General features: G+C 68.6%; 52 protein-coding genes (2 of these 52 running past the window's edge). 31 read left to right on the top strand and 21 right to left on the bottom strand.

Translation table 11 applies throughout. The features are described 5' to 3' along the window. A protein-coding gene (locus GDIA_RS10150; protein ID WP_012554080.1) for a threonine aldolase family protein crosses the window boundary here: on the top strand, nt 1–188 show its final stretch. 868 nt of this gene lie to the left of the window's left edge; only the last 188 of its 1056 coding nucleotides appear in the window; the start codon falls outside the window, past its left edge; it ends in the stop codon at nt 186–188. Nucleotides 189–234: 46 nt separating this feature from the next. Here the strand turns inward: GDIA_RS10150 and GDIA_RS10145 are convergent, their stop codons facing one another. Next, on the bottom strand, nt 235–1809 hold the full coding sequence (locus GDIA_RS10145; RefSeq protein ID WP_012554079.1) for a trypsin-like peptidase domain-containing protein: 1575 nt from the start codon (nt 1807–1809) through the stop codon (nt 235–237). A 116-nt stretch (nt 1810–1925) separates the two neighbouring features. Then, the gene (locus tag GDIA_RS10140; protein ID WP_012554078.1) at nt 1926–2462 is read right to left on the bottom strand and encodes a nucleoside deaminase; all 537 of its coding nucleotides are present in this window, start codon (nt 2460–2462) and stop codon (nt 1926–1928) included. 286 nt (nt 2463–2748) lie between these two features. On the opposite strand from GDIA_RS10140, the gene GDIA_RS19200 reads away from it, so the two are divergent. The 6 genes from GDIA_RS19200 to GDIA_RS10115 all read left to right on the top strand — a co-directional run bounded on the left by GDIA_RS19200 (nt 2749) and on the right by GDIA_RS10115 (nt 8669). Then, entirely contained in the window at nt 2749–2889 is a 141-nt protein-coding gene (locus tag GDIA_RS19200) for a hypothetical protein (RefSeq protein ID WP_012554077.1), read from the top strand. Between the two features lie 67 nt (nt 2890–2956). Next, nucleotides 2957–3688, top strand: a complete 732-nt coding sequence (locus GDIA_RS10135) for a gamma-glutamyl-gamma-aminobutyrate hydrolase family protein (RefSeq protein ID WP_012224532.1) — start codon at nt 2957–2959, stop codon at nt 3686–3688. Next, a complete protein-coding gene (locus GDIA_RS10130) occupies nt 3685–4479 on the top strand; it encodes a pseudouridine synthase (protein ID WP_012224530.1) in 795 nt (264 codons plus the stop codon). The genes GDIA_RS10135 and GDIA_RS10130 overlap by 4 nt, the downstream gene beginning before the upstream one ends. Nucleotides 4480–4484: 5 nt before the next feature. Then, nucleotides 4485–5078 carry a 16S rRNA (guanine(966)-N(2))-methyltransferase RsmD gene (gene rsmD / locus GDIA_RS10125; RefSeq protein ID WP_012224529.1) on the top strand — a complete coding sequence of 198 codons (594 nt, stop codon included), beginning with the start codon at nt 4485–4487 and terminating at the stop codon, nt 5076–5078. A gap of 172 nt (nt 5079–5250) precedes the next feature. Then, nucleotides 5251–7989: a DNA translocase FtsK gene (locus GDIA_RS10120; RefSeq protein WP_012224527.1), complete on the top strand. Its 2739-nt coding sequence runs from the start codon at nt 5251–5253 to the stop codon at nt 7987–7989. Then, nucleotides 7986–8669, top strand: coding sequence for an RluA family pseudouridine synthase (locus GDIA_RS10115; protein WP_012224525.1), 684 nt, complete (start codon nt 7986–7988; stop codon nt 8667–8669). Before GDIA_RS10120 ends, GDIA_RS10115 begins: the two co-directional genes overlap by 4 nt. On the opposite strand, the gene GDIA_RS10110 is transcribed toward GDIA_RS10115, so the two are convergent. Continuing rightward, a complete protein-coding gene (locus GDIA_RS10110; RefSeq protein WP_012224523.1) occupies nt 8666–9214 on the bottom strand; it encodes a hypothetical protein in 549 nt (182 codons plus the stop codon). The two genes, GDIA_RS10115 and GDIA_RS10110, sit on opposite strands and share 4 nt — an antisense overlap. A gap of 288 nt (nt 9215–9502) precedes the next feature. Here GDIA_RS10110 and GDIA_RS10105 point away from each other — a divergent pair, with 288 nt between their 5' ends. Beyond that, nucleotides 9503–9748, top strand: a complete 246-nt coding sequence (locus GDIA_RS10105; RefSeq protein ID WP_012554076.1) for a DUF3126 family protein — start codon at nt 9503–9505, stop codon at nt 9746–9748. 59 nt (nt 9749–9807) lie between these two features. Here GDIA_RS10105 and GDIA_RS10100 read toward each other — a convergent pair whose 3' ends face one another. Next, nucleotides 9808–10437 carry a DUF2939 domain-containing protein gene (locus GDIA_RS10100; RefSeq protein ID WP_012554075.1) on the bottom strand — a complete coding sequence of 210 codons (630 nt, stop codon included), beginning with the start codon at nt 10435–10437 and terminating at the stop codon, nt 9808–9810. A gap of 134 nt (nt 10438–10571) precedes the next feature. Here GDIA_RS10100 and GDIA_RS10095 point away from each other — a divergent pair, with 134 nt between their 5' ends. The 4 genes from GDIA_RS10095 (at nt 10572) to pyk (ending at nt 14461) form a co-directional block, all read left to right on the top strand. Further along, nucleotides 10572–11378, top strand: coding sequence for a HesA/MoeB/ThiF family protein (locus GDIA_RS10095; RefSeq protein ID WP_012224514.1), 807 nt, complete (start codon nt 10572–10574; stop codon nt 11376–11378). After that, a complete protein-coding gene (locus tag GDIA_RS10090) occupies nt 11368–11775 on the top strand; it encodes a DsrE family protein (protein WP_012554074.1) in 408 nt (135 codons plus the stop codon). Before GDIA_RS10095 ends, GDIA_RS10090 begins: the two co-directional genes overlap by 11 nt. 64 nt (nt 11776–11839) lie before the next feature. Beyond that, nucleotides 11840–12943, top strand: a complete 1104-nt coding sequence (locus tag GDIA_RS10085) for an SH3 domain-containing protein (protein ID WP_012554073.1) — start codon at nt 11840–11842, stop codon at nt 12941–12943. A 78-nt stretch (nt 12944–13021) separates the two neighbouring features. Beyond that, on the top strand, nt 13022–14461 hold the full coding sequence (gene pyk / locus GDIA_RS10080; protein ID WP_012224507.1) for a pyruvate kinase: 1440 nt from the start codon (nt 13022–13024) through the stop codon (nt 14459–14461). 28 nt (nt 14462–14489) lie between these two features. Here the strand turns inward: pyk and GDIA_RS10075 are convergent, their stop codons facing one another. The 5 genes from GDIA_RS10075 to GDIA_RS10055 form a co-directional block, all read right to left on the bottom strand. Continuing rightward, the gene (locus GDIA_RS10075) at nt 14490–15176 is read right to left on the bottom strand and encodes a YoaK family protein (RefSeq protein WP_012224505.1); all 687 of its coding nucleotides are present in this window, start codon (nt 15174–15176) and stop codon (nt 14490–14492) included. 431 nt (nt 15177–15607) lie between these two features. Continuing rightward, nucleotides 15608–17056 carry an aldehyde dehydrogenase gene (gene aldA / locus GDIA_RS10070; protein ID WP_043458869.1) on the bottom strand — a complete coding sequence of 483 codons (1449 nt, stop codon included), beginning with the start codon at nt 17054–17056 and terminating at the stop codon, nt 15608–15610. Nucleotides 17057–17211: 155 nt separating this feature from the next. Next, nucleotides 17212–18714 carry an efflux transporter outer membrane subunit gene (locus GDIA_RS10065; RefSeq protein WP_012224499.1) on the bottom strand — a complete coding sequence of 501 codons (1503 nt, stop codon included), beginning with the start codon at nt 18712–18714 and terminating at the stop codon, nt 17212–17214. A 4-nt stretch (nt 18715–18718) separates the two neighbouring features. Then, nucleotides 18719–21880, bottom strand: a complete 3162-nt coding sequence (locus GDIA_RS10060) for an efflux RND transporter permease subunit (RefSeq protein WP_012554071.1) — start codon at nt 21878–21880, stop codon at nt 18719–18721. A gap of 6 nt (nt 21881–21886) precedes the next feature. Then, a complete protein-coding gene (locus GDIA_RS10055; RefSeq protein ID WP_231854230.1) occupies nt 21887–23125 on the bottom strand; it encodes an efflux RND transporter periplasmic adaptor subunit in 1239 nt (412 codons plus the stop codon). 134 nt (nt 23126–23259) lie between these two features. Between GDIA_RS10055 and GDIA_RS10050 the strand changes: the two genes are divergently transcribed. From GDIA_RS10050 to GDIA_RS10040, 3 genes are all read left to right on the top strand, one after another. Beyond that, nucleotides 23260–23967 carry a TetR/AcrR family transcriptional regulator gene (locus tag GDIA_RS10050; protein WP_231854229.1) on the top strand — a complete coding sequence of 236 codons (708 nt, stop codon included), beginning with the start codon at nt 23260–23262 and terminating at the stop codon, nt 23965–23967. A gap of 87 nt (nt 23968–24054) precedes the next feature. Then, on the top strand, nt 24055–25506 hold the full coding sequence (locus tag GDIA_RS10045; RefSeq protein ID WP_012224479.1) for an MATE family efflux transporter: 1452 nt from the start codon (nt 24055–24057) through the stop codon (nt 25504–25506). A gap of 42 nt (nt 25507–25548) precedes the next feature. Beyond that, nucleotides 25549–25749: a hypothetical protein gene (locus tag GDIA_RS10040; RefSeq protein WP_012224477.1), complete on the top strand. Its 201-nt coding sequence runs from the start codon at nt 25549–25551 to the stop codon at nt 25747–25749. 4 nt (nt 25750–25753) lie between these two features. On the opposite strand, the gene GDIA_RS10035 is transcribed toward GDIA_RS10040, so the two are convergent. The 6 genes from GDIA_RS10035 to GDIA_RS10010 all read right to left on the bottom strand — a co-directional run bounded on the left by GDIA_RS10035 (nt 25754) and on the right by GDIA_RS10010 (nt 32311). Then, entirely contained in the window at nt 25754–26689 is a 936-nt protein-coding gene (locus GDIA_RS10035) for an electron transfer flavoprotein subunit alpha/FixB family protein (protein WP_012224476.1), read from the bottom strand. 2 nt (nt 26690–26691) lie between these two features. After that, nucleotides 26692–27441 carry an electron transfer flavoprotein subunit beta/FixA family protein gene (locus tag GDIA_RS10030; RefSeq protein WP_043459278.1) on the bottom strand — a complete coding sequence of 250 codons (750 nt, stop codon included), beginning with the start codon at nt 27439–27441 and terminating at the stop codon, nt 26692–26694. Between the two features lie 77 nt (nt 27442–27518). Then, the gene (locus GDIA_RS10025) at nt 27519–29156 is read right to left on the bottom strand and encodes an electron transfer flavoprotein-ubiquinone oxidoreductase (RefSeq protein ID WP_012224466.1); all 1638 of its coding nucleotides are present in this window, start codon (nt 29154–29156) and stop codon (nt 27519–27521) included. Nucleotides 29157–29322: 166 nt separating this feature from the next. Further along, on the bottom strand, nt 29323–30012 hold the full coding sequence (locus GDIA_RS10020; protein ID WP_012224463.1) for a 2OG-Fe(II) oxygenase family protein: 690 nt from the start codon (nt 30010–30012) through the stop codon (nt 29323–29325). Between the two features lie 129 nt (nt 30013–30141). Next, nucleotides 30142–31512, bottom strand: a complete 1371-nt coding sequence (gene hemN / locus GDIA_RS10015; RefSeq protein WP_390614166.1) for an oxygen-independent coproporphyrinogen III oxidase — start codon at nt 31510–31512, stop codon at nt 30142–30144. A gap of 4 nt (nt 31513–31516) precedes the next feature. Then, nucleotides 31517–32311: an OmpW/AlkL family protein gene (locus GDIA_RS10010; RefSeq protein WP_012224459.1), complete on the bottom strand. Its 795-nt coding sequence runs from the start codon at nt 32309–32311 to the stop codon at nt 31517–31519. Nucleotides 32312–32992: 681 nt separating this feature from the next. Here GDIA_RS10010 and GDIA_RS10005 point away from each other — a divergent pair. After that, nucleotides 32993–33745: a Crp/Fnr family transcriptional regulator gene (locus GDIA_RS10005; RefSeq protein WP_012224455.1), complete on the top strand. Its 753-nt coding sequence runs from the start codon at nt 32993–32995 to the stop codon at nt 33743–33745. 44 nt (nt 33746–33789) lie between these two features. Here GDIA_RS10005 and GDIA_RS10000 read toward each other — a convergent pair whose 3' ends face one another. Beyond that, entirely contained in the window at nt 33790–35016 is a 1227-nt protein-coding gene (locus tag GDIA_RS10000) for an AI-2E family transporter (protein WP_012554069.1), read from the bottom strand. 256 nt (nt 35017–35272) lie between these two features. Here GDIA_RS10000 and pqqA point away from each other — a divergent pair, with 256 nt between their 5' ends. The 5 genes from pqqA (at nt 35273) to pqqE (ending at nt 38550) form a co-directional block, all read left to right on the top strand. Next, a complete protein-coding gene (gene pqqA, locus GDIA_RS09995) occupies nt 35273–35353 on the top strand; it encodes a pyrroloquinoline quinone precursor peptide PqqA (RefSeq protein WP_012224451.1) in 81 nt (26 codons plus the stop codon). Nucleotides 35354–35472: 119 nt separating this feature from the next. Then, nucleotides 35473–36396, top strand: a complete 924-nt coding sequence (gene pqqB / locus GDIA_RS09990) for a pyrroloquinoline quinone biosynthesis protein PqqB (RefSeq protein WP_012224449.1) — start codon at nt 35473–35475, stop codon at nt 36394–36396. After that, nucleotides 36393–37142, top strand: a complete 750-nt coding sequence (gene pqqC, locus GDIA_RS09985) for a pyrroloquinoline-quinone synthase PqqC (protein ID WP_012224446.1) — start codon at nt 36393–36395, stop codon at nt 37140–37142. Before pqqB ends, pqqC begins: the two co-directional genes overlap by 4 nt. After that, entirely contained in the window at nt 37139–37435 is a 297-nt protein-coding gene (gene pqqD, locus GDIA_RS09980) for a pyrroloquinoline quinone biosynthesis peptide chaperone PqqD (protein WP_012224444.1), read from the top strand. The genes pqqC and pqqD overlap by 4 nt, the downstream gene beginning before the upstream one ends. 41 nt (nt 37436–37476) lie before the next feature. Next, entirely contained in the window at nt 37477–38550 is a 1074-nt protein-coding gene (pqqE, locus tag GDIA_RS09975) for a pyrroloquinoline quinone biosynthesis protein PqqE (RefSeq protein WP_012224442.1), read from the top strand. A gap of 42 nt (nt 38551–38592) precedes the next feature. On the opposite strand, the gene GDIA_RS09970 is transcribed toward pqqE, so the two are convergent. From GDIA_RS09970 to GDIA_RS09960, 3 genes are all read right to left on the bottom strand, one after another. Continuing rightward, nucleotides 38593–40842: a TonB-dependent receptor gene (locus tag GDIA_RS09970; RefSeq protein ID WP_043458866.1), complete on the bottom strand. Its 2250-nt coding sequence runs from the start codon at nt 40840–40842 to the stop codon at nt 38593–38595. Between the two features lie 95 nt (nt 40843–40937). Beyond that, nucleotides 40938–42575, bottom strand: a complete 1638-nt coding sequence (locus tag GDIA_RS09965) for a stimulus-sensing domain-containing protein (RefSeq protein WP_231854301.1) — start codon at nt 42573–42575, stop codon at nt 40938–40940. A 143-nt stretch (nt 42576–42718) separates the two neighbouring features. After that, on the bottom strand, nt 42719–43429 hold the full coding sequence (locus tag GDIA_RS09960) for a response regulator transcription factor (RefSeq protein WP_012554065.1): 711 nt from the start codon (nt 43427–43429) through the stop codon (nt 42719–42721). Between the two features lie 279 nt (nt 43430–43708). Here GDIA_RS09960 and GDIA_RS09955 point away from each other — a divergent pair, with 279 nt between their 5' ends. The 6 genes from GDIA_RS09955 to trmB all read left to right on the top strand — a co-directional run bounded on the left by GDIA_RS09955 (nt 43709) and on the right by trmB (nt 50796). After that, nucleotides 43709–44341, top strand: a complete 633-nt coding sequence (locus GDIA_RS09955) for a nucleotide exchange factor GrpE (RefSeq protein WP_012554064.1) — start codon at nt 43709–43711, stop codon at nt 44339–44341. Nucleotides 44342–44547: 206 nt separating this feature from the next. Beyond that, nucleotides 44548–46464 (top strand): molecular chaperone DnaK, encoded by a 1917-nt coding sequence (gene dnaK, locus GDIA_RS09950; RefSeq protein WP_012554063.1) that lies wholly within the window; start codon nt 44548–44550, stop codon nt 46462–46464. A gap of 191 nt (nt 46465–46655) precedes the next feature. Continuing rightward, entirely contained in the window at nt 46656–47780 is a 1125-nt protein-coding gene (dnaJ, locus tag GDIA_RS09945; RefSeq protein ID WP_012224431.1) for a molecular chaperone DnaJ, read from the top strand. Between the two features lie 145 nt (nt 47781–47925). Then, nucleotides 47926–48696, top strand: a complete 771-nt coding sequence (gene dapB, locus GDIA_RS09940; protein ID WP_012224429.1) for a 4-hydroxy-tetrahydrodipicolinate reductase — start codon at nt 47926–47928, stop codon at nt 48694–48696. Between the two features lie 167 nt (nt 48697–48863). Next, the gene (metK, locus tag GDIA_RS09935; RefSeq protein WP_012224427.1) at nt 48864–50051 is read left to right on the top strand and encodes a methionine adenosyltransferase; all 1188 of its coding nucleotides are present in this window, start codon (nt 48864–48866) and stop codon (nt 50049–50051) included. Between the two features lie 19 nt (nt 50052–50070). Further along, nucleotides 50071–50796, top strand: a complete 726-nt coding sequence (trmB, locus tag GDIA_RS09930) for a tRNA (guanine(46)-N(7))-methyltransferase TrmB (RefSeq protein ID WP_012224425.1) — start codon at nt 50071–50073, stop codon at nt 50794–50796. A 161-nt stretch (nt 50797–50957) separates the two neighbouring features. Here trmB and rho read toward each other — a convergent pair whose 3' ends face one another. Further along, nucleotides 50958–52265: a transcription termination factor Rho gene (gene rho / locus GDIA_RS09925; RefSeq protein WP_012224423.1), complete on the bottom strand. Its 1308-nt coding sequence runs from the start codon at nt 52263–52265 to the stop codon at nt 50958–50960. A gap of 219 nt (nt 52266–52484) precedes the next feature. Then, complete coding sequence (locus tag GDIA_RS09920; RefSeq protein ID WP_012554062.1) at nt 52485–53459, bottom strand: magnesium transporter CorA family protein; 975 nt, start codon at nt 53457–53459, stop codon at nt 52485–52487. Between the two features lie 170 nt (nt 53460–53629). Here GDIA_RS09920 and trpB point away from each other — a divergent pair, with 170 nt between their 5' ends. The 4 genes from trpB to GDIA_RS09900 all read left to right on the top strand — a co-directional run. Then, on the top strand, nt 53630–54865 hold the full coding sequence (gene trpB, locus GDIA_RS09915) for a tryptophan synthase subunit beta (protein ID WP_012224419.1): 1236 nt from the start codon (nt 53630–53632) through the stop codon (nt 54863–54865). Beyond that, nucleotides 54862–55686 carry a tryptophan synthase subunit alpha gene (gene trpA, locus GDIA_RS09910; protein WP_012224417.1) on the top strand — a complete coding sequence of 275 codons (825 nt, stop codon included), beginning with the start codon at nt 54862–54864 and terminating at the stop codon, nt 55684–55686. The genes trpB and trpA overlap by 4 nt, the downstream gene beginning before the upstream one ends. Before the next feature lie 103 nt (nt 55687–55789). Beyond that, on the top strand, nt 55790–56692 hold the full coding sequence (gene accD / locus GDIA_RS09905; RefSeq protein ID WP_012554061.1) for an acetyl-CoA carboxylase, carboxyltransferase subunit beta: 903 nt from the start codon (nt 55790–55792) through the stop codon (nt 56690–56692). A 9-nt stretch (nt 56693–56701) separates the two neighbouring features. Further along, nucleotides 56702–57671, top strand: partial view of a bifunctional folylpolyglutamate synthase/dihydrofolate synthase gene (locus tag GDIA_RS09900; protein WP_012554060.1) — the 5' portion only. The gene runs 329 nt beyond the window's last position; only the first 970 of its 1299 coding nucleotides appear in the window; it begins with the start codon at nt 56702–56704; the stop codon falls past the right edge of the window.

Genomic DNA, 57671 nt, shown 5'->3' with positions numbered 1-57671 from the left:
CCCAGGCCAACGAGATCTTCGTCATGCTGCCCGACCGGGCGATCGCGCACCTGCGCGCGGCAGGGTTCGTCTTCCGCGACTGGCCCACCCCGCTGGGCGTGGAGGGGACCGTCGTGCGGCTGGTCACCAGTTATTATACGCGCGTGGCGGATGTGGACGCGTTCCTGGCGACCCTGGCGGAAGTATAAAAGTACGACATGGCGGGCCGCCCCGGCAGGGCGGCCCGCCCGCCCGTCAGTCGTTGCCGTCGGGGTCGCTGTTGCCATTGCCGCTGTCGCCCTCATCCGAGCCCGGCGTGACGGCGACGAAGATGTTCTGCCCGTTGCGCAGGATGCGCAGCAGGACCGACTGGTTGGATTTCAGCGCCGCGCGGACGGCGGTGACGGTAGCGCCGGGGTTTTCCACCGGCTTGTTGCCCACCGCCTGGATCACGTCGCCCGCGTGGATTCCGGCCTGTTCCGCCGCCGAACCCGACTGGACGTCGCTGACGACGACGCCGCGCACCGACCCGTCCAGGCCCAGTTGCTGGCGCAGGTCCGACGTCAGGGGCGACAGCGAGACGCCCAGGCGCGGACCGCCGTCGTTCCTGTCCCCGACCGCGCCGTCGGGCGACGGAGCGCCGGAGAGGTTGGCGATCGTGACCGTCGTGCTCTGCGCGGCCGTGCCGCGCATATAGTTCACCGCCGCCTTGCTGCCCGGCACGATCGAGGCCACCTTGACCGCCAGATCATGCGGGCTGTCGATCTTCTGCCCGTTCAGGGTGGTGATCACGTCCCCGGCCTTGATCCCCGCCTTTTCGGCCGGGCTGCCGTTGCTGACACTGGCGACCAGGGCGCCGCTGGGCGGCGCGCCGGGCGCCGCGGGCTTCAGGCCCAGCGCCGTGGCCATCGCGGGCGTGATCACCTGCGCGACCACGCCGAGGTAACCCCGGGTGACGTGCCCGGTCTTCTGCAACTGGTAGACGACGTTCTTCACCACGTCGGACGGGATGGCGAAGCCGATGCCGATCGACCCGCCCGAGGGCGAGAGGATGGCGGTATTGACGCCCACGACCTTGCCGTCCTGGGTGAAGAGCGGGCCGCCGGAATTGCCGCGATTGATCGGGGCATCGACCTGGATGAACGAATCGTACGGCCCGTCGCCGATGTCACGCCCGCGCGCCGAGACGATGCCGGCGGTGACCGTGCCGCCCAGCCCGTAGGGATTGCCGACCGCGACCACCCATTCCCCGGGCTCGACCTTGTCGGAATCGCCCAGTTCGATGAAGCGCAGCTTGCCCTGCGACGTGACCTTCAGCAGCGCGAGGTCGGTCTTGGAATCGCGGCCGACGATCTTGGCCGGCAGGGTGGTGCCGTCATCCAGCGTCACCGTGACCTTGGTCGCGCCCTTGACCACATGGTTGTTGGTCACGACATAGCCGTCGGCCGAGATGATGAAGCCCGATCCCCGCGCCTCGACCGTGCGGCGCTGCTGCTGCGGCATCATCTGGAACGGGAAGGGGAACGGGAAGGGCATCTGCTGCTGCCCCTCGGCGCCGCCGCCGCCTTCGTCCCCCAGGTCCTCGGCACGGATGCTGGAGGTGATCGACACCACGGCGGGCCGGACCTGCTTCACCAGGTTGACGAAGTTCGGCAGGGTCTGGACCTGCGTATCGGGACGGATCACCCCGGTATCGTCGGCCCGCGCCACGGGGACCAGCCCGTCGGCGGCCACGCCCCCCAGCATGGTTCCCGCAACCAGCGCGGCCAGGATTCCGCCCCGCATCCGGCGGGCGCGGAGAGAAGACATCGGCTGAAGCTCGTCAGACATAGCATTCCTGATTGTTTCCGGGGCGACCGGAGTGGTCCGCCCCGCATCCTGTGTCATCGTCCGGGAGAATGCACCGGTGGGCCACACCTCTCCCATACCTGCCGATGAAAGATGCGTTAACTGGACGCTTCCCGCAAATCCCCCTTCCCGTCCCCTTCAGGCGGCCCGCCTTCCGGCCTGCCGCGCAGGGCCGCGAAGAAATCGCGCAGCAGGGCCGCCGCCTCGCGCTCGCGCACGCCGCCCACCCATTCGGGGCGATGCAGGCAGTCCGGCCGCGCCAGCAGCCGTGGCCCGTGCTCGACCCCGCCGCCCTTGGGGTCGTAGGCGCCGAACACGATACGCCCCACGCGGAAATGCACCGAAGCCGCCGCGCACATCGGGCAGGGCTCCAGCGTCACGACCAGCGTGCAGCCGGTCAGGCGCGGACTGCCCAGGATGCGGGCGGCGGCGCGCATGACCAGCATTTCGGCATGGGCCGCCGCGTCATGCCCGGCTTCCACCTGGTTGCCGGCCCGCGCCAGGATAGTGCCGTCCGGGCCCAGCAGCACGGCCCCCACCGGAACCTCGCCCCGGGCGGCGGCGGCGCGGGCCTCGGCCAGCGCCAGGGCCATCGGGCCGTCGCCGGCCTGGCCTCTCGCGGCCCCGTTCGTCATGACACCTGTCCCGAAAATGGCGAAAAACCGGGCCCCGGCGTGCAACCCGCCTGCCGTCGGACCGTTCGATCCATACCGCAGGCGGGGTGAAATGCCCGCATGCCGGCGAAGGTCCCGTCATCACAACATGTTACAGTGCCTCACGCACCGATCGGGCGTAAAAGGGAACGTTTCTTAGGGAAAAGTTAGCTATTTTAATCGACAAACGACATCGCGACGATCACTGTAACAGTGCTTTACGAACGTGACCTGTAACAATCGATCGATCATGGACAGGAGGAAGACGATGAACGCACTTACCCTGGTCCTGGCCGCGGCAGCCATCGTCATCGGCTTTTCGGCCTGCGAGCCCGAATTGCTCGGGCACCATTCCCACGCGGCGGGCATGGGAACCGCCAGCATAGGTTCGGTCATTTCCGACGGCTGATCCGTTCGCGCGCATTCCCGTCATACGCGCTTTGCTCTAGGCCGCGCTTTACTCTAGGCAGGGCGGAATGAGTTCGTCCCGCCCCCTGATCGGCGTGACCCTGGACAGCGAGCCCGGCACCCCGCAGGGGGGCGGCTATTCACGCTATCCCTGGTACGCGCTGCGCCGGAACTACCTGGATGCCGTCGCCGACGCGGGCGGCATTCCGGTGGCGCTGCCCCATTGCGCCGACCTGGCGCCCGACATCCTGGCGCGGTTGGACGGGCTGGTGGTCACCGGGGGCGCATTCGACGTCGATCCCGCACTGTATGGCGCGGACACCCGCCATGCGACCGTGACCCTGAAATCGGACCGCACGCGCGCCGAACTGGCGCTGACGCGGGGCGCGATCGCGCGGGACATGCCGCTGCTGGGCATCTGCGGCGGCCAGCAGCTTCTGGCGGTGGCGCTGGGCGGCAGCCTGGTCCAGCATATTCCCGACGCGATCCCCGGCGCCCTGCCGCACGAGCAGCCCAACCCCCGCCACGAGGCCGGCCACCAGGTCGCGATCACCCCCGGCACGCTGCTGGCGCGGGTGACGCAGGCCGCGCGCATCGCGGTCAATTCCGCCCATCACCAGGCCGTTCGCACCCCCGGCGAGGCGATCGTCTGCGCCATCGCGCCGGACGGCGTGGTCGAGGCGATCGAGCATCCGGCACGGCGGTTTTGCCTGGGCGTGCAATGGCACCCCGAATTCGCCATATCGGTAGCCGATAGACGCATCTTTGCCGCCTTGATAGAGACCTCGGGATCGAGATGACACAGCACGACGACGACACGACCCAACCGGGGCACCCCGACCGGCCCGAACGTGGCGAGCGCATCGCCAAATGGCTGGCGCGGTCCGGCGTCGCCAGCCGCCGCGACGCCGAGCGCCTGGTCGAGGAAGGGCGCGTGCGCCTGAACGGCGAACCCGTCACCCATCCGGCGACCTTCGTCGCGGCGGGCGACATCGTGCAGGTGAACGGCGCGGTGGTCGAGGCGCCCGAACGGACCCGGCTCTGGCGCTATCACAAGCCGGACGGGCTGGTGACGACGCACCGCGACCCCGAGAAGCGGCCGACCGTGTTCGCCTCGCTGCCGCCGGGCATGCCGCGCGTCATCAGCGTCGGGCGGCTGGACCTGAACAGCGAGGGGCTGCTGCTGCTGACCAATGACGGCGAACTGGCCCGGCGGCTGGAACTGCCGTCGAACGGCTGGCTGCGCCGCTATCGCGTGCGCGTCTTCGGCGTGGTGGACGAGGCGCGGCTGGCGGCCCTGGCCGGGGGCAGCGTGTTCGAGGGCGTGCGTTACGGGCCGATCGAGGCCGGGCTGGATTCCCGCAAGGGCGACAATGCCTGGCTGACCGTGGCGCTGCGCGAGGGCAAGAATCGCGAGGTGCGCAAGGTCATGCGCGGGCTGAACCTGCATGTCAGCCGGCTGATCCGCACATCCTACGGTCCGTTCCAGCTCGGCACGCTGCAGCGCTCGGAACTGGAGGAAGTGCCGGGCAAGGTCCTGCGCGAGCAGGTGCCCGGACTGGGCCCGGCGCCCCGGCCCGCCCGCCGGTAGGCCGGATGCGCATCGTCGCCGGAACGTGGCGCGGCCGCGCCCTGGCCGCGCCCGCCGGGCGCACCACCCGCCCGACGGCGGACCGCGTTCGCCAGGCACTGTTCGACATGCTGCTGCACGCGCCCTGGGGCGGATACGACCGGGTGGCGGGCGCGCGGGTGCTGGACGGTTTCGCGGGGACCGGCGCCCTGGGACTGGAGGCCCTGTCACGCAGCGCCGGGCACTGCGTTTTCTTCGAGACCGACCGCGCCGCCCTGGCCGCCCTGCACGCCAACATCGCCGCCTGCGGGGCGCGGGAGGCCACCACCGTGCGCGCCATGGACGTGACCCGCCCCCCTGCCGCCGTCCGGCCCTGCGACCTGCTGTTCCTGGACCCGCCCTATGGCCGCGGCCTGCCGGAGCGCGCGCTGGCAGCGCTGGACCGGGCAGGGTGGATCGCGCCGCGCGCGCTGGTCGTTATCGAAACCGGCGCTGACGAGGCCCTGCCGCCCGACGACGGGCCGCTGCCGGGCGGGGTGGCGGGCACGCGGCTGGCCGAGCGGCGGCACGGCGCGGCCCGGATATCGATCTGGCGCGCCGCCACCGGAATGCCCGAATAAGCGTGTAAGCGCCCTTCTGTATTCCGCGTTGCCGAGGTTATAACTTCGTTCTGGTTCCAATGCCCCCGGGGCTGGCGGCCCGGGACGGGTCTCCGGCTTCATCGCGCCTGCCGTCCCGTGGACTCGCCCCGTTCCCGCGGGCGGACAGGCCCCGTACACAGGATCCGAACATTTGCCGAGCCTTGGCCGCTATATCCCTGCCTCCCTGGTCTCTCCGCGCATCCGGTCGGCCGCGCGGCAGCGGCTGGCTGAAATGGGGGGCATGGTGCTGTGGCTGCTGGCCCTGGCGCTGGCCGCCGCGCTGTGGAGCTACAATCCGCTCGACCCGTCGATGAACACCGCCAGCACCCAGGCGCCGACCAACCTGCTGGGATTCACCGGGTCGTACCTGGCCGACGTGCTGCTGCAGAATGTGGGCATCACCGCCGCCCTGCCGGTGCTGGCCATGATGGCATGGGGGTGGCGCGTGGTCCGGCATGCGGGGCTGGGCTCGATCCTGCTGCGACTGGTTGCCCTGCTGTGCGCCATGCCGGTCATCGGGGCATTGCTGGCGGCGCTGCCGATCCTGCTGCCCATGCTGCCGGCGCCGCACTGGCCCACCGAATCCGGGCCGGGCGGGGCATTCGGCCTGTCGATCGCCCATACCGCGCTGCAGGCCGCGTCATCGGTCCTGGGCCCGGCGGGCCGGCTGGCGGTGTGGGTGCTGGGCCTGCTGCTGACCATCCTGCTGGTCCCGCTGGGAATGGGCCTGTCCCTGGCCGAATGGGCGGCGATCGGCCGGGGGCTGCGCGCGGCGGCGCGGCAGCCGCTGCGCCTGGCACGCAGCATGCCCGCGCGGCAGGGCCGCCCCGACCGCCCGGCCGCCGCCGACGTGGCGGGCCAGGCCGGTGCGCCGATCCCGGCCCGGCCGGACCTGTCGGCCCAGGCCCGCGCGCCCGAGCCACCACCCCGCACCATCCGCATGGAGCGGCCGGCCCCCCGGCCCGCCCCGCCTGCGTCCACGCCCCGCATGCCCCCGCCCCGGCCGCCCGCGCCCCGGCCGTCCCTGGGTACCGGCTGGGTCCAGCCGCCGGGCATGGACACGGACGTGGCCGACGAACCGCCGCCGCTGCTGCTGGGCGGTCCGCGCGCGCAGGACATCGCCCCCTGGGACGTTGAAGACGACGTCGATCCCCACGTACCGCTGGCCGAGCCGGCGCGCGACACGGCCGCCGAGGCCCCGCGCACCACGTTGATGAGCCGCCTGGACCGCCTGTTCGGCGGCCGCGCCACGGCGCCCGAGCCCTCCGCGCCCGACCTGCCTGTCCGCCCCCAGGGCGGGACCGGCGAGGACGCACGGGGCTACGCGCCGCCGCCGCGGCCCGACGGGCGCGATCCGTGGCGCCTGCCCCCGATCGGGCTGCTGAAGGCGGCCCCGTCGCATATGGAGACCGGGCCGTCGCAGGAGGCGTTGCAGGCCAATGCCCGGCTGCTGGAAACCGTGCTGTCCGATTACGGGGTGCAGGGACAGATCGGGCAGATCCATGCCGGCCCGGTCGTCACGCTGTACGAACTGGAACCCGCGCCGGGAATCCGCTCGGCCCGGGTGATCGGGCTGGCCGACGACGTGGCGCGGTCCCTGTCGGTGCTGAGCGTGCGCATCGCCACCGTGCCGGGCCGCAACGTCATCGGCATCGAGGTGCCGAACGCCCTGCGTGAGACGGTGTTCCTGTCCGAACTGTTCACCGACGATGCCTGGCATCATTCCGCGTCGCGCCTGTGCCTGGCGCTGGGCAAGGATATTGCCGGCGTGCCGGTCTATGGCGACCTGGCGCGCATGCCGCACCTGCTGATCGCCGGCACCACCGGGTCGGGCAAGTCGGTGGGCGTGAACGCGATGATCCTGTCGCTGCTCTATCGCATGTCGCCCGAGGAATGCCGGCTGATCCTGATCGACCCCAAGATCCTGGAACTGTCGATCTACGAGGGCATTCCCCACCTGATGACCCCCGTGGTCACGGAACCGGCCAAGGCGGTCGCCGCCCTGAAATGGACGGTGCGGGAGATGGACCGGCGCTATCGCGCCATGTCCCACCTGCAGGTGCGCAATATCGGCAGCTACAACGAACGCGTGGCCGAGGCCCGCAGGCGCGGCGAGGTCGTCAGCCGGCGGGTGCAGACCGGATACGACCCCGAGACCGGGCGCCCGACCTTCGAGGAGCAGCAGCTCGCGCTCGATTCCCTGCCCTATATCGTCGTGGTGATCGACGAGATGGCGGACCTGATGATGGTCGCGGGCAAGGAGATCGAGGCAGCGGTGCAGCGCCTGGCGCAGAAGGCCCGCGCGGCGGGCATCCATGTCATCATGGCCACGCAGCGGCCGTCGGTGGACGTGATCACCGGCACCATCAAGGCCAATTTCCCGACCCGCATCTCGTTCCAGGTCATCAGCAAGTTCGACAGCCGCACCATCCTGGGCGAGCAGGGGGCCGAGCAGCTCCTGGGCCAGGGCGACATGCTGTACATGCAGGGCGGCGGGCGCATCACCCGCGTCCACGGCCCCTTCGTCGGCGATACCGAGGTCGAGGACGTGGTGCGCTTCCTGCGCAGCCAGGGCGAGCCGATCTATGACGACGACGTCATCTCGGCCCAGGACGAGGATGGCGGCGGCGGTTCGGCGGGCCGGTCCTCGGGCAACGGGCTGGGCGGCGGCGGCTTCGACGAGGAAACCAGCCTGTTCGACCAGGCGGTGGCGGTCGTGGCCCGCGAGGGCAAGGCCTCGACCTCGTTCATCCAGCGGCACCTGTCCATCGGCTATAACCGCGCCGCCAAGATCATCGAGCAGATGGAAAAGGAAGGCATCGTCAGCCCGGCCAACCATGTCGGACGGCGCGAGGTCCTGCTGCGCCGCACCGCCGACGACGAGGAATGACCCGCCGCCCGGACGACCGGCCGGACCCTTTTCCCGTCCTGTTCCGCGATAACCGCTTCATCGTCATCGACAAGCCGCCGGGCCTGCCGGTCCATCCCGGCCCGTCCGGCGGCCCGTCGGTCGAGGATTCCTTTCCGCTGCTGTCCCGCCGCGCGGACGGGCCGTGGCTGGCCCACCGCCTGGACCGCGACACGTCCGGCTGCCTGCTGATCGCGTTGCGCAAGCAGGCGCTGCTGGCGGCCCAGGCCGCCTTCGCGGCGGGCCAGGTGCGAAAGACCTACTGGGCCGTCGTCCAGGGGCGCCCCGCCGCCGACAGCGGTACGGTGGCGATGACGATGGCCCGTCATTCCGACCGCCAGGGCTGGCGCATGGTCGCGGCCCCGGACGGGCAGGCATCGCGGACCGACTGGCGGGTCCTGGCGTCCGACGGGCGGGAAAGCTGGCTGGAACTGCATCTGCTGACCGGCCGCACCCACCAGGCCCGGCTGCACTGCGCCAGCCTGGGCTGCCCGATCCTGGGCGACCCGGTCTATGGCGGCGCGGAAGGGCCGACCCTGCACCTGATGAGCCGCCATCTGGCGCTGCCCCTGTCACCCCCCGTCAGCGCGACGGCACCGCCGCCCGCGCATATCCGCGCGACGCTGGACCGCCATGGCTGGCAGGGTATCGGGGCTATCTAGGACACACCCTGCAAGGCCCGCAGGCAGTCGCCGCCCTGGTTGGTCAGGTGGATATCATGCAGCGCCTGGACCGCGCGGATGGCCCGCCCGCGCCAGGCGGCCGGCATCCCACCAGGGGCGCAGACCGCCTGCCCGCCCCGGACCGGACCGTTCTTCGGGTCCAGCGCCGCCAGCACCGCCGCCGTGTTCAGCAGCAACGCCTGGCGCAGCGCGCCCTGCAGCGACCGGGCGGTCGCGGCGTCGGCCGCCGGCATAAGCGCGGGCATCAGCGCGATCCAGTTCTGCCATCCCGCCGCCACCGCGCGGCGCACGCGCGGCCATTCGCGGTCCTGGGCCAGGACCTGCGCGGTCTTCGCCGCCCCGTCCTGGCGAATCTGTTCCGCCAGGGAGCGGGCGGTCAGGGTCCGCGCGGCCTCGATGGGGCCGAAGGTGGGCGCCGCCGCCCGGGCGCCGGAGGCCAGCAGCACAAGCCCGGCCGCCACCGCCAGGCCCGGCAGGCGCATCCGGCGGATCAATCGCGCGGGCAGGGTGGGCGATATCCTCAAGCCTGGACTCCTTGGCCGGGTCGAAAACCATGACGAACGGGGAAGGCGGCAGGACAGCATGGAAACATGGCATGATCCTGGCACCAGCAACACAAAGCCTGTCCGGAGGCCGTTTCAACAGTCCCCTTGGGCCGCCCCCGCCCGGCAGCGGGGCTTTTGAAACCGTCTCCTCGGTTGCGGGCGGTGGCCCGAGTGCCTATAGCGTGCGGCAATCCATCCGGCACGGACCGCGTCCGGCCGCCCGGGCCTTGCGACCGGACCCTTATCCCCGACCAGGAGCACTGAATTATGACCAGCATGTCCGCCTCCGAGATCACCCGGTTGCAGGTATGCCTGCGCCGCCTGCTGGGTTCGCCCGAACTGACGGTGAATCCCCCCCCGCGCGCCGGTCTGTCGGTCGAGATCGCTGTGAAAGGCGAAATCATCGGCACCGTCCATCGGGACGAGGATGAGGGCGAGGTGTCCTACGCCCTGCATATCACGATCCTGGAAGAAGACCTGCCCGCCGACACCACGGCCCGGCCGCGCCGCTGAACGGCCGGGGCGCGGGGCACCGACCGCGCCCCTTGACCGGGTCGCCTGGACTGAAGCCTTCAGTGAGGAAGGTAGGAGATCCGGTCGGTGGCCACCGAGGCCTCGACGATCGGATGATTGCCCTGGCTTCCGGGCAAATCGACCTGGATGATTTTCCAGCGCCAGCCCTGGATGCGCATCTGCAGGCATAGCGGGCTGTCATGCTCGTGCCCCGGCAGGACGATGCGGGCCTGGAACATGTCGGGACGCAGGAAACGGACATGGACGTGACGCAGGATCGCGATCGGGGAGGCGGCGGGCGCGGGCTTGGCGGCCGGCATGACCTGGCCGATCAGGGTCGCGAGGGTGTCGGCGTTCACGTTCGTGTCGACGGCGTTGGATACCGCCGCCGTGGCGAACGAGGACCCGAATTCCGGCAGGTCGTCGTCATTGGCGGGCTGCGGGCTGACGACGCCGCCGAGGATCTGCGATTTCAGGCTGGTCTGCACCGCGCGCCAGTTCAGGAACGTTCCCACCGCCCGGGCATCGTGCGCCTGGATGGCGGAGGCCACGGACCACAGGGTCACGAAGGGCGAGGCGACGAAGAGCGAGAGGGACATGACGACCGTCACCGCGCAGATGCGGCGGGCCTGCTGCCGGCGAACGGCAATCATGTGGGCCGCTGGCATCAGACGTGTGAAACGGTTCATCGAAAAATCGTCCCTGTCATGCCGGGGCACCATACGATAAACATGCCCGACATGCATGTTTATCATGCCGGGTGATACAAATTGTTACAAACAGACAGGTCGCGCGCCATAATCCTGCGAACGGACCGGACCCCATGATCCCTGATTTTTCCGAAGCCGAAATCCAGCGCTACGCCCGCCACATCCTGCTGCCCGAGATCGGCGGCACCGGCCAGGCGGCGCTGCGCGCGGCCAGCGTGCTGATCGTCGGCGCGGGCGGCCTGGGGTCGCCGCTGGGCCTGTACCTGGCGGCGGCGGGCGTGGGACGGATCGGGCTGGTCGATGACGACGTGGTGGACCTGTCGAACCTGCAGCGCCAGATCGCCCATACCACCGGGCGGATCGGCCAGCGCAAGGTCGAGTCGGCCGCCGAGGCGATGCGCGCGGTCAACCCGCTGGTGCGGGTCGAGCCCCATGCGACGCGCCTGGATGCCGGCAATGCCCGGGCACTGGTCGGGGGCTACGACCTGGTCTGCGACGGCAGCGATAATTTCCGCACCCGCTACCTGGTCGCCGATGCCTGCGCGCTGGAGCGGCGGACCCTGGTATCGGCCGCCGTGCTGCGGTTCGAGGGGCAGATATCCACCTTCCGGCCGCATCGCGGCGGGCCGTGCTATCGCTGCCTGTATCCCGCCCCCCCGCAGGACGGCGCGGTGCCGTCCTGCGCCGAGGCCGGCGTGTTCGGCGCCGTGACCGGGGTCATGGGCACGCTGCAGGCAACCGAGGCGCTGAAGGAGATCCTGGAGATCGGCGAGAGCCTGGACGGACGGCTGCTGGTCTGGGACGCGCTGGCGGCGCGGTTCCACACCGTCCGCCTGGCGCCGGACCCCGATTGCGCGCTGTGCGGCCCGCACGCCAGCATCCATGACCTGTCGGCGCATGGGGCCGCCGATGTCCGCTGAGCCGGGGCACGCCGAGGCGGGACAGGAGGGCCTGGCCATCCTGCTGCTGGATGGCGGGTACGAGCGCGCGCATTATGCCCTGGTCCTGGCCGCCGGGGCGCTGGCGGTCGATCGCCCGGTGCTGCTGTTCGCCGCCGGCCACGGGGTGCATGCCCTGGCCCGGGACTGGAGCGGACTGCGCGGCGCCGGGACCGACGGCGCGGTGCAGGCCAGCGGCGTGGCCGGGTTCGATACCCTGCGCGACGCCGTGCTGGCGCTGGACGGAGTCCTGATGGCCTGCGAGTCCGGATTGCGCATCGCCGGCCTGCCGGCCGACGCCCTGCTGCCCGGGGTCCGGGTGGCGGGCGTGCCCAGCTTCCTGGACGCGGCCCGTGGGCGGCAGATCATCAGCCTGTGAAGAATTCGCGGACGCCCTCCAAAACCCCTTGCCGAGCGGCCTGGGCCTTGGCAGGGATGCAGCCATGACGCTTCCCTCGCCCGTCGTCCCTTCCGTTGGCACCTGCCGGCCCAGCGCCGCGCCGGCCGGCGGAACCGTCCGCCGTGGCTGGCTGGTCTGCGCCGCCATCCTGGCCCCGGCCGCGCTGGGCGCCCCGGGCGCGGCCGCGCAGCAGACCGCCACGCATCACCGCCACCACCACCATCATGCGCCGGCAAACGCACCCGTGCCGGCCGCAACCGCCGCGCGCCATCATCATCACGCGGCCGCCCCCGCGCCCCACGGGCACCACCCCGCCCCCCACCATGCCGGGGCGATTCACGGGGGAACGCCGCCTCATCACCATCATGTGATCGCGCCCCGCCATGCCGCCCTTCCCCCTGCCGCGACGGGTGTGGCGGCCGGCGCGGCAGCGGGGGTGGCGGCCGGGACGGCGGGACCGGCGCAGGCCGAGACGGCCATCCCGTCCCCCCCCGGACCGGCGGATGCCGCCGCGATAGACAAGGGCACCGTGACCGGCCTGCCGCTGCCGCGCTTCGCGGCGCTGCGCGCGGACGAGGTGAACATGCGTTCGGGCCCTGGCCAGCGCTATCCTATCGCCTGGGTCTATCACCGCCGCGACCTGCCGGTGAAAATCGAGCGGGAATTCGACGTCTGGCGCCTGGTCGAGGATTCCGACGGCCAGAAAGGCTGGGTCCATCAGGCGACGCTGGTCGGCGCACGCACCTTCGTGGTGCCCGGGCTGCCGCCGGTCGACCCCGCATCAGATGCTGCTGCCCAGGGTGCTTCTGCCCAGGGCGCCCCTGCCCGGAGCGGGACCGCCCCGGCCGGCGGCAAGCCCGCCGCCCCGACGCCGCAACCGGGGCCGGGCGGCCATTTCGACACCACCGTCGTCGGCCACCTTGCGGACCCGGCGGCGGCGGCCACGATCCCGGGCGCCGTCATCCTGCGCGCGGCGGCCGATGCCGCATCGGCGGTCGTCGCGGTGCTGAAGCCGGGTTCCGTCGGCACATTTCGCACGTGCGCCGCCGGCACAACCTGGTGCAGGGTCAGCGTGCAGCATTATTCGGGCTGGCTGGACCGGTCGTCGGTCTGGGGTCTTCTGCCGCAGGAGACCATCCAGCCGTAGTGACGCCGATCGGGCGTCCGACTGACGAAGACCAGAAGATCCGCTTACGGACATGAATCCAGAAGGAGAAAGCGCCCTATGACCATCGTCTCCGCCTCTCGTCCCCGTCGGACGAAAATCGTCTCGACCCTCGGCCCGGCATCGTCCAGCCGGGAAGTGATCCGCGCACTGGCCGAGGCCGGCGCCGACGTGTTCCGCCTGAACTTCTCGCACGGCACGCATGCGGACCACGCCGCGCGGCATGAGATCATCCGCTCGGTCGAGGCCGAGCTGGGCCGCCCGATCGGCATCCTGGCCGACGTCCAGGGCCCCAAGCTGCGCGTGGGCACCTTCGAGAACGGCAAGGTGACGCTGCGGACCGGCGCCTCGTTCCGCCTGGACCTGGACGACGCGCCCGGCAACGAGGAACGCGTGCGCCTGCCGCACCCGGAAATCATCCATGCCGCGACGGTCGGCAGCAACCTGCTGCTGGATGACGGCAAGCTGCGGCTGGTGGTGCGTGAGGTCGGACCCACCTACCTGGATACGATCGTGGCCGTGGGCGGCGTGCTGTCCGAGCGCAAGGGCGTGAACGTGCCCGACATCGTGCTGCCCATCCCCGCCCTGACCCCGAAGGACCGCAAGGACCTGGATTTCGCGCTGGAACTGGGCGTCGAATATATCGGCCTGTCCTTCGTCCAGCGCCCCGAGGACGTCGAGGAAGCCCGCGCCATCGCCGCCGGCCGCGCCTGGATCATGACCAAGGTGGAAAAACCGCAGGCCATGGACAATCTGGACGAGATCGTCCGCCTGTCCGACGCGGTGATGGTCGCGCGCGGCGACCTGGGCGTCGAACTGCCGCCCGAGGCCGTGCCGCTGGCCCAGAAGCGCATCATCCGCCTGGCCCGCCAGTTGGGCAAGCCGGTGGTGGTCGCGACCCAGATGCTGGAAAGCATGATCACCGCCCCGACCCCCACCCGGGCCGAGGCGTCGGACGTGGCCACCGCCGTGTTCGACGGCGCCGACGCCGTGATGCTGTCGGCCGAAACCGCGGCCGGCCAGTATCCGCAGGAAGCGGTCGGCATCATGAACCGGATCGTCAGCCGCGTCGAAGAGGACTCGGTCTGGCAGTCGATCATGCAGGCAAGCTGCCCGGCGCCCGAGGGATTCGTCGCCGATGCGATCGCGGCGGCGGCGGGGCAGGTCGCCACCACCGTGGGCGCGCGCGCGATCGTCGCCTTCACCCTGGCCGGCGCCACCGCGCTGCGCATCTCGCGCGAGCGGCCGTCGTGCCCCATCATCGGCCTGACGCCCACCGACGAGATCGCGCGGCGGCTGTGCGTCGTCTGGGGGGTCCAGGCGCAGTCCGTCGGACAGGAAACGCCGGTGCGCACCGTCGAAACCGTGGTGGACCAGGCGATCGAATCCACGGTCGCCAGCAGCCTGGCACGGTCGGGCGATACGATCGTGATCGCGGCCGGGCTGCCGTTCGGCGTGGCGGGCAGCACCAACACGCTGCGGGTCGCCCGGGTGAAGTAAACGTTCGGGGCCCTGTCCCGGACTCCGCCTAGACGTTGCCGGGACCGGCGTTTTCCAGCCGGTCCAGCAACGGATGATCCTCCAGGTACAACAGGAAACCGGCGCAGCCGATCGTCACGCCCACCATGGCGATCGCGCCGGCCACCGACACGCTGGAGACGAACGTCCCCAGCACCGCGCCGCCGAACAGGCCCAGGATCGCGGCCAGCCGCCGCCACGCGCCGCGCGACGGCCCGCCGGCCAGGCGGCTGTCATGCACCAGCCCGTGCAGCAGCATCGTCGCCGCCGGCAATGTCAGGTCGGTCACCTGCGCATGCCGCGTGGCCGAGGTCTGCAATCCCATGGCAATGGCCAGGATGACCAGCGTCATGAAATGGCGCCACGGCATGCCCGCCCACCAGACGGCCGACGCCGCCAGGACCAGCGTCCCCACCGCCATCAGCAGGTCGGCCACCGTGCGCCGCCGCGAATGGGCCCGCCGCACCAGCCTCCCGCCCACCGCCGCGCCGATCAGATAGGACCCGATGGCCAGCAGCCCCGGCCCGAGAATGGATTCGGCCGAGGCCAGATGCACCGCGATCAGGATCAGCGTGGCGGTCATGTAGCCGGTAAAGACCTTCAGATGGACCAGCGATACGGCGTCCAGCGCGCCCATCGCCACCGTGACCATGATAACGGCGATGACCAGTCGGGGATCATGGGGCGTCGGTTTCACGGTCTGCGTCTACTCCTGGGGGCGGGACGCCGCGCATATCGCGAACGGACCAATAAAAAAAGGGTGCATCGCACGCGATGCACCCCCTGGGTCCCCAAGTTCACGAAGGTTCAGACCCTTCGCATTTTTATTCCCGCGATCGCTATGCCGCAGGTTTCTTGTTTTTTTCGGAGCGGTGCCGTTCCGGTCTTTCTCGCTCTGGTGAACCTTCAATGACCGTTTTTTTTCTGCCCGTCAACCGGAATACGCAAATAATCGTCCGACGATGCTTTTGTTGCAGTGCACAATACAATGCCGCGCACAATAAATCGCGACATCACAACAGATGTTATTTCGGGCGATGCAACTTTTCGCGGCACGGCACGGCCGGTCGCCCCGCCTGCCTGATAAACAGGCGGGACGGGACGCGACCGGCCGGATCGGGCGTGTGATCAGGCGTTCAGATAGATGGTCTGCGTCTCGACATAGGCTTCCAGGCCGTGCTGGCCGTCTTCACCGCCGATGCCGCTGTCGCGATAGCCGTGATGGAAGCCGTGCGCGGACTCGCCGCTCTCGCGGTTCACATAGACCTCGCCGAATTCCAGTTCGGCGTTGATCTTCATGATCCGGTCCAGGCTGTTGGTGAACACGTAGGCCGACAGGCCATAGCGCGAGGCATTGGCCTGGCGGATCGCGTCCTCGTAGCTGTCCACCCGGATCAGCGAGAGGACCGGCCCGAAGACCTCGTTCCGGGCGATGTCCATCGTCCCGGTGACACCGGTCAGCAGCGTGGGCGCATAGAACTGCCCCCTGTCATAGAGGCCGCCCGTCAGCCGCGCGCCGCCCCGTTCCAGCTTCGCGCCCTGTTCGACCGCGCGCCGGACCATCTGGTCGACCTTTTCGAGTTCCGGGCCGCAGACCTTCGGCCCCATGTCCGTCGCCTCGTCCAGCGGGTCGCCGACCTTCAGCTTTTCGATGCGGGCACGCAGCCGGGCCGCGAAGATGTCATAGATTTTCGCATCGACATAGGTGCGCTCGTTCGCCGTGCAGACCTGGCCGGCATTGCCGAAGCGCGACACCACGGCGGCTTCCACGGCGCGGTCGATGTCCGCGTCGTCCGCCACGATGAACGGCGCCTTGCCGCCCAGTTCCAGGCGCACGATCTTCAGGTGCTCGGCCGCGGCGGCCATGATCTTCTTCCCGGCGGACGTGCTGCCGGTCATGGTGATCAGCCGCGTGTCCGGATGCGCCACCAGCGGAACGCCGACGCGCGGACCGTCGCCGGTGACGATATTGACCACGCCCGCCGGGATGTCGGCCTCGGCCACCAGCCTGGCCAGTTCCAGCGCGGCCAGCGGCGTCATTTCATGCGGCTTGATGACGATCGCATTGCCCGCCGCCAGCGCCGGGCCCAGCTTGCGCGCGACCAGCGCCAGCGGGAAATTCCAGGCGGCGATGGCGCCGACGACACCGACCGGCTTGCGGTCGATCAGGATCTTCTCGCCGGAGCGGGAGCCCGGAAGGATCTCGCCTTCCAGGCGGCGGGTATTTTCGGCCGCGAAGCGCAGCAGGTCCGTGGCGAACGCGACTTCGACGCGCGCCTCGCGGATCGGCTTGCCCATTTCCCGCGTGATCGTGCGTGCCAGATGCTCGGCATCCCGTTTGATCAGGCCGATGAGGCGATACAGGTCATCCGCCCGCTCGGTCGCGGTCCTGCGGCTCCATCCCGGCATCGCCTGCTTCGCGGCCGCCACGGCACGGTCGACATCCTCGGACGTGCCGTTGGCGACCTCGGCGAGGACGTCACCCGTCGCCGGGTTTTCCACGGCCAGGCGCTCGCCCTTGGCCGCCGGCACCCAACGGCCGTCGATGAAAAGATCATAGGTTTTCTGCAAAGCCATGTTCCTCTTCTTTCCGGCTCAGGATTCAACGAGAGTATGGCCAAAAGTTGCGGAACAGGGCTGGACCCAGCCCGGCGGCACGGACATGGCCATGAAAACGGCCATAAAAAAGGCGGGTCCCGAAGGACCCGCCCTGCCCGCACCGGCGATGCGACCTACCCCGACCGGACCGCCGTCGCCGGCGGAATGGTGCGTTCGGTCCAGCCGCCGCCCAGGGCGCGATAGACGGTGATCAGGTTCTGGTAGCGCGCTTCCTGCACTACGATCAGGTTCTGCTGCGCGGTATAGAGCGCGCGCTGCGCCTCGAGCGTGTTCAGGTAGGAATCCACCCCCGCGTCGAAGCGCATCCGCGCCAGCCGGTACGCATCGGCCGAGGACCCCACCAGCGCGTCGAGCTGCCGCGACTGGTCCAGGTAAGTCGCCCGCGCCGCCAGGGCGTCCGAGACCTCGTGGAACGCGGTCTGGATCGCCTTTTCGTACGCCATCAGGCGCTGGTCCCGCCGGGATTTGGAGACCTGCAGCGATCCCTCGTTCTGGCCCCAGGTCAGCAGCGGGATCTGCAATTGCGGGTTGGCCCCCCACGTCGTGGCGCCGGAGGTGAACAGGTTGCGGAACTGCAGGCTGGACACCCCGTCCGACGCCGTCAGGATCAGGCGCGGGAAGAAGGCGGCGCGCGCGGCGCCGATATCGTCGTTGGCCGACAGCAGCGCGAATTCCGCCGACACGACATCCGGCCGCCGGTCCAGCAGGTCGGACGGCAGCCCCGCCGGCAGGTCGGCCAGCACCGTCTGGCGGCCGAAGGGGGCCGGGTCCGGCAGGTTGGCCGGCAGCGGCGCGCCCACCAGCATAACCAGTTCGTTTTCATCCTGCGCGATCTGGCGCAGGTACTGGGCACGATAGGCGGCTGCCTGCTCGACCTGGGTTTCCACCTGGCGCAGGGTCAGCTGGTCGGTCTCGCCCCGGTCGAACCGCGCCTGGGTCAGGCGCAGCGTATCCTGCTGGGACGCCAGGGTACGTTCGGTCACCTGCAACTGCTCGCGGTCCGCCAGCCACGCGACATAGGTCGTCGCAACCTGCGAGATCACGCTGATCAGCAGCCCGCGCGCGTTGGCGGCCTGGCTGAGCACTTGGTCCGATGCCTCGCGCGACAGGCTGCGGATGCGGCCGAACAGATCGATCTCGTAGGACGAGAAGCCGATGCCGCCCGAGTAATATTTAAAGACGTGGCCGTTGCTGTAGTACTCGCCGTGTTTGCCCGCATCCAGGCCCGGCGCGAAGCTCAGGCCCCCATTCCCCGACGGCGCCTGGTAGAGCGCCATCCCGGTCCCGCCGATCTGCGGGAACAGCGAGGCATGCTGCACCCGGTACTGGCCCTGGGCCTCGATGACCGCCGAAGCCACCGAACGCAGGTCGCGATTGTCGCGCACCGCCAGCGCGATCAGCGCCTGCAGGCGCGGATCGACGAAGAAGTCGCGCCAGCCCAGGTCGGACGCCGCCGTCCCGATCTGCCCGGTGCTGCCGGCATGATAGGCCTCGCCTTTCGGCCAGCTTGCCGCGACCGGCAGCGCCGGCCGCTTGTAGTCGGGGATCAGCGTGCAGCCCGACAGCGCCGCCAGGACCAGCAGCCCGGCGCGGCGCGGAAGAGAAAACCCGTTCATCGACTCAACTCTCCTGACCGGACGGCCCGGCGGGACGGGACAGGTGCGCGTAGGGGTCCGGACGGTCCTTCACCCGCTTGACCCGGAACAGCCGCAGCACCAGCACGAAGAACAGCGGCACGAAATAGATGGCCAGCAGGGTGGCGGACAGCATGCCGCCCACCACGGCGGTGCCGATGGCGACACGCGCCCCCGACCCGGCGCCGGTCGCGATCGCCAGCGGAAACACGCCGCAGACGAAGGCGATCGAGGTCATCAGGATCGGCCGCAGGCGCTCGCGCCCCGCCTTGACCACGGAATCCAGCAGGTCGTCGCCGGATTCGAAGAAGGCCTTGGCGAATTCCACGATCAGGATCGCGTTCTTCACCGCCAGCCCCACCGTGGTCAGCAGGCCGACCTGGAAATAGACGTCGTTGGCCAGTCCGCGCCACAGCGTCGCCCCCAGCGCACCCAGCACGCCCAGCGGAATGACCAGCAGCACGGCCAGCGGAATGGCCCAGCTTTCATACAGCGCCGCCAGGCAGAGCAGGATCACCGTGCCGGCCAGTGCATAGAGCGGCCCGGTGGACGACCCCGAGGCCATCTGTTCGTACGACAGGCCGGTCCATTCATAGCCGATCCCGGGCGGCAGCTTGGCCAGGGCCTCCTGGATCGCGGTGATCGCGGTCCCGGTGCTGTAGCCGGCCGCGGGCTGGCCCAGGATTTCGAACGCGTTCAGGCCGTTATAATCCTCGACCTTCTGCGGGCCGACGATCCATTTGCCCGATGCGATGGCGTTGAAGGGCACCAGCCCGTTGGTCACGTTGCGCAGGTACCATTTGTTCAGGTCGCTGGGCAGCATGCGGGCATCGGGCTCGCCCTGGATGTAGACCTGCTTCACGCGGTCGTCGCGCATGAACTGGTTGACGTAGATCGACCCCAGCGCGCCTTCGATCGTCGTGTTGATCTCGGCATTGGTCACGCCCAGCGCGTTCGCCTTCTCGCGGTCGATGTCCAGCCGGTATTGCGGCGCATCCTCCAGGCCGTTGGGACGCACCGCCTGCAGGCGCGGGTCCTTCATCGCCGCCATCAGGATCTGGTTGCGCGCGGCCAGCAGCTTGTCATGACCCAGATGACCGCGATCCTCCAGTTCCAGATCGAAGCCGGTGGCGTTGCCCAGTTCCAGGACCGCCGGCGGATTGATGGCGAAGATCTGGGCTTCGGGATCGCCCCAGAAATGCATCATCACCCGCATCGCCACCGCCGAGGAGTTACGCGCGGCGCCGGGCCGGTCGTCCCAATCCTTCAGCCGGACGAAGAACGCGCCCGCGTTCTGGCCCTGGCCGGCGAAATTGAAGCCGTTCATCGAGAAGACCGACACGACGTTGGCGGACTCGCTCTTGAGGATATAGTCGGTGATCTTGCGGTTGACGGCGGCCGTCTGTTCCTGGGTGGCGCCCGGGGGCATGGTCACCTGGCCGAAGATCAGGCCCTGGTCCTCGTCCGGCAGGAAGCCGCCGGGAATCCGGGTGAACAGGAACAGGACCAGGCCGGTCACCAGCACGTACAGCACCAGCGACAGGGGCGCGCGCTTCAGCATCCAGCGCACCCCGGACTGATAGCCCGCATTGGCGCGGGCGAAGGTGCGGTTGAACCATCCGGCCGGCCCGCGCGTCTTTTCATGCGTGCCGGGCTTGAGCATCGTGCCGCACAGCGCCGGCGTGATGATCATCGCCACCAGGACCGACAGCCACATCGCCGCGACGATGGTGACCGAGAACTGGCGGTAGATCACGCCGGTCGATCCCCCGAAGGCCGCCATCGGCAGGAACACCGACGTCAGCACCAGCACGATGCCGACCAGCGCGCCAGAGATTTCGTCCATCGAGACTCGGGCGGCGTCCTTGGGCGAGAGGTTCTTCTCCGCCATCACGCGTTCGACGTTTTCCACCACCACGATGGCGTCGTCGACCAGCAGGCCCACCGCCAGGACCATGGCCAGCATGGTCAGCGTGTTGATGGAAAAGCCCAGTGCCGCCAGGATGCCGAACGTGCCCAGCAGCACGACCGGCACCGCGATGGTGGGAATCAGCGTGGCGCGGAAGTTCTGCAGGAACACCAGCATGACCAGGAAGACCAGGCCGATCGCTTCCATCAGCGTGATGACGACTTCCTTGATCGACAGCACGATGAAGGGCTCGGTATCCAGCGGGTAGACGACCTTCAGCCCCGGCGGGAAGAATTTCTGCAGTTCGTCCACCTGGGCGCGCACCGCCGTTTCCGTCGTCAACTGGTTCGCCCCGGGCGCCAGCTTCAGTGCCATGCCGACCGTGGGCTTGTTGTTGTAGAACGAGCTGATGTTATAGCTCTGCGGTCCCAGCTCGACCCGGGCCACGTCGCGGATGCGCACCTGCGAGCCGCCCTGGGCCACGCGCAGCAGGATATTGCCGAATTCCTGGGGCGAGGTCAGGCGTGTCGGGCCGACGATGGTGGCGTCCAGCCGCGCGCCCTGCCGGGCCGGCAGGCCGCCGATCTCGCCCGACGAGACCTGGATGTTCTGGTCCTGGATCGCGGCCTGCACGTCGCTGATCGTCAGGCCGTACTTGTACAGCTTGCCCGGGTCCAGCCAGATGCGCATGGCGTATTCGGCGCCGAACAGCGTGTGGTCGCCCACCCCCGACACGCGGCTGAGCGGGTCGGAGACGTTCGACGCCACGTAATCGGCGATATCGAAGCCCGACATGCTTCCGTCGGTGGAAATGAAGGCCAGCACCAGCATGAAGTTCTTGACGGCCTTGGTCACCGTCAGGCCCTGGGCCGTGACTTCGGTCGGCAGGCGCGGCTGGGCCAGCTGCAGCTTGTTCTGCACCTGCACCTGCGCAATGTCGGGGTCGGTCCCCTGCGCAAAGGTCAGGTCGATTTCCATCTGGCCGCTGGCATAGGACTGCGCCGACACGTACTCCAGGTGATCGAGGCCGTACATCTGCTGCAGGATGGGCCGCACGACGGTGTTGTTCACCGTTTCGGCCGACGCACCCGGATAGGTGACGGTGATGGCGATCTGCGGCGGCGCGATCGAGGGATATTGCGCGATCGGCAGGCGGAAGACGGCGACGGCCCCCACCAGCATGATCACCAGGCCGATGACCCATGCGAAGACGGGCCGGTCGATGAAGAAGCGCGACATGGATCGTTACCCCGCCTTGCCCTGATCCTGCGGAGCACCGCCCTGCGCGACCTCGGTGGGTGCGACGGTATCGCCGGGGTGGATCTTCTGCAGGCCGCTGACCACTACCCGATCGCCGGGCTTCAGCCCGTCGGTCACGATCCAGTCTGTGCCGACGGCGGCCCCGGTCGTGATCATGCGCGTCGCCACCTTGCTGTCCGCGCCCACGACCATGACCATGGGGTCACCGTGCGGGGTGCGCACCACCGCCACCTGCGGCACGCGCAGGGCCTTGGGATCGACGCCTTCCTGCAGTTCGGCATGCACGTACATGCCCGGCAGCAGCATATGGGCGGCGTTGGGGAAGATGGCGCGGACCACCACGGTGCCCGTCGTCTCGTCCACGTTCACCTCGGAGAATTCGAGGCGGCCCTGCGTTTCATAGCGGCTGCCGTCCTCCAGCGTCAGGCTGACGGTGGCGGCATTGTCGCCCGCGCGGCTCAGCCGTCCCTGGGCCAGTTCGCGCCGCAGTTCCAGAAGCCGCGTCGCCGCCAGGTTCACGTCGACATAGATCGGGTCCAGCCGGGTGACGACCGACAGGCTGCTGGACTGGCCCACGACCGCTAGGGCACCCACCGTCATCAGCGATCGGCCGATGCGCCCGGAAATCGGCGACAGCACGCGGGTATAGCCCAGGTCGACCGCCGCGCGGTCCATGTTGGCACGGCCCTGGGCGATGTCGGCATCGGCCTCGCGCGCCGCCGCCAGGGCGTCATCGTAATCCTGCCGGCTGACGGCGTGGGCCTGCGCCAGCGGGCCGTAGCGGTCCAGCCGCGCCTGTGCCGTCACCCGCGCGGCCTTGGCGTGCAGCCATTGCGCCTTCGCCATGTCGTAGGTCGCCTGATAGGCGGACGGATCGATCTGGTACAGCTGCTGCCCGGCCGTGACGTCCGAGCCTTCGACGAACAGGCGCTTCTGGATCACGCCCGCGACCTGCGGGCGGACCTGGGCGATTTCGACCGCTTCGGTGCGTCCGGGCAGGTCGGTGGTGACGCCGACCGGCGCCGCGCGCAGGGTCAGGACCTCGACCCTCTGCGGCGGCGGGGCGAGGGGCGCGGCCTTGCGGTTGCATCCGGCCAGCGCCAGGGACGCACAGGCGGCCAGAAGGACGGCACGATAAGGACGAGGGGGCGTCATGCGTGGTTCAACCCTGCAGAAAGCGTGGTGTGAAAGCGTGGTACGCCGGGTCGAACGAGGATGAATCACGGGGGGAATCCGGCCCGCGAAACCGACCCATGCAAGACCGGCATATGGAAACTGTATGGTTTTCTTGATTGGAAACTATTTCGTTTCTAAAATCCGGTCAATGGCTGTCATTCCGATGCCGTGAAGGAGATTTCATGATGCCCGCACCCGGGGCTGACATTTCGGACCTTGTGCGCCCCTGTCCCGACGAGGCAGTGGCCCAGGGCCCCGAAAAGCGCTGTCCCGGCCGCCCCCCGGTGCTGGAGGAAGGCGAACGGCGGGAGATGATCCTGAATGCCGCGTGCCAGGTGCTGGACGATCACGGCTATCAGTCCGCGTCGATGGACAAGCTGGCGCAACAGTCCGGCATGTCGAAAAAGACGATCTACCAGATGTTTCCGTCGAAGCACGACCTGTTCAGGACCCTGATCAGCGAACGGCTGTTCGACATGAAGCATGCCTCGGTCTGTCCCTGCCGCGACCTGCCGCCCGAAGAGGAACTGGTGCAGATCCTGACCTCCATCGCCGCCAACGCGCTACAGGCCGACCGGATGTGCCTGATCCGCGCCATCGTCGGCGAAATCCGCGATTCGGCGGAAATCCGCAAGATCATGCAGGACATCGAGATCAGTGGAAACTGCAACCAGGTCGAGGCCTGGCTGCGGCGCCAGCAGGCCGCCGGCACCTACATGATCGACGATGTCGAGGATCTGGGCCACGGCCTGTTCAGCATGACGGTGGGCAAGCTGATCCTGGCGGAACTGTTCCATTGCCGCGATCCCGCGACGCCGGCCGAGATCGAGGCGAATATCCGCCGCTGGATCCGCATCTTCCTGGGGGGGCTGGAGCAGATCGTTTATTAAGGCCGCGGCGCGCGCGATCGGGGTTCCGCGCGCCGGGAAAGAGGCTATCATCGGCGGGATGACCGGATCGACCAAGGATACCGCACGATGAGCGCCCGGCCGGCCCGCTTCTGTTCCGGCAGCATCCTGCGCCACGTGGTGGTCATGGCCGGAACGGGGGCCATCGGCCTGATGGCCGTCTTCGCGGTCGACCTGCTGAACCTGTTCTATATCTCGCGCCTGAACGATCCGGCGCTGACGGCGGCCATCGGCTTCACCGGCGCGGTCGGCTATGTCCAGATCGCGGTGTCGATCGGCATGTCGATCGGACTGGGGGCCGTGACCGCGCGGCAGATCGGCGCGGGGCGTCACGACCTGGCCCGCCGCATCGCCTCGTCCTTCCTGCTGGTCATGATCGTCACCACGGCGGCGCTGGGGCTGGCCACGGCACTGTTCTCGGCCCCGATCCTGCACCTGTTCGGCGCGACGGGGCGCGCGGCCGCGCAGGCTGACGGCTATATCCGCATCGTATCCCCCGCTTTGTCGCTGATCGCGGTCGGAATGGGCTGTTCCAGCCTGCTGCGCGCGGTGGGCGACGCCAGGCGATCGATGAACGTCACGCTGATCGGGGCGCTGGCGTCCGCCCTGCTGGACCCGCTGCTGATCTTCGTCCTGCATCTGGGGCTGGAGGGGGCGGCGATCAGCACCATCCTGTCACGGGGGCTGGTCTCCCTGCTGGGGCTGCATGCCGTGCGCCGCCACGGGCTGCTGGGCTATCCGTCCGGGCGGCATATCCTGCCGGACGCCCGACTGGTCGGCGGGGTGGCGACCCCCGCGATCCTGACCAACCTGGCCACCCCGATCGGCGGATTGTTCATCACCAATGCGATGGCCAATTTCGGCCTGGCCGCCGTGGCCGGCCAGGCGACCATCGACCGGATCGTCCCGGTGGCCTTCGCCTTCGTCTTCGCCCTGACGGGTTCGGTCGGGCCGATCATGTCGCAGAACCTGGGCGCCGGGCACCTGGACCGGGTGCGCGAGGCGCTGGTCGCGTCGCTGAAGCTGGTGGCGGCCTGCGTGGCCATCACCTGGATGATCCTGCTGCCGGCGCAGGATCTGGTGGTCGAGGCCTTCGCCGCGCAGGGCACCACGGCGGCGCTGATCCGCCTGTTCTGCACCTGGACCATCGGCGGCTATGTCTTCATCGGCATGCTGTTCGTGGCCAATACCGCCTTCAACAATCTGGGCTTTCCGCTCTATTCGACCCTGTTCAACTGGGGTCGGGCCACGCTGGGCACCATTCCGTTCGTGTGGATCGGCATGCGGTTCGGGCCGTGCGGGGTGCAGGTCGGCCAGGTGCTGGGCTGCGTCGTCTTCGGCACCTGGGCGGTCCTGACCGCCTTTTCCGTCGTCGGTCGGCTGAAACCCGGGCGGGTCGCGCCGGGCCTGGCCACGGAACTGCCGGCCCGCACCGCCAAGAGCGCGCTGGCCGAACTGGACGAACTGGACGAGGAACAGCAGATCACCGACGATCTGGCCGACCGATCCGCCCGCGCGTGACCGGCCGCCGGACGCGGCGACACACAGGCAGGAGACAGGACGATGGCCAGGCTGACCGAGGAAGAACGCGCGGACCTGCCGGACGAGGATTTCGCGCTGCCGGGACGGCGGTATCCGATCCCGGACGCGGCGCATGCGCGCGACGCGCTGGCCCGGGCCAGCGCGATGCTGCATGAGGGGCATCTGAGCCCCGAGGAGTACGAGACTGTCGTCAGCCGGGCGCGGGCACGGCTGGGAGAGTAAGGTCTTAACCCAGCGCGGCCTCAAGCTGCGGCAGCACCTCGAACAGGTCCGCGACCAGCCCGTAATCCGCGACCTGGAAGATCGGGGCCTCGGGGTCCTTGTTGATCGCCACGATGACCTTGCTGTCCTTCATGCCGGCCAGATGCTGGATCGCGCCCGAGATGCCGATGGCGATATACAGGTCCGGCGCCACGATCTTGCCGGTCTGCCCCACCTGGTAGTCGTTGGGCACGAAGCCCGCATCCACCGCCGCGCGCGAGGCGCCGATCGCAGCCCCCAGCCGATCGGCCAGCGGGTCGAGGAGCTTGAAATTCTCCTGGTTCTGCAGGCCGCGCCCGCCGGAGACGATGACCCGTGCGGATTCCAGTTCCGGGCGTTCGGATTTCGACAGTTCGATCGACACGAATTCCGACAGGGCGGACCCGTCCGGCACCGTGACCTGTTCCACCACGGCGCTGCCGCCCTCGGCCGGCGCGGGGTCGAAGGACGAGGCGCGCACCGTCACCACCTTGTACGCGTCGGCCGACTTCACCGTCGCCAGGGCGCTGCCCGCATAGATCGGGCGCACGAAGGTCTCGGCATCGATGATCGACACCACGTCGGGAATCGGCTGCACGTCCAGCAGGGCCGCCGCGCGCGGCAGCACGTTCTTGCCGGTCGCACCCGCCGCCGCGACGATGTGGCTGTAGGACGGGGCGAGGTCGGCGATCAGCGCGGCCAGCGGTTCGGCCAGTTCGTGGGCCACGGCGGCCCCGGCGGCGCGCAAAACCTTGGCGATACCGGGAATTTTCGCCGCCGCGTCCGCCACCGCCGCGTCACCCGTCACCAGGGCATGGACGTCCCCCGCCGACTTGCCCAGTTCCAGGGCCGCCGTCACCGCGGAACGCGAAGCCTGGCGGATCGTGCCGGACTCATGGTCCAGGAAAACGAGTACGGTCATGATCAGATCACCTTCGCTTCATTGCGCAGACGCGCCACAAGGTCCTCGGCGGACGCGACCTTGACGCCGGCCTTGCGCGCCGGGGGTTCGGCCACCGAGACGATGGTCAGGCGCGGCGTCACGTCCACGCCCAGGTCGGCGGGGGCCAGCGTTTCCAGCGGCTTCTTGCGGGCCTTCATGATGTTGGGCAGCGAGGCGTAGCGCGGCTCGTTCAGGCGCAGGTCGGCGGTGACGATGGCCGGCAGCGCCAGCGACACGGTTTCCAGCCCGCCGTCGATTTCGCGCGTGACCGCCGCGCGGCCGTCCGCGATCTCGATCCTGCTGGCGAAGGTGCCCTGCGCCCAGCCCAGCAGCCCGGCCAGCATCTGGCCGGTCGCGTTCATGTCGTCGTCGATCGCCTGCTTGCCCAGGATCACCAGGTCGGGGCTTTCCTTCGCCACCAGCGCCTTCAGGACCTTGGCGACGCCCAGCGGCTCCACCGCCACGTCGGTCAGGACCAGGATGGCGCGGTCGGCGCCCATGGCCAGCGCGGTGCGCAGCGTGTCCTGGGATTGCTGCACACCGATCGACACCGCCACGATCTCGGTCGCAACGCCCTTTTCCTTCAGGCGCACCGCTTCCTCGACCGCGATTTCGTCGAACGGGTTCATCGACATCTTCACGCCGGCCGTCTCGACACCCATGCCGTCCGCCTTCACACGCGGCTTGATGTTGAAATCGATGACGCGCTTTACGGGAACAAGAACCTTCATGGACATCTTCGCCTGTCTGTCTACGGGGAACGGGGCGCCCGTTCAGGACGCCCCCCATACCGTATTTCGCGGGGAAATCACATCCCGCCGGGGTAATTCGGGCCGCCCGCGCCTTCGGGCGTGACCCAGTCGATGTTCTGGGTGGGGTCCTTGATATCGCACGTCTTGCAGTGGACGCAGTTCTGCGCGTTGATCTGCAGGCGCGGATCGGTGTCCGCATCCACGACTTCATACACCCCGGCCGGGCAGTAGCGGCTTTCGGGCGCGCGGAACACGTCCCAGTTCACGGTCTTCCAGATCGCGGGATTGCGCAGCTTCAGGTGGACCGGCTGGTCTTCCTCGTGATTCGTGGCGGACAGGAAGACCGACGACAGCCGGTCGAACGTGACCTTGCCGTCCGGCTTGGGATAGGCGATGGGCGCGGACTTGCCGGCGGCCAGCAGGTCCTCGTTATCCGCATGGCGGTGATGCAGGGTCCAGGGCGCACGACCGCGCAGCAGCATGGCGTCGATCCCGGAATAGAGCGCCCCGCCCTTCATCCCGAACCGCGCGAAGGCGGGGCGGATATTGCGCACGCCGCGCAGTTCCTCCCACAGCCACGACGCGCGCACCCGGCGCATGTAGGACGTGGGTTCGGCCGTGCCGGCCTGCATGGCCTCGGCCACCGCCTCGGCCGCCAGCATGCCGGATTTCATGGCCGTATGGGTGCCCTTGATCTTCGGCACGTTCAGGAAGCCCGCCGTGTCGCCGATCAGCGCGCCACCGGGGAAGGTCAGGCGCGGCAGGGACTGGATGCCGCCTTCGGACAGGGCGCGGGCGCCATAGGCGATGCGCCGTCCCCCCTCGAAATACGGCCGGAAGGACGGATGCAGCTTCAGCCGCTGCATCTCGTCGAACGGCGACAGCCAGGTATTGGCGTAGTCCAGCCCGACGACGAAGCCGTAGGACACCAGGTTCTCGCCGAAATGATACATCCAGGCGCCGCCATAGGTGCGGTCGTCCAGCGGCCAGCCGAAGGAATGCTGCACCAGGCCGGGGCGGTGCCGTTCCTTGGGGATTTCCCACAATTCCTTGATGCCCAGGCCGTAGGTCTGGGGGTCCACGCCCTTGCGCAGGTCGTAGGTCGCCATCAGCCGTTTGGTCAGCGACCCGCGGCAGCCTTCGGCGAACAGGGTGTAGCGGGCGCGCAGTTCCATGCCGGGGGCGAAGTTCGCGCCGGGCTGGCCGTCGCGGCCCACGCCCATGTCGCCGGTCGCGACGCCCACCACGCGCCCGTCCTCGACCAGCAGCTCGGCGCCGGCGAAACCGGGATAGATCTCGACGCCCAGTTCCTCGGCCCGCGCGGCCAGCCAGCGGCAGACGTCGCCCAGGCTGACGATGTAGTTGCCGTGATTGCGCATGTGCGGCATCAGCCGGTCCAGCATCGGCACCGCATAGCCGCGCTTTTCCGTCAGGAAGAGCATCGCTTCCTCGGACACGGGGGTGTGCAGCGGGGCGCCGGTCTCGCGCCAGTCGGGCAGCAGCTCGTCCAGCGCGCGGGGTTCGATCACCGCGCCCGACAGGATATGGGCGCCGATTTCACTGCCCTTCTCGATCAGGCAGACCGTGGCGTCGGGGACCAGCTGGCGCAGCCGGATCGCCGCGGCCAGACCGGACGGACCGCCGCCGACAATAACAATATCGAATTCCATCGTCTCGCGGGCGTGTTCGGTCATGCCTCTTTCGTCTCGTCCTGCTGCGCCATGAGGGGGTCACGGCATGGGTGGAAAGTCTTGGATGCTTTCCTCATGAAGAATTTCGATCGGGGACACTAGAACCGACAGGCCCCGAACGCAAAGCGGGAGCCGGGCCCACCAGCCAGACGCAGGGACCCGACGCCGGTCAGGCGGCCGGCCCGCAGGCCAGCTCTTCGGTGGCGCGCCATTCGGGGCCGACGAAATTCACGATCAGCGACCGGCGCAGGCCGTGGATCGGCCGCCGGACGAAGCCATGCCACGTGTCGGTGCCCGGCACGAACAGCAGGCCGGAATTGAACGCGCCGCTGGCGCGCCCCACCGCACGCCCGTCCGCCGTCATCAGGTCGGTCCCCCAGTCGGCCGCCCCCGCATCGGTGGACAGCGAGACCAGCAGGGTCAGCTTCTTCGCCCCGATATCGGTATGCGACTCCAGCCAGAACCCGTCGGTGTCCAGGCACAGTTCCAGCCGCAGCGCCGTTCCGGCCAGGTGCGCACCGCAGCACGCCGTGATCGCGGCGCGGGTCGACGGGGCGTCGAACATGTCGGCCAGCATGTCCAGGCCGGGCTGCTGCCGCCGGTTGGCCGGGGTCACGAAGACGCGCCGGCCGTTGCGGGCCTCGCGCCGGCCGCCGGTATCGCCGCCATGCGTCTCGGCCCCGGGGTCCCAGGCCAGCAGGGCCGCCTGGACGGGTGGCGGCAGGACATCGGCCAGAATCCAGTGGGCGAAGGGCCGCGTCCCATGCTGCGCCGTGCGAAGCGACGCGGCAATTCCGGCCCGCGCCGAGGTCCCGTTATGCAAGGCCGCATCACGCAAGGCCACGTCATGCACTGTCATGGGGTCCGTCCGCGAAAAATGCTCTGTCCGACAAGGGGACTGATGAGCGGGAACCGCAGGTAGTGCGCCATCCGGCATGGATTTTCAAGAATTTCGGCCCACCCGCGGCGGAAGCCCTGAAGCCGCGTCCTACAGGGCGCCGGCATGGCGGGCGGCACCCGGGGGGGCGCGATGCGCGTCGAACAGGGCGGCGATGTTGCGCAGGAAGGGCCGTCCCGCGTCGGTCATGCGGATCATCGCGCCGTCCAGCGTCACGATCCCGTCCGCCGCCGCCTGGTGCAGGCCGGGCATGGCATCGGCGAACCAGGTCGCGGGCACGCCATGATGGGCGCCGATCGCCGCCGGATCGACCCGCAGGTCGCACATCAGCCGTTCGATCACCGCCCCGCGCAGCCGGTCGTCATCGGTGCGGCGCACCCCCCGCACCACCGGCAGGGTGTCGGTGCCCTGGCCCATCAGCCGCGCGTAGGCGGCGGCGGTCAGGGCGTTCTGGGTCATGCCCTGGGGATAGGAGGAAATCGCCGAGGCGCCGATCCCGATCAGGACCGGGGCCGGATCGACGGTATAACCCTGGAAATTGCGGCGCATGGTGCCGCCTTCGGCGGCGAGGGTCAGCGCGTCGCCGGGCCGGGCATAATGGTCCAGCCCGATCGCGCGATACCCGGCGGCACGCAGGACCGCATCGATCCGCGCACGTTGCGCCAGCCGTTCGGCGGGGCCGGGCAGCACGCTTTCGGGCAGCAGCGCCTGGCGCTTCTGCTTCCAGGGCACATGGGCGTAGCCGAACACCGCCAGCCGGTCGGGCCGCAGCGCGGCGGCGACGGTCGCCGCGGTTTCGCCCGCGCCGTCCACCGTCTGGTACGGCAGGCCATAGATCAGATCGACATTGACCGAGGCGATCCCGGCCGCGCGCACGCGGCGGACGCAGTCCTCGGTCTGGGCACGGCTCTGGATTCGGCCGCAGGCCGTCTGCACGGCGGGGTCCAGGTCCTGGACGCCCAGGCTGACGCGGTTGAATCCCAGCGTGCGCAGCAGGTCGGGATAGGCGTCGGGCATATGGCGGGGGTCGAGTTCGATCGCGATTTCCGCGTCGCGCTCGATGGTGAAGAGCCGGCGGATCGTCTGCATCGCGGCCCGCATGGTCTCGGGCGGCAGGGTCGTCGGCGTGCCGCCGCCCCACTGCACGTGGCGGACCGGATGGTCGGGGCCGAGGCGCCCGGCCACCCTGCGCAGTTCGTCCATCAGCAGCGCGCCATAGGCCGTACGGCCGGCCGGGTCGCGCATCACCGACGTGTTGCACCCGCAGAACAGGCACAGCGCATCGCAGAAGGGAACATGAAGATACAGCGAAAGCGGGGTGCCCGGCGCCATGGCGCGCAGCCACGCCTCGCTGTCATCCGCCCCGACCGAGGCATCGAACTGTGCCGCGGTCGGGTAGCTGGTGTAACGCGGCAGGTTGCCCCCGTACCGGATCAGCAGGTCGGAAGAGGGCATCCCCACGGGATCAGAACCGGTATTCGATACCGGCGCCTACCACCGTCGGGTCCAGCGAGTCATGCACCTTGATGCGCGGAACGCCATCGACGCCGCCACCATCGTTCGCCCAGGCATGCATGCGCATGAACATCTGCTTCACGTCGAAGTTGAAGAACCAGTTGCCCACGAGCTGGTAATCGAAGCCGACATTGAATGACGGGCCACCGGTCGTGCCGACATTCAGCTTCTTCACCAGGCCACCGGCCGGCGACTCGTTGTGGAAAAACGCCAGCGTGGCGCCGACGCCCACATACGGGTTGAACCGCTTGTGCGGACGGAAATGGTAGGCGATCGTGATGGTGGGCGGCAGAACCCAGGCGCTGCCGGCATCGATGTGGCCCAGGGCGCTGCCTTCGACCGCGACTTCATGCCGGGTGCTGGCGGCGATCAGGTCGGCCGAGATGTGGTCGGTGAAGAAGTATTCGAACGTCAGTTCCGGCATGACCTGGCGCGTGGTCTTGGCCCGCGCCCCGGGCAGCACCGCACCGCCGGCCCACACCTTGCTGTCGCGGTCTTCAGGCAGGACGCCCAGCGCGGACAGGCGGATCAGGAAGTCGCCCTTGCCCAGACCGATCTTGGTGCTGGCGCAGGTTTCGAAGATGCCGCAATGGCCGCCATGCGACGGCGGGGGCGCCATGACGGGGGCCACCACGGGCGCGCTGACATAGGCCGACGGCGTCGCGGTCTGGGCGCGTCCCGCACCGGGCGCCAGCGCCGCCATGCCGGCAACCATCGAGAAGGCAAGGGTACGGGTCAGTTTCATCGTGTGCGAACCTTTCGTTTTTTCGCGACGAACAACATCGTGTTATCCGCAAAGATCATGGGAACCCTATCGTCGCCTTGACATGAATCAACCGCGGCCCGGCGGTCCGATCCCCCGGAGACGGCCCCGATTTTTTTGCCACGGAGGCCCTTCGCGCGCGGGCGGCCACGCGGGACGGCAACGGCGCGCCGATGCCTCTGAATTGCCCGCGAAACGCCAAATATCCGGGCATCGGATGCGAAGGCCGCCCCCGTCCGCCAGGCGTCCCCCGGGGGCGGGCCGAGGTGCCGATCCGCCGCCAGTACCAGCCCAGGCGCATATCAGAACCGCGACCGCAGGGTATCAATCCGCGTCACTGTTGCTCTTCGGCCACAGGCGGTACGCCCCCCAATGACGCAGTCCATCAGCAGGAGAATCGCCGATAGCGCGAGAAGCGATTCATACATTGTGGCGATATCGCAACAATCCGGCTCCGCCAGCGCGCGGCCGGTCCGGTGAGCCGGCGACCCTTCCCTACGGCGTCCAGTACCGGCGCGCGCCGCCCCGGCTTAATAAGCATTGATTCAGATCAATTCTGGCCGCATCCTGTGTTGCAGTCTTCTGCGACGGACCGTGACCCGGTCTACCGAAACGACCAGTCCGCCATCCCCGGCGGGCCTGAACCGGGAGGAACCCGGACGTATGTCTGACCAGACTACCTGTGAGCGCGAATCCCGGCCACGCCGCCTGATCCTGGCCGGTGCGCACCGCCAGCCGGGTTACTGCCTGACCTGCGGCGTCCGTCCCCGCAGCGTCTGCAGTGCCATCAGCGACGACGACATCGTCCGGCTGGCGGAAACGGCGGTCGAGACCCTGGTACTGCCGGGCCGCGCCTTCGTCGAGGAAGGCGCCCCCGCGACCGATTTCTTCAGCATCACCTCGGGCAACGTGAAGCTGTTCAAGGCGCTGCCCGACGGACGGCGGCAGATCACCGGCTTCGCGGGTGCCGGGCATTTCCTGGGGCTGGCGGTGACGGACCAGTACGCCTTCGGGGCTGAGGCGGTGGACACGGTGCGGCTGTGCCGGTTTTCACGCGCGCGGATGCGGCACCTGATGGACGATTTCCCCCGGCTGGAACGCAGGCTGCTGGAGGAAGCGTCGAACGAGCTGGTGGCGGCGCAGAACCAGATGCTGCTGCTGGGCCGCAAGACCGCGCGCGAACGGGTGGCCAGCTTCCTGCTGGACCGCGTGCGCGACATGCTGAATCCGTCCGGGGACGTCCCCCTGCCCATGACCCGTTCGGACATCGCCGATTACCTGGGCCTGACGATCGAGACCGTCAGCCGGACATTGAGCTGGATGCGCACCGAACGCCTGATCACCATCGGCAAGGGCCACACCGTGCGCATCACCGCGATGGAGCGGCTGGAATCCCTGGCCAGCGGCAATAGCTGAGAGGCTGCCTCTGAACGGCTGGTCCGGGCGCCTGCGGCTTTCCGCTATTCGGTTTCCTGTTCCCGCCGGGGAATGATCGCGGACTGTACGGTGCGTGCGCGGGTCGGGCCGCCGACAACGTGGCCGATCGGGGTCAGGACATCGACATGGTCGCAGATGATCTTGAACACCGCCAGCATCGGCACCGACAGGAACGCCCCCCACACGCCCCACAGCCAGTCCCAGAACATCAGCGAGCCCATGACCAGCACCGGATTGAGGGTGAAGCGCCGGGCCAGCACCATCGGCGTGATCGTCTCGCCTTCCATCAGGTGGATGCACAGATACACCGTGGGCGGCAGCAGCGCCTGCAGGGCCGACGGAAAGACGAACAGGCTGACGACGAAATAGATCACGATGCCGGTCAGCGGCCCGATGATGGGAATATAGTTCAGCAGGAAGGCCAGGACCCCCCACAGCAGCGGGTTCGGCATGCCGAACACCCAGCATTGCAGCATGTTCGCCAGGCCGACCAGCACGTTGATGATCGTGATGGTGGTCAGATAGAGCGAGACATTGCGTTCGATCTGATAGGCGATCTGCACCGCGCGGCGCTTGTCGGCGAAGGTCGGCATGATCTCGACGAACCGGCGCAGCAGGCTGTCGCCCTGCGCCAGCAGGAAGAACAGCATCAGCATCATGGTGAAGAGCTGGCCCACGAAGGCACGCGTGCCCAGCAGCACGCTGGAGCCGAACGTGCCCAGCCCGCCGCCCGGCGACGACGAGGGCGCCAGCAGCACCACCTGACCGCCGCCACCGCCCCCTTGCCGTCCGCTGACGACGGACAGGAAATTCTCGATCCGGTCATTGGCCGCCTGGATCATCTGGATCGGGCGGTGCAGGACGGCCAGGTGCGTCTGGAGGGCGGCCATGGTCTGCGGCGCGCGCGCGATCCAGCCGGCGGCGGGTACCGAGATCGCGGTGCCGATCGCGCCCACCACCCCGAACACGCCCAGGATCAGCACCAGCGCCGACAGCGTCTTGGGCAGGTGCAGCCGCGTATGCAGCACCCGCATCGGCGCCGACAGCAGCAGGTTGACCACCAGCGCCAGCACGATCGGCAGGATGATCGCCGCCGCGAAATACAGCGTGTAGAAGACCGCCAGGACCGTGAGGATCAGCAGGCAGATGGTCTGGGGATCGAAGCGGCTGCGACGCACGACCTCGGCCGCGCGCTGCTGCTGATGTGCCTCGAACATGTCGGCATCGTCCAGATCGGGTACAGGCGGCATGGCCCAGTCTCGCCCACGGCAGTCGGGTCGCCGGATGGTCCCGGCGCCGTCGGTTTGGGCGTAGTCCGCCGCCACCCCGGGCGCAAGGCACAAGTCGCGGCGGCATCGGTGCCACGCGTTGCGCGCAACCGACGAGGGAAATCCCCGCCCTCTCGCCCATGACGGCGATTTGGCTTGAAACCGGCCGCGAACGGGTTTCAGATCTCCGATGAATGCGGGGTTTCCCGCCTTCATCAGCCAGAAGACGGAGGATATGATGGCCTGGACTGCACCCAAGATCACCGAGGTTCCGCTGGGCGCGGAAATCAACAGCTACGTCTGCGGCCAGAAGAAATAAGCCGCATCGCGCCGCCTGCCTCGCGCGGGCGGCGCTTTTTCCCTGGCGGGGCCTTCCCCCTTGGTCCACCCCATGAGGGGTCTTCGACCGCGTCGCGATATGCTCTGGACTTCTCCGCCATGATCGACCTCATCGTTCTCGGCGCCGCGGCGGGCGGCGGTTTCCCACAATGGAATTCCAACGCCCCGGCATGCCGGCGCGCCCGGGCGGACGATCCGGCGGCGCCGTCCCGCACCCAGGCTTCGATCGCCGTCAGCGGGGACGGCGCGCACTGGTTCGTCGTCAACGCCTCGCCCGACCTGCGGGCGCAGATCGGCCAGACCCCGGCGCTGCATCCAAGGCACGGCCTGCGCTCGACCCCCATTGCCGGCGTGATCCTGACCGGAGGCGAGGTCGATACCGTCACCGGGCTGCTGACCCTGCGCGAACGCCAGCCCTTCACCCTGCTGGCGACGCCGCCGGTGCTGGACCTGCTGGACGCCAATCCGATTTTCGAGGCGCTGGACCGCAGCATCGTCCCGCGCGTGCCCCTGGCGCTGGACCAGCCCTTCGCCCTGGCGCTGCCCGACGGCACGCCCGCCGGGCTGACGATCACCCCCTTCGCGGTTCCGGGCAAGGTGCCGCTCTATGCCGAGAGCGGGCCCGATCCCGCCGCCATCGTCGAGAACGGCGAGACGATCGGGCTGGCGATGACCGACGGCGTGCGCCACGCCTATTTCATTCCCGGCTGCGCGCGCATGACCGGCCCCCTGCGGGCGCGCCTGCGCGGCGCGGACCTGGTCTTCTTCGACGGCACGCTGTGGACCGATGACGAGATGCTGCGCGCCGGCGTGGGACAGAAGACCGGACAGCGCATGGGCCATATGTCGGTCAGCGGTGACGGCGGGACCATCGATGCGTTCGCGGACCTCGACGTCCGGCGCAAGGTGCTGATCCATATCAACAATTCCAATCCCCTCCTGCTGGCCGACAGCCCGGAGCGCCAGGTCGCGCACCAGGCGGGGTGGGAGGTTTCATTCGACGGCATGAGGATCACGACATGACTGGCTCGCCCCTGTCCCCGCCCCTGTCCCCGGACGAACTGGAGGCGGCGTTGCGGGCCATCGGTGCCGCGCGCTATCACAACCTGCATCCTTTCCACCGCGCCCTGCATGACGGCAGGCTGAACCGCGCGCAGGTGCAGGCCTGGGCGCTGAACCGCTATTATTACCAGAGCCGCATCCCGGCCAAGGACGCCACCCTGCTGGCGCGGCTGCCGACGGCGGAACTGCGCCGGGAATGGCGGCGGCGGCTGGTGGACCATGACGGCGACGCGCCGGGCACCGGCGGCGTGGCCCGCTGGCTGAAGCTGACCGACGGGCTGGGGCTGGAACGTGCCGAAGTCGAATCGCTGAAGGGGCTGCTGCCCGCCACCCGCTTCGCGGTCGACGCCTATGTCGACTTCGTGCGCGACCGCTCGATACTGGAAGCGATCGCCTCCTCGCTGACCGAACTGTTCTCGCCCACCATCATCAGCGAGCGCGTGGCGGGCATGCTGCGCCACTATGATTTCGTGACGCCGGAGACCCTGGCCTATTTCCAGCCCCGGCTGACCCAGGCGCCCCGCGATTCCGATTTCGCCCTGGCCTATGTCCGCGACCATGCCCGCACGGTGCAGGAGCAGCAGGCCGTGCTGGACGCGCTGACCTTCAAATGCGACGTACTGTGGTCCATGCTGGATGCGCTGGATTACGCCTATGTCTCGCCCGGGCGCATCCCGCCCGGCGCCTTCCGGCCCCTGCCGGCGTGACCGACGCGCCCCCCCGGGATCGGAATGCCGAGCAGGCGGTGATGCGCTTCATGCGCGGCACGCGCCTGCAGCATGACCGGGTGCGCGACCAGTGGGTGATCCAGGCACCGGAGCGCGCCTTCATCGCCGATCCGGTGGCGACCGAAATCCTGCGCCTGGTGGACGGGCAGCGGCCGGTGTCCGCCATCATCGACGATCTGGCCGCCCGGTTCGATGCGCCCCGTCCCGTCATCGCCCGCGACGTGCTGGCGCTGATCGCCGAGTTGACCGACCGGCAGGTGCTGACCACATGACGGCCATGCCTGCCGCCGCCCGCCCTGCCGTTCCCCCGCCGATGAGCCTGCTGGCCGAGCTGACGCATCGCTGTCCGCTGCAATGCCCGTACTGCTCGAACCCGCTGGCACTGGATGGGCGCGAGGGCGAGCTTTCGACCGCCGAGTGGCGTCGCGTCCTGGACCAGGCGGCGGAACTGGGCGTGCTGCAGGTGCATTTTTCGGGCGGCGAGCCGATGGCGCGCGCCGACCTGCCGGACCTGGTGCGTCATGCCGCCGGGCGCGGGCTGTATACCAACCTGATCACATCCGGCGTTCTGCTGACCGAAGCGACGTTCCGTGCGCTGGCCGACGCGGGACTGGACCATGTCCAGCTTTCGTTCCAGGACGTCGATGCCGCGCCGGCCGAGACGATCGGCGGCATGAAAGGCGCGCAGGCGAAGAAGCTGGCCGCCGCGCGCATCGTCGTGGCGGACGGCATGCCGCTGACGCTGAATTTCGTCATCCATCGCGGCAATGCCGCGCGCATTCCCCGCATGCTGGACCTGGCGGTGACGCTGGGCGCCCGGCGGGTGGAAATCGCGCATACGCAATATTACGGCTGGGGGCTGGTAAACCGGGGCGCCCTGATGCCCACCCGCGCGCAGTTGGACGAGGCCACCCGCGCGGTCGAGGATGCGCGGGCGCGGCTGGGCCCGGCGCTGGCCATTGATTATGTCACCCCGGATTACTATGCCGACCAGCCCAAGCCGTGCATGGGCGGGTGGGGGCGACGCTTCGTCAATGTCTCGCCCGCCGGGCGGGTCCTGCCCTGCCATGCCGCCGAGACGATCAAGGGCGTGCCCATGCCCGACATCCGCGCTGCCGGCCTGGGCGAGATCTGGGCCGACGCGCCGCTGTTCCGCCTGTTCCGCGGCACGGACTGGATGCCCGAACCCTGTCGCGGCTGCGACCTGCGCGAGCAGGACTGGGGCGGCTGCCGCTGCCAGGCGCTGGCCCTGCTGGGCGACGCGGCGGCGACCGATCCGGTCTGCGCCAGATCACCGGCCCATGCGCGGATCACCGAAATCCTGGACAGCCTGCCGGACACCCCGCCGCAGCTGGTCTATCGCCGCTTCGGCAATACCCCGGTCTGATATCGTCTTCTGTCTTCCGAAAAGGAACAGAAACCATTCCCGTCAAAGGTTACAGGACACCCGCCCCCCAATGAAGCGCGGCGCGCCGGGAATATAGAGATAGGTCGTCGTCGCCTGACCGCCCGAGGTGTAATACTGCCGGTTCAGGATGTTCGACGCATAGAGCGTGACCTGCCAGCGGTCCGAGGCCGGGCGGAGCGTCACATGCGCGCCCAGCAGGAAATAGGGCGGCAGGCGGTAGAACCCCGTTCCGCCCGGTGTCATGGCCTGGGCGCCGCGATAGACCCAGTTGGGCCCGAATTCCACGGCGTAGCGCGGGTTGACGGCCTGGCGCCAGTCGAGCTGGCCGTTGAGCGTCAGTTTCGGCTGGCCGTTATCCACGCCCGAGAAATTGTCGTTGATCGCCTTCCACACGCCATGCTGCGCGTAATAGGCGTTCGTCTTGGCGCGATTGACGGTCGGGAAGTCCTGGAACGTGCCGCGCTGCCAGCCGAAATTCTGCGTGACGAACACATGGCGGAGCGGGTGCAGGTCGATCGTCCCCTCGAACCCCCAGCTTTCGGATTTCGGCACATTGGTCAGTTGGCTCAACGGCCCGTAATCGGGGATCAGGATCGTACCGAGGATCTGCTGGTTATGGAAATCGTTGTAGAAGGCGGCGGCATTGATCCGCAGCACGTTGGGAATCGGGTCGCTTTTCAGCCCCAGTTCATAGGTCAGCACGCTCTCGGGCTTGAACGGCGCGAGCTGCGCCTGGACCTGGGTGTTGTTGGCCGTGAAGCCGCCGGGTTTGAAGCCCTTGCTCATCTTGTAATAGAGCAGGACGCTCTTCGTCGCCTGCCACGATACGCCGACCTGGCCCGCGAACTGCGCCGCCGCCGTGCTCTCGCCGTGGAAATCCAGCGTGCGGCCGCCATAGATCCGCGACGTCAGCCCGGTGATCGCGCGGTCGTCGATTTCGTGCAGAAGCCCGGTGAACAGCGTCACGTTCCCCGGCAGGCGGTAGCTGACATGGCCGAATTCCGAGGTCGCTTCCTGGTTCAGGCCGAAACTGGAATCCTGCATGTAGCCGCGCGCCGGCAGGTAGTCCGTATAGTCGAAATAGAAGCTCTGGTTCATGCGCGAACGCTGGTAATAGGCACCCAGCACCCATTGCAGCCGGTCCTGGGCGTTCGTGTTCGACAGGCGCAGTTCCTGCGTGAAACTGTTGGCGGCGATCGTGCGGTAGGCGTCCGCCTGGGCGGCGGCGGTGGCGTCCTGGTCGGTATACTCGCCCTCGCGCTCGGTCTCGAAGGCGCTGACCGAGGTCAGGGTCACGGGGCCGAAATCATGCGCGACATGCAGGTCGGCGCCCCAGAACCAGTTGTCCTCGCTGGGCTTCAGCCCGGCATTGCGCCCGATCAGGTTCGTGAAGGCGTTCTTCGCCGACCATTCCGTCTGCGTCCAGCCCACGGCTGGGATCGGCGTGGAGCCGATCAGGCGGGCGATCGGGACGCCGCCCACCACCTCGCTCTCGTCACGCACCACGTGGCCGGACAGCAGAACCGTGGTGCGGGAATCCGGCGTCCATTTCAGCTTGGCGCGCAGGGCCCAGCTATCGGCGTCGCCCAGATGGGCGCCATTCAGCGGATCGGTCTGCCAGCCGCCGCCCTGGTTCACCTGCGCGGCGACACGGAAGCTGAACCCCCGCGCGATCGGGCCGGAGACATAGGCCTCGCTGCGGCTGCGGGCGTAGGAGGCCATGTCCTGGCTGGCGCCGAAATGGAAACTGTCGGTCGGGTCGTTGGTGCGCAGCTTCACCTCGCCGCCGGTGGTCGACTGGCCGTGCTCGGTGCCGACCGGGCCGGGGGTGACGGTCACGTCCGCCATGTCGAACATCAGCCCGGACGCCATGGTCGAATAGGGATAGGCCACATCGTCCACATAGGTCACGACCGGGCCCATGTTGTTCTGGGTAAAGTCGTTGAAGCCCAGGCCGCGCAGGTAGAAATTGGTCGAGGCCGTGCCGTTGATGCTCTGCACCGTCAGGTTCGGCGCCACATATTCCAGGCCGCGCAGGTCCACCACCCCCCGCTCGGTCAGCCGCTCGGCGGATACCCGCGTGTCGGAATCCGGCAGATGCTGGGCGCTGGCGTGGGTGAAGGCGCGGCGGATGCCGCTGGCCTCGATCAGTTCCGGCGCGGGCAGGGCCTTGCGCGGCGCGGGTTTGGCCGTCGCCTTGGTGTCCGGCTTCGCGGGGTCGGCCAAGGCGGGCGCGCAAGCCAGCACTATGGCGGAGGCTCCAGCCATCATCTGACGCGTTGCGCAGGAGATTCGTTCTTTCCTGAAAAAAAGAACCGACAGACTTCTGTTCATTTGGGGGCTGTGTGCGGGGACATTCGGGGTCTTTACCCCACGACGCGCGGCAGCGTCACCACAAAGCGCGCACCCACCACGCGGCCGTCCGTTCCCACCCTGTTTTCGGCGCGGATGGTACCCTTCAGGGCCTCGACGATCTGGCGGCTGATGGACAGGCCCAGCCCGGAATGCTGGCCGAAATTCTCGGTGGTCGGCCGTTCGGAATAGAAACGGTCGAAGATGCTGTTCAGCTTGGCGGCGGGAATGCCCGGGCCCTCGTCCGCCACCGCGATGTCCACCATGCCCCCGGCGGCGGGCACGGCGCTGAGCGTGATGCGCCCGTCGGGCGGCGAGAACGAGATCGCGTTGCCGATCAGGTTGCGCAGCACCTGGACCAGACGGTCCTCGACCGCCTGCACCGTCAGCGACCGGTCGGCGGCCGTGACGCTGATCGCCAGGATCGGCTGGCCGGGTGCGCGCGTGGCCTGATGGATTTCCGCCAGCACCGACAGGATCGGCACCACCCCCACCGGTTCGGTGCGCGTCCGCGACAGTTCGGCATCGACACGGCTGGCGTCCGAAATGTCGGTGATCAGCCGGTCCAGCCGGCGCACGTCGTCATTGATGATGGACAGCAGCCGCCGCTGGCGGTTCAAATCCTCGATCCGCACCAGGGTTTCGATCGCCGAGCGGATGGACGACAGCGGGTTCTTGATCTCGTGGCTGACATCGGCGGCGAACCGCTCGATCGCATCCATGCGCGCCCACAGGGCGCGGGCGCTGTCCTGCAGGGCGCGCGCGACCTCGCCGATTTCGTCGCGCCGTGCCAGCAGGCGCGGCGGCACCGTGTCGGACCGGCCGTGGGATTCGCGGATGACGTGGGCCGACGCCGCCAGCCGCAGCAGCGGCCGCGCGATGGTCAGCGACAGGTACCACGACAGCAGCACGGTGATGGCCAGCGCGATCAGCACCAGCGACAGGATCGACGAGCGCACCGCGAACAGCGAGCGATCGACATCGCGGGCCTGGCGCGTCAACTGGATGATGCCGATGGTCTGCCCGTCATGCATCACCGGTTCGGCCACCGTGACGATCAGGTGGCGGTTGGCGGTCCGGCGGATATAGGGGGGCATTTCCGGCGTCGACTGCCCGTCGGCCCCCATGACCGGCTGGACGCTGGGATCGGTATCCGGCGTATCCAGCGTCACGATCCGCGCACCCGACAGCGTCGGCAGCAGCGACAGCAGGCGGTCATAGAACCGTTCGGCGAAGCCGGCATTCGCCATGGCCCCGGCGGCGCGGTCGTCGCCGTCATCGGCCGCGACGGGCGAGGGCAGGGGCTGGCTTTCGATCTGTCCGCGCGTGCCGCGATGCAGGACCGCGGCCTGTTCCACCCGGCTGTCGGCCACAAGCTGGCCGTCGGGTGCGAACAGGCGGGCATGGGCGGCGGGGCTGGGCTCGGTCAGGCGCAGCAGCAGCGGCCGCGCCAGCGGGGCGTCCAGGATCGGGTCGCTGCCCCGGCCGGACACCACGGCGCTCTGCCCCAGCGCGCCGGCATAGATGCGCGCCTGTTCGCGCAGGGCGGTGACCTCGGCCTCCAGCAGGCTGTTCTGGAACTGGTTCAGATACAGCAGCGTCAGGGCCAGCAGCATCAGCGGCAGGGCGTTGACCAGCAAAATCCGCCGCATCAGCGGCGAGACGAGGCGCGTGCGGTATTCGTGATAGGCCGACGCCGCGTCGTGGGTGCGGATTTCGGCAGCCGGCGCCAGCAGTCCGCGAACCCAGGCAACAGGATCGGGCAGGGGCAGGACCCTGTTGCCGATGCGCAACCTTATTCCTCCTTGTAGCGGTAGCCGATCCCGTACAGCGTCTCGATCTGGTTGAAATCGTCGTCCACCTGGCGGAACTTCTTGCGCACGCGCTTGATGTGGCTGTCGATGGTGCGGTCATCGACATAGATATTCTCGCCATAGGCAGCATCGATCAGCTGGTCGCGGGACTTGACCAGGCCCGGCCGCGCCGCCAGCGCCTTGACCAGCAGGAATTCCGTGACCGTCAGCTGGATGTCCTTGCCGCGCCACAGGCATTGGTGGCGGGTTTCGTCCAGCGACAGGTCGCCGCGCACCAGGCTGCCGGCGGCCGCCTGACCGCCCGGCTCGCCCCGGGTGGCCTCGTTCCGGCGCAGCAGGGCGCGGATGCGTTCCAGCAGCAGCCGCTGCGAGAACGGCTTGGTGATGTAATCGTCCGCGCCCAGGCGCAGGCCCATCAACTGGTCCACCTCCTCGTCCTTCGAGGACAGGAAGATGACCGGCAGGTGCGAGCGGGTGCGCAGGCGCTGCAGCAGTTCCATCCCGTCCATGCGCGGCATCTTGATGTCCAGCACCGCCAAGTCGACCGGGCGGGTCATCAATCCGTGCAGCGCGCTTTCGCCGTCGGTATAGGTGCGGACGTTGAAGCCCTCGGCCTCCAGCGTCATCTGGACCGACGTCAGGATATTCCGGTCGTCATCCACCAGGGCGATCGTATGTTTCGTCGGCTCCATCGCGGCGTTTCTCGCTCCTTGCCTGGCCGGGGGCGGCCTTCGCCCCAGCATAGCGCCAGCCGGATCACGCTGTCATGGCCGCAGCCCATGACCATCCATCCATGTTCCGGCCGGGACCGCGTCCCGTTCCACCCGCATGGCGGGGGAAACCCGCACAAACGTCATATCGGCGATGGCCGTGACGCCTTGTCCAACGGCGCGCGCTCACCTACTTCAAAGGGCATGAGCCACGATACAGACCCCACCCCCGTCGCCGACTCTCCGAGCGGAGAGGCCGGCATGTCCCCTCCCGGCCCGTCGTCCGGCCACGACCAGGATACGGCCCACGCCGGGGCGAGTGATCCGGCCGGTGCCGGCCACCCGCGCATCCAGGAGCTGGAAGCCGCGCTGGAGGAAATGCGCGAGAAATGGCTGCGCTCGGAAGCCGAGATGCAGAACCTGCGCACGCGCACCAAGCGCGAACTGGAGGACGCGCGGCAATATGCGACGCAGAAATTCGCCCGCGACGTGGTCGAGGCCGCCGAGAACCTGAAGCGCGCGCTGGCCAGCCTGCCGCACGCGACCGAAGGCGAGGACAGGCTGATCGCCCGCATGCGCGAGGGGATCGAGAGCACCGAGCGTTCGTTCATGGGCATCCTGGAACGCCATGGCATTTCCGCCGCCGACCCGGCCGGCACGCCGTTCGACGCCAACCACCACCAGGCGATGGCCGAGCAGCATAGCGACGAACACCCCCACGGCACCGTGATCCAGGCCTGGACGCCCGCCTGGACGCTGCATGGCCGCCTGCTGAAGCCCGCGATGGTCGTCGTGTCCAAGGGCGCGGCGGCAGGGACCCAGCCGGCCGCCGCCCAGGCGACGGAATCCGGGACGTACAGCGACCCGACATACGGCAACAAGGCCGACGGCTGACCCGGCGACCGCCGGAACGTGCCCGCCCGCCCCTGTTCCGCAGGATGGCCCCTTGAAACGAACGCCGGGGCTGAATACATGCGAAACAGGTTCGGCGATGTGGGCGGATGTGGTGAAACAGTCCGCGCGACCCGCCAGAACGACAAGAGTTCTAGGGTCCCTTCCGGTGCTTCGGGCCGGTCCGGACCGCTGACAGGAGAAGATATATGAGCAAGGTTATCGGTATCGACCTCGGCACGACCAACTCGTGCGTCGCCATCCGCGAAGGGGACGAAACCCGCGTCATCGAGAACAGCGAAGGCGCGCGCACGACCCCGTCGATGGTCGCCTTCGCCGACAACGGCGAAATGCTGGTCGGCCAGTCCGCCAAGCGCCAGGCCGTCACCAACCCCGCCAACACGCTGTATGCCGTCAAGCGCCTGATCGGCCGTCGCTATGACGACCCGACGGTGACCAAGGACAAGGCGCTGGTCCCCTATTCGATCTTCGCGGGTGACAACGGCGACGCGTGGGTCGAGGCGCAGGGCAAGAAATACGCGCCGTCGCAGATCGCCGCCTTCGTGCTGGGCAAGATGAAGGAAACCGCCGAGGCCTATCTGGGCGAGCCGGTGTCGCAGGCCGTCATCACGGTTCCGGCCTACTTCAACGACGCGCAGCGCCAGGCGACCAAGGATGCCGGCCGCATCGCCGGCCTGGAAGTCCTGCGCATCATCAACGAGCCGACGGCCGCGGCCCTGGCCTATGGCCTGCAGAAGAAGAACGGCGGCACCATCGCGGTCTATGACCTGGGCGGCGGCACGTTCGACGTGTCGATCCTGGAGATCTCGGACGGCGTGATCGAGGTGAAGTCCACCAACGGCGACACGTTCCTGGGCGGCGAGGATTTCGACGCGCGGGTCATCAGCTATCTGGCCGACGAGTTCAAGCGCGAGCAGGGCATCGACCTGCGCGCCGACAAGCTGGCGCTGCAGCGCCTGAAGGAAGCGGCGGAAAAGGCGAAGATCGAGCTGTCCTCCTCGAAGGAGACCGAGATCAACCTGCCCTTCATCACCGCCGACGCCTCGGGCCCGAAGCATCTGGTGCTGAAGCTGAGCCGCGCGAAGCTGGAAAGCCTGGTCGACGACCTGATCCAGCGCACGATGGAGCCCTGCCGCGCCGCCCTGAAGGACGCGTCGGTCTCGGCGGCGGAAATCGATGAGGTGATCCTGGTCGGCGGCATGACCCGCATGCCCAAGGTCATCGAGGCGGTGAAGCAGTTCTTCGGCAAGGAGCCGGCCCGCAACGTGAACCCCGACGAGGTCGTGGCGATCGGCGCCGCGGTGCAGGGCGCGGTGCTGAAGGGTGACGTCAAGGACGTCCTGCTGCTGGACGTGACGCCGCTGTCGCTGGGCATCGAGACGCTGGGTGGCGTGTTCACCCGCCTGATCGACCGCAACACCACGATCCCGACCAAGAAGAGCCAGACCTTCTCGACCGCCGAGGACAACCAGGGCGCCGTGACCATCAAGGTGTTCCAGGGCGAGCGCGAGATGGCGGCGGACAACAAGCTGCTGGGCAATTTCGACCTGACCGGCATCGCCCCCGCCCCGCGCGGCGTGCCGCAGATCGAGGTGACGTTCGACATCGACGCCAACGGCATCGTGTCGGTGTCGGCCAAGGACAAGGCGACCAACAAGGAACAGCAGATCAAGATCCAGGCGTCGGGCGGCCTGTCCGAGTCCGACATCGAGAAGATGGTCAAGGACGCCGAGGCGAACGCCACGGCCGACAAGGCCAAGAAGGAACTGGTCGAGGCCCGCAACCAGGCCGAAAGCCTGGCGCACCAGGTCGAGAAGTCGCTGGCCGAGGCGGGCGACAAGGTTCCGGCGTCCGACAAGGCCGAAGCCGAGGCCGCGATCGCCGCTGTCCGCACGGCGCTGGAAGGCAGTGACGCGGCCGCGCTGAAGAGCGCGTCCGAGACCCTGTCGCAGGCGGCGATGAAGATCGGCGAGGCCGTCTACAAGGCCGGTCAGGCCGAGGGCGCGGCGGGTGCCGGTGCCCCGGGTGCCGGCGCCACCGGCCCGAACGGCGAGAAGGTCGTGGACGCCGATTTCGAGGACGTGGACGACAAGAAGTCGGCCTGATCGGCCGACGGTATCGCCAAGGCGCCGGCCCCGCGGCCGGCGCCGCTTCTACCGACCGATGGCGCCCCCTTCTGCGAAGGCGGGCGCTTTTCCATAAATGACTGGGCTGCCGCACCGCCATGGGCGTCGCCCCATGACGGCCCCGATGCCGGAGCGACCGCTCCGGCACGGCCCCGCCAGTGAGGACCACGATGGCCACCAAGCTTGATTACTACGCCGTACTCGAAGTCACCCGCGATGCGAACGGGGACGAGCTGAAGAAGGCGTATCGCAGGCTGGCCATGCAGTACCATCCCGACCGCAACCCCGGCGATGCCTCGGCCGAGGCGCGGTTCAAGGAGATCAACGAGGCCTACGACATCCTGAAGGACGAACAGAAGCGCGCGGCCTATGACCGGTTCGGCCATGCGGCATTCGAGGGCGGGGGCCCCGGCGCCGGCGGGTTCGATTTCGGCGGCGGCCTGGGCGACATCTTCGAACAGATGTTCGGCGACATGATGGGCGGCCGGCGCGGCGGCCGCCGGTCGGGCAGCGACATCCAGATCCAGGTGTCGATTTCCTTCACCGAGGCGTTCACCGGCGTCAAGAAGCCGATCACCGTGCCCACCCGCGTGACCTGCGAATCCTGCGAGGGCACCGGATCGGCCGACCGTGACCAGGGGGCTGAGACCTGCCCGACCTGTCACGGCGCGGGCAAGGTCCGCGCGCAGCAGGGCTTCTTCCTGGTCGAGCGCGCCTGCCCGACCTGCCATGGCGCGGGCAAGGTGGTGCGCAACCCCTGCGCCGCCTGCCACGGCGCCGGCACTGTCGAGCGCGAGCGCACGCTGGAAGTCGCGATCCCGGCCGGGGTCGAGGACGGCACGCGCATCCGCCTGTCCGGCGAGGGCGAGGCCGGGGGCAAGGGCGCGGCACCGGGCGACCTGTATATCCATGTCGCGGTCGAGCCCCACCCGATCTTCCAGCGCGACGGCGCGAACATCTATTGCCGCGTGCCCCTGCGCATGAGCCTGGCCGCGCTGGGCACCGAGATCGAGGTCCCGGTCGTCGACGGGTCCCGCACCAAGGTCAAGGTCCCGGCCGGTACCCAGACCGGCGAGAATTTCCGCCTGCGCGGCAAGGGGTTCTCGGTCCTGCGGTCCTCGGCGCGGGGAGATATGTATATCCAGGTGTCCGTCGAGACGCCGCGCCACCTGACCAAGCGCCAGCGCGAGCTGCTGGAAGAGTTCGAAGCCGAGGCCGGCGACCACGAGCGCGCCAACCCCGAGAGCACCGGGTTCTTCAGCAAGGTCCGGGATTTCTTCGAGGGAAAACTCTAAGGGGCTCGGCTCCCGGCCGCTGTTGAAAGGGGCCGGGGTTAGGGATAGAAAACGACTATCCATGGTGATCCCCCCACTCGCACCGTGGATATTCCAGGCGGCGCGATCCCCCGGTCGCGCCGCCACCCGTTTCAGGGGCCATGACATGACGACACAGGGCGTACGGATCGGCATCGCCGGCATCAACGGGCGGGTCGGCCGCCTGCTGCGCGAGGAAGTGACGACCGGCGGCGGCATCCTGTCCGGTGGCACGGCGCGCGACGCCGCGCCGGCATCCGATGTCTTTGCCACCCTGGACGCACTGGCCCCGCGCTGCGACGTGGTGATCGATTTCACCCATGCCGCGACGGTGCGGACCCACGCTGATATCCTGGCCCGGGCCGGGGTGGCGTGGGTGCTGGGCACCACCGGCCTGTCGGCCGCAGACCTGGAGGCCGTCCGTACGGCGGCCGGCCGCATTCCCGTGGTGCATGCGGCGAACTATTCCCCCGGCGTCACGCTGGTCACGCGCCTGGCCCGGCAGATGGCGGCCGCCCTGCCCTCGGCCACGTACGATGCCGAAATCCTGGAAATGCATCACCGGCAGAAGGTCGATGCGCCATCCGGCACGGCGCTGGCGATCGGCCAGGCGGTGGCCGACGGGCGCGGCATCGACCTGGCCAGCCATATCGAGGACGGACGCACCGGCCATACCGGCCCGCGCCGCGCCGACGCGATCGGCTTCGCCGTGCTGCGCGGCGGCCAGATCGTGGGCGAGCATACGGTGTCCTTCACCTCGGCCACCGAGCAGATCGCCCTGACCCACCGGTCGTTCGACCGCCGCATCTATGCCACCGGCGCGGTGCGGGCGGCGCTGTGGCTGCGCGGACAGGCGTCGGGTCTGTATGACATGGAAGATGTACTGGGGCTGGATTGACGGCGCTTGCCGCGTCCCCGCCGGCTGCCTCGCAATCTCCCCAGCGGGACTGTGGTATCCCGTGAAAATACTTGACGCTCTGGGGGTATTGGGTCAAACGGACCCGCCCGGACCGCGCATGCGTGGCGGCGTCACCCTTTCCTTCGTTCGAGATAGACAGGACCATCATGCGTAACAAAGGCGATTTTCTGTTCACGTCGGAATCGGTATCCGAAGGCCACCCCGACAAGGTTGCCGACCGGATCAGCGATACGGTCCTGGACGCCTACCTGGCGGCCGATGGTGAATCCCGCGTCGCCTGCGAAACACTGGTGACGACGAACCGCGTGGTCCTGGCGGGCGAAGTTCGCGGCCCGTCCTCCGTCACCCCCGAGGCGCTGATCGAGGGCGCGCGCGCCGCGATCCGCGACATCGGCTATGACCAGGCCGGCTTCTCGTGGAAGAACGCCCAGATCGAATCCTACCTGCACGCGCAGTCCGCCGATATCGCCGTCGGCGTCGACAGCGCCGGCGAGAAGGACGAGGGTGCGGGCGACCAGGGCATCATGTTCGGCTTCGCGACGCGCGAGACCGAAACGCTGATGCCCGCGCCGCTGTTCTATGCCCACGGCATCCTGCATCGCATCCGCGACCTGCGCAAAGCGGGCGACGCGCGCGTGGCCATGCTGCAGCCCGACGCCAAGAGCCAGGTCACGCTGCGCTATGTCGACGGCCGCCCGGTCGGCGCGACCTCGGTCGTCATTTCCACCCAGCACGACGAGGGCGCCAGCCAGGCCGCGATCCGCGAGGCCCTGCGCGACGTGGTGCAGGACGTGCTGCCCGAAGGCTGGATGTGCCCGGAAGACGAATTCTACGCCAACCCGACCGGCGTGTTCGTCATCGGCGGTCCGGACGGCGATTGCGGTCTGACCGGGCGCAAGATCATCGTCGACACCTACGGCGGCGCGGCCCCGCATGGCGGCGGCGCATTCTCGGGCAAGGACCCGACCAAGGTCGACCGTTCGGCGGCCTATGCCTGCCGCTACCTAGCCAAGAACGTGGTTGCGGCCGGCCTGGCCGATCGCTGTACGCTGCAGATCTCCTACGCCATCGGCGTGTCGCATCCGCTGTCGGTCTATGTGGACCTGGACGGCACCGGCAAGGACGTGGACGAGGCGAAGCTGGGCAGCGTCCTGCGCGAAGTCATGAACCTGACGCCGCGCGGCATCCGCCAGCATCTGCGCCTGAACCGTCCGATCTATACCGAGACCTCGGCCTATGGCCATTTCGGCCGCACGCCGGATGAAGCCCGCGACAATTTCACGTGGGAGAAGACCGACCTGGTGGACGCGCTGCGCGGCGCGTTCAACCGCTGATCGCGGCAGCCAAGGTCGTATGACGGTCCCGCAGGCACCTGACGGTACGGTATCGGGGGTCAAGGCTTCGCCTGACCGGCTGTATGGCCGTCAGCGCGGCCATCCGCTGCGCCCGCGCCAGCAGCGCCTGCTGGACCTGACGCTGCCGCGACTGCGGCTGGACCCGTCGGTTCTGGATGACCCGGCACGCGGTTTCGGCCGCGTGCCGTCCGAAATCTGGCTGGAGGTCGGGTTCGGCGGTGGCGAGCATTCGCTGGCCCAGCACGCGGCCCATCCCGACGTGGGTTATATCGCCAGCGAAGTCTTCGAAAACGGGCTGTGCTCGCTGCTGTCGCGCCTGGTGCCCGACGGGCAGGAGGGTACCGCCCCGGTGCCCGACCTGCTGCGGATATGGGACGAGGATGCGCGCATCCTGCTGCGCGCCCTGCCCGAACGGTCGATCGACCGGATGTTCCTGATGTTTCCCGACCCGTGGCCCAAGGCCCGGCATGCCAAGCGCCGCTTCGTCCATCCCGCGACGATCGCGCTGGTCGCCCGCGTGTTGAAGCCCGGCGCCATCTGGCGTGTTGCCAGCGACGACCCGACCTATCAGACCTGGGTGAGCGAGGTGATGGGCGCGCAGGATCTGTTCGCCACCGCACCGCCCGCCACCGTCCGGCCCGAAGGGTGGCCGCCGACGCGCTATGAGGCCAAGGCGCTGCTTGCGGGGCGGCAGCCTTTGTATTGGACGTTTGTAAGGAAGTAAGAGTCTTCTTTTTCTGAAGAAAAAGAAGCAAAAAGACTTTTATTCGTTTGGTCCGCCGTATGTACTCGGCACAAAATTTCTGAATAGATCAGAAGTTTTTTGGTTCTTTTTTTCAAAAAAGAACGTGACCAGGCGTTTCCGCCCGATCACGCTCCCTTCTGTCAGGTATTCATCGCGTCGAAGAAATCCCGGTTGGTCTTGCTGTATTTCAGCTTGTCCAGCAGAAAGTCCATCGCGTCCATCGTGCCCATCGGCGCCAGGATGCGGCGCAGGACCCACATCTTCGACAGTTCGGAGCGTTCGACCAGCAATTCTTCCTTGCGGGTGCCGCTCTTGGTGATGTCGATCGCCGGGAAGGTGCGCTTGTCGGCCAGCTTGCGGTCGAGGATGAGTTCCGAGTTGCCGGTGCCCTTGAATTCCTCGAAAATCACCTCGTCCATGCGGCTGCCGGTATCGATCAGCGCGGTGGCGATGATGGTCAGCGATCCGCCTTCCTCGATATTGCGCGCGGCGCCGAAGAAGCGCTTGGGGCGCTGCAGGGCATTGGCATCCACGCCGCCGGTCAGCACCTTGCCCGATGACGGCACCACGGTGTTGTAGGCGCGGGCCAGGCGGGTGATGGAATCCAGCAGGATGACGACGTCGCGCTTGTGCTCGACCAGCCGCTTGGCCTTCTCCAGCACCATTTCCGTCACCTGGACGTGGCGGGTCGCCGGCTCGTCGAAGGTCGAGGACACGACCTCGCCCCGGACGGAGCGGGCCATGTCGGTGACTTCTTCCGGGCGCTCGTCGATCAGCAGGACGATCAGGAAGACTTCGGGGTGGTTGGCGGAAATCGACGAGGCGATGCTCTGCAGCATCACGGTCTTGCCGGTGCGCGGCGGGGCGACGATCAGCGCGCGCTGCCCCATGCCGATCGGCGAGACCAGGTCGATCACGCGGGGGGTGAAATCCTTGGGCTGGGACTTGGCGCCCTTGCCCTTCTCGACCTTCTCGGGCTCGCCGCCCACGGCGTTGGCCTCGACTTCCATCTTCAGCCGGCGCTCGGGGTAGAGGGGCGTCAGGTTGTCGAAATTGATCCGGTGACGGACGGCCTCGGGCGGCTCGAAATTGATCGTGTTGACCTTCAGCAGCGCGAAATAGCGCTCGCCGTCGCGCGGGGCGCGGATCTGGCCCTCGACCGTGTCGCCGGTGCGCAGGCCGAAGCGCCGCACCTGGCTGGGCGAGATATAGATATCGTCCGGCCCGGGCAGGTAATTGGCCTCGGGCGAGCGCAGGAAGCCGAACCCGTCGGGCAGGATTTCCAGCGTTCCCTCGCCATGGATCGCCTGATCATTGTCGGCGAGGGTCTTGAGGATGGCGAACATCATGTCCTGCTTGCGCAGGGACGACGCGTTCTCGATCTGCAGGCTTTCGGCGTACGCCAGAAGGTCCGCGGGGGTTTTGGCCTTGAGTTCGGCGAGATGCATTCACGATGCCTTGAATGGGCAGGTCACATGGGGGAGGGAACAGGTTGACCAGGCACTTGGCGCATGAGGCGCTTGCCGAAAGACCGGGTGCCATTCAGACCGGGCAAACCGGAAACCGGCCAACATCGTTCCAGCACGGAGGGGGCGCGTGACGGACGAGGCCCGTCAGCGGTGCGCGTTACGATAGGGATGCCGCCGGAAAAGGTCAAGGCCGTCCCGTCATCGTCCCCTGTTCAGCCAGCCCCGGTGCCAGAACCACAGCAGCGGCAGCACGATCGTCGCGGCCATCAGCGCCAGCGAATACCAGTAGCCGTACCGCCAGTTCAGTTCGGGAATATCGTGGAAATTCATGCCGTAGATCCCCGCGACCAGGGTCGGCGCCACGCCGATGAAGCTGACGACGGTCAGGATCTTCATGCCGTTATTCTGTTCGATACTGATGAAGCCCAGCGTGGCGTCCAGCAGGAACTGCACCTTGTTCGAGGTCTGGGACACGAAATCGTTCAGTGACCCGATATCGCGCGCCACCGTGGCCAGCCGCCCGCGCAGCCGTTCCGACAGGTCGTGCTTCTTGTTCTCGCTGACGAAGATCGCGATCCGCTCCATGCCCAGCAGGCTGTCCCGCACGGACGAGGCCAGGTCCCCCGAGCGCCCCACCCGCTGCAGCAGCGAACGCAGCGTCCGGTCGGCCTGCACGGCGCGGCGCGGCTGGTCGGACTGGAACACCTCGCGCGAGAGGGTATCCAGCGCCTGGCCCAGATGTTCCAGGATATCGGCCAGGCGGTCCACCACCGCCTCCATCAGCAGGACCGACACTTCGTCCCCGCTGAGGGCGTCGGTGCGGCCGGCGATCTGCTTCGCGACCACGTCGAATGCGGAAAATGCCGTGAACCGCACCGTCAGCAGCCGGTTGCGCTTCAGCACGAAGCCCACCGGCGAGATGAAGAAATCGTCCTGCATGCGCCGGACCAGCGGGGTGGAGAGATAGACGGCGTCGTCTTCCATGAACAGGCGCGAGGAACTTTCGATTTCCTCCAGGTCCTCGCGGGTCGGGATGCGCTGGGCGGTCAGCTTCGCGGCCAGGGCCTGCTCGGCGGGCGTGGGGTCCACAAGGTCCAGCCAGGGAGCGCCGGCAATATCGGCATCGCCGGTGACGGTCTGGGCCGGCTTGCCGGGCCGGTGGGCGAGAAACATGCTGTCCGTCATCCTTAAGAGGCTGCAGCGTGCATTCCGTATCGGGTGGGTTGTGCGGCCTGTCAAATCCGGCCGCGCCCGCAGGCGCGGGGCAAGAGGAGTCTGGTAATTTTGCGCCATGCGGTCCAGAACACCCGACATCCTGCATCCAAGGGTTCTGGAGAACTGACGTGAGCGCAACAGACAGATTCCTGCCGCCCGGGGCCAACAGCCTGCGCGCCGGCCCGGACCTGCGCGGCCGGTTCGGCATCTTCGGCGGCCAGTTCGTGGCCGAGACCCTGATGCCGCTGGTGCTGGAGCTGGATGCCGCCTACGCGCAGGCCAAGGCCGATCCGGCCTTCCGCCGCGAGCTGGATTACTACCTGAAGGATTACGTGGGCCGCCCCAGCCCGCTGTGGTTCGCCCGCCGCCTGACCCGGGAACTGGGCGGGGCGAAGATCTACATGAAGCGCGAGGAGCTGAACCATACCGGTTCGCACAAGCTCAACAACGTCATGGGGCAGATCCTGCTGGCGCGCCGCATGGGCCGCACCCGCATCGTCGCCGAAACCGGGGCGGGCCAGCACGGCGTCGCCACCGCCACGGTCTGCGCGCTGTTCGGCCTGAAATGCGTGATCTACATGGGCGCCACCGACGTCGAGCGGCAGAAGCCCAACGTGTTCCGCATGCGCCTGCTGGGCGCCGAGGTCGTGCCCGTGACGTCGGGTGCCGGCACGCTGAAGGACGCGATGAACGAGGCGATGCGCGACTGGGTGACCAATGTCCGCGACACCTATTTCCTGGTCGGCACGGTGGCCGGCCCGCACCCCTATCCGCAGATGGTCCGCGATTTCCAGTCGGTGATCGGCGAGGAGACGAAGGTGCAGATGCAGGAGGCCGAGGGACGGCTGCCGGATATCATCGTCGCGGCCATCGGCGGCGGTTCGAACGCCATGGGCATCTTCCACCCGTTCCTGGACGATCCTTCGGTGCGCCTGATCGGCGTCGAGGCCGCCGGGCGGGGGCTGGACAGCGGCGAGACGGCGGCCTCGATCCTGCGCGGGCGGCCGGGCGTGCTGCACGGCAACCGCACCTATCTGCTGCAGGACGCGGACGGCCAGATCGACGAGGCCCATTCGATCAGCGCCGGGCTGGATTATCCCGGCATCGGCCCGGAACATTCCTGGCTGAACGATATCGGCCGGGCCGAATATGTGGGCGCCACGGATGACGAGGCCCTGGCGGCCTTCCAGCTCTGCACCCGGACCGAAGGCATCATCCCGGCCCTGGAATGCGCGCACGGGCTGGCGCATGTGGCGAAGATCGCGCCCACCCTGGACCCGGAGACCCTGGTCGTCCTGAACGTCTCCGGCCGGGGTGACAAGGACATCTTCACCGTCGCAGCACATCTGGGAGTGACATTGTGAGCCGCATCGCCCGCCGTTTCGCGGCCCTGAAGGCGCAGGACCGTGGCGCCCTGATTCCCTACCTGCAGGCCTGCGATCCGGATTACGAGACCTCGCTGGCGCTGCTGCGTGCCATGCCCGGGGCCGGGGCCGACCTGATCGAGATCGGCGTGCCCTTCAGCGACCCCAGCGCCGACGGCCCCACCATCCAGGCCGCCGCCCGGCGCGGGCTGGCGGCCGGCGCCACCATGGCGCGCGTGCTGGAGATGGTCACCCGCTTCCGCGAGGGCGATGCCGACACGCCGATCGTGCTGATGGGCTACCTGAACCCGATCGAGGCCTATGGGCCCGCGCGCTTCTGCGCCGATGCCGCCCGGGCTGGGGTGGACGGGCTGATCGTCGTCGACCTGCCGCCCGAGGAGGCCGACCTGCTGGAAGGCCCGGCGGCGGACCACGGGCTGGACATCATCCGGCTGGTGGCGCCCACCACCGACGATACGCGCCTGCCGCTGGTCTGCCGCCATGCCTCGGGCTTCATCTACTACGTCAGCATCACCGGGGTGACTGGCACGCGCACCGCCAGCGCCGACGAACTGGCCCAGGCGCTGCCGCGCCTGCGGGCCGCGACCGACCTGCCGGTGGCCATCGGCTTCGGCATCCGCACGCCCGAACAGGCGGCGGCCGCCGTACGCGTCGCCGACGCGGCCGTGGTGGCGTCGGCGCTGATCGCCACGCTGGAGGACTCGCTGGACGCCGAGGGCCGCGCCGGACCGGACACGCTGAAGCGCGTGCTCGCGCAGCTCGAAGCCCTGGGGCGGGCGGTACGAAACGCCCGCACCTGAACCGAAAGCCCCCGTACAAGCTGGTTCTGGCATTTCCCGGCACCAGCTTGTAAGGAGGCAGGTTTCCGGGGCCGTCATGCGCCCTGCGTCATGGAGAGATGGAATGAGCTGGCTGACCGAGTACGTCCGCCCCAAGATCCGCGGTCTGCTCAAGCGCGAAGTGCCGGACAATCTGTGGACCAACTGCGAATCCTGCAGCCAGATGATCCTGGTCAAGGACCTGCAGAAGGCGATGAATGTCTGCCCGCATTGCGGCCATCACATGCGGGCGTCGGTGGCCGAGCGCTTCGGCTGGACGTTCGACGAGGGGACGTTCACGCGCATCGAACTGCCCAAGGTCCCCGTCGATCCGCTGTCGTTCCGCGACCGCAAGCGCTACACCGAGCGGCTGAAGGACGAACGGTCCAAGTCGCAACTGGATGAATCCATGGCCGTGGCGCACGGCAGGATCGGCGGGCACGACGCCGTGGTGGCGGTGATGGCGTTCGAATTCATCGCCGGCACGATGGGCGCGGCGCTGGGCGAGGCCTTCCTGGCCGCGGCGCGGCTGGCGATCCTGCAGAAGGCGCCGCTGGTCGTGTTCACCGCATCGGGCGGCGCGCGCATGCAGGAAGGCATGGTCAGCCTGATGCAGATGCCGCGCACCACGGTGGCGGTGCAGATGCTGCGGGATGCCGGCCTGCCCTATATCGTCGTGCTGACCAACCCCACCACCGGCGGCGTCACCGCTTCGTTCGCCATGCTGGGCGACGTCCAGATCAGCGAGCCCAACGCCCTGATCGGTTTCGCCGGCCAGCGGGTGATCGAGGACACGGTGCGCGAGAAACTGCCCGAGGGCTTCCAGCGTGCGGAATATCTGCTGGATCACGGCATGATCGACATGGTGGTCAAGCGCCCCGCCCTGCCGGAGATGCTGGGGCGGCTGATCGGCCTGATGAACCATCGGCATGTCAACGCCCCGGGAGCCGCGCTGGGCGGGGCCGCGCCGGTTCGGCCGGCGGCCTGATCCGCGCCGATGCCCGCCACCTCGCTGGGGCCGGAATTCGTCGGGCGCGCCGGCGCGGTGCTGGAGCGGCTGAACCGGCTGTACCCCGCCCTGATCGATCTGTCGCTGGGACGGCTGCAGGCGCTGCTGGCGCGGCTGGGCCACCCGGAACGCCACCTGCCGCCGGTGATCCATGTCGCCGGCACCAACGGCAAGGGCAGCACCTGCGCCACCCTGCGCGCCATCGGCGAACAGGCGGGCTGGCCGGTTCACGTCATGACCTCGCCGCACCTGGTGGACGTCACCGAGCGCTTCCGCGTGGCCGGCCACATCGTGTCCACCGACGCGCTAGTCGCGGTGCTGGAGGAGATCGAGCGCGTCAATGACGGAGCGCCGATCACGGTGTTCGAGGTCCTGACCGCCGCCGGCTTCCTGCTGTTCGCCCGCCATCCCGCGCGCCTGGCGATCATCGAGGTCGGGCTGGGCGGCCGCTTCGATGCCACCAACGTGCTGGAAAAGCCCGCCGCCTGCGCGATCACGTCGATTTCCATGGATCACGAGGCCTTTCTGGGCGACAGCCTGGCCGCCATCGCCGCCGAGAAGGCCGGGATCATGAAGCCCGGCGTACCTGTCGTAACCGGCCGCCAGGCGGAGGCCGCGATGGCGGTCCTGCGGGCGCAGGCCGCGCAATGCGGCGCGCCCCTGCGGGTCCGGGGCGAGGACTGGGACATTGCCGCCACGCCGGGCGGCCTGCGCTATACCGACGCGCGGGGCGCCCTGGACCTGCCGCTGCCCGGCCTGCCGGGGGCGCACCAGATCGACAATGCCGGGCTGGCCGTGGCGGCGCTGCGTGCCAGCGGGCTGGAGGTGCCCGATTCGGCGTGGGCCGGGATTGCCCATACCGTGTGGCCGGCGCGCATGCAGCGCCTGGGCGGGGCGCTGGCCGGTCTGCTGCCGCCGGAGTGGGAATTATGGCTGGATGGCGGGCACAATCCCGGCG

It is taken from the genome of Gluconacetobacter diazotrophicus PA1 5 (assembly GCF_000021325.1).
Classification (GTDB): domain Bacteria; phylum Pseudomonadota; class Alphaproteobacteria; order Acetobacterales; family Acetobacteraceae; genus Gluconacetobacter; species Gluconacetobacter diazotrophicus.
This window is presented reverse-complemented; position numbering and strand designations above follow the sequence as displayed.

Coding starts and splice junctions, on each gene's coding strand:
- GDIA_RS19200 (WP_012554077.1), top strand. CDS start 2,749: ATGAACGCACTTACCCTGGTCCTGGCCGCGGCAGCCATCGTCATCGGC.
- trmB (WP_012224425.1), top strand. CDS start 50,071: ATGACGGTCCCGCAGGCACCTGACGGTACGGTATCGGGGGTCAAGGCT.
- accD (WP_012554061.1), top strand. CDS start 55,790: ATGAGCTGGCTGACCGAGTACGTCCGCCCCAAGATCCGCGGTCTGCTC.
- GDIA_RS10090 (WP_012554074.1), top strand. CDS start 11,368: ATGTCCGCTGAGCCGGGGCACGCCGAGGCGGGACAGGAGGGCCTGGCC.
- GDIA_RS10040 (WP_012224477.1), top strand. CDS start 25,549: ATGGCCAGGCTGACCGAGGAAGAACGCGCGGACCTGCCGGACGAGGAT.
- pqqA (WP_012224451.1), top strand. CDS start 35,273: ATGGCCTGGACTGCACCCAAGATCACCGAGGTTCCGCTGGGCGCGGAA.
- GDIA_RS10140 (WP_012554078.1), bottom strand. CDS start 2,462: ATGACGAACGGGGCCGCGAGAGGCCAGGCCGGCGACGGCCCGATGGCC.
- metK (WP_012224427.1), top strand. CDS start 48,864: ATGCGTAACAAAGGCGATTTTCTGTTCACGTCGGAATCGGTATCCGAA.
- GDIA_RS09920 (WP_012554062.1), bottom strand. CDS start 53,459: ATGTTTCTCGCCCACCGGCCCGGCAAGCCGGCCCAGACCGTCACCGGC.
- GDIA_RS10100 (WP_012554075.1), bottom strand. CDS start 10,437: ATGAACCGTTTCACACGTCTGATGCCAGCGGCCCACATGATTGCCGTT.
- GDIA_RS10115 (WP_012224525.1), top strand. CDS start 7,986: ATGACCCGCCGCCCGGACGACCGGCCGGACCCTTTTCCCGTCCTGTTC.
- rsmD (WP_012224529.1), top strand. CDS start 4,485: ATGCGCATCGTCGCCGGAACGTGGCGCGGCCGCGCCCTGGCCGCGCCC.
- GDIA_RS09960 (WP_012554065.1), bottom strand. CDS start 43,429: ATGGAGCCGACGAAACATACGATCGCCCTGGTGGATGACGACCGGAAT.
- GDIA_RS09965 (WP_231854301.1), bottom strand. CDS start 42,575: ATGCGGCGGATTTTGCTGGTCAACGCCCTGCCGCTGATGCTGCTGGCC.
- GDIA_RS10005 (WP_012224455.1), top strand. CDS start 32,993: ATGTCTGACCAGACTACCTGTGAGCGCGAATCCCGGCCACGCCGCCTG.
- GDIA_RS10050 (WP_231854229.1), top strand. CDS start 23,260: ATGATGCCCGCACCCGGGGCTGACATTTCGGACCTTGTGCGCCCCTGT.
- GDIA_RS10025 (WP_012224466.1), bottom strand. CDS start 29,156: ATGACCGAACACGCCCGCGAGACGATGGAATTCGATATTGTTATTGTC.
- GDIA_RS10145 (WP_012554079.1), bottom strand. CDS start 1,809: ATGTCTGACGAGCTTCAGCCGATGTCTTCTCTCCGCGCCCGCCGGATG.
- GDIA_RS10035 (WP_012224476.1), bottom strand. CDS start 26,689: ATGACCGTACTCGTTTTCCTGGACCATGAGTCCGGCACGATCCGCCAG.
- aldA (WP_043458869.1), bottom strand. CDS start 17,056: ATGGCTTTGCAGAAAACCTATGATCTTTTCATCGACGGCCGTTGGGTG.
- dapB (WP_012224429.1), top strand. CDS start 47,926: ATGACGACACAGGGCGTACGGATCGGCATCGCCGGCATCAACGGGCGG.
- dnaJ (WP_012224431.1), top strand. CDS start 46,656: ATGGCCACCAAGCTTGATTACTACGCCGTACTCGAAGTCACCCGCGAT.
- GDIA_RS09970 (WP_043458866.1), bottom strand. CDS start 40,842: ATGATGGCTGGAGCCTCCGCCATAGTGCTGGCTTGCGCGCCCGCCTTG.
- GDIA_RS10060 (WP_012554071.1), bottom strand. CDS start 21,880: ATGTCGCGCTTCTTCATCGACCGGCCCGTCTTCGCATGGGTCATCGGC.
- pqqE (WP_012224442.1), top strand. CDS start 37,477: ATGAGCCTGCTGGCCGAGCTGACGCATCGCTGTCCGCTGCAATGCCCG.
- GDIA_RS10065 (WP_012224499.1), bottom strand. CDS start 18,714: ATGAACGGGTTTTCTCTTCCGCGCCGCGCCGGGCTGCTGGTCCTGGCG.
- GDIA_RS10135 (WP_012224532.1), top strand. CDS start 2,957: ATGAGTTCGTCCCGCCCCCTGATCGGCGTGACCCTGGACAGCGAGCCC.
- GDIA_RS10045 (WP_012224479.1), top strand. CDS start 24,055: ATGAGCGCCCGGCCGGCCCGCTTCTGTTCCGGCAGCATCCTGCGCCAC.
- GDIA_RS10105 (WP_012554076.1), top strand. CDS start 9,503: ATGACCAGCATGTCCGCCTCCGAGATCACCCGGTTGCAGGTATGCCTG.
- pqqB (WP_012224449.1), top strand. CDS start 35,473: ATGATCGACCTCATCGTTCTCGGCGCCGCGGCGGGCGGCGGTTTCCCA.
- GDIA_RS10030 (WP_043459278.1), bottom strand. CDS start 27,441: ATGAAGGTTCTTGTTCCCGTAAAGCGCGTCATCGATTTCAACATCAAG.
- GDIA_RS10010 (WP_012224459.1), bottom strand. CDS start 32,311: ATGAAACTGACCCGTACCCTTGCCTTCTCGATGGTTGCCGGCATGGCG.
- dnaK (WP_012554063.1), top strand. CDS start 44,548: ATGAGCAAGGTTATCGGTATCGACCTCGGCACGACCAACTCGTGCGTC.
- GDIA_RS10095 (WP_012224514.1), top strand. CDS start 10,572: ATGATCCCTGATTTTTCCGAAGCCGAAATCCAGCGCTACGCCCGCCAC.
- GDIA_RS10085 (WP_012554073.1), top strand. CDS start 11,840: ATGACGCTTCCCTCGCCCGTCGTCCCTTCCGTTGGCACCTGCCGGCCC.
- rho (WP_012224423.1), bottom strand. CDS start 52,265: ATGCATCTCGCCGAACTCAAGGCCAAAACCCCCGCGGACCTTCTGGCG.
- GDIA_RS10020 (WP_012224463.1), bottom strand. CDS start 30,012: ATGACAGTGCATGACGTGGCCTTGCGTGATGCGGCCTTGCATAACGGG.
- pyk (WP_012224507.1), top strand. CDS start 13,022: ATGACCATCGTCTCCGCCTCTCGTCCCCGTCGGACGAAAATCGTCTCG.
- pqqC (WP_012224446.1), top strand. CDS start 36,393: ATGACTGGCTCGCCCCTGTCCCCGCCCCTGTCCCCGGACGAACTGGAG.
- GDIA_RS10130 (WP_012224530.1), top strand. CDS start 3,685: ATGACACAGCACGACGACGACACGACCCAACCGGGGCACCCCGACCGG.
- GDIA_RS09955 (WP_012554064.1), top strand. CDS start 43,709: ATGTCCCCTCCCGGCCCGTCGTCCGGCCACGACCAGGATACGGCCCAC.
- GDIA_RS10000 (WP_012554069.1), bottom strand. CDS start 35,016: ATGCCGCCTGTACCCGATCTGGACGATGCCGACATGTTCGAGGCACAT.